This is a genomic window from Pseudoalteromonas sp. JSTW (assembly GCF_013423925.1).
In the GTDB taxonomy this organism is placed as follows: domain Bacteria; phylum Pseudomonadota; class Gammaproteobacteria; order Enterobacterales; family Alteromonadaceae; genus Pseudoalteromonas; species Pseudoalteromonas lipolytica.
Genome location: NZ_CP058972.1, coordinates 3,536,544 through 3,594,214 on the forward strand (window position 1 = coordinate 3,536,544; position 57,671 = coordinate 3,594,214).

Sequence of the window (57,671 nt, forward strand, 5' to 3'; positions counted from 1 at the left end):
TCTAGGCGCAAACCAACTGGCAGCTCTTTATTTTTCTTTTCTATAAAGGCTTTAACAGAGTCTGCAACGGGGATCATGTTCTGCTCTTTCGTTGCTTTTACCGATAAATAAACCGCATTCTCGCCATTAAATTTAAAGTAGCGTTCACCTTCGATAAATTGATCTTTAATTACGGCAATATCTTGCAACAGGACTTTCGCACCATTTTCACCAATTTTAACGGGAATTTGGCGGAATTCGTCACCGCTGTAATATTGATTTTCAACACGCACAGAAATAATACCTGCATCTGTGCGTAATTGACCCGCCGAAATGTTAGCCGAGTAACGACGCACCGCATTAGCAACATCGCTTAATGTCAGGTTGTATTGACGCAACGAATCAGGGTCTATTTCAATCGCAATCTCATCAAGTGGCACATCGTTTTGTACCAAGGACACATTCGATAATTGCAGTAGCTCATCTTCAATTTGATTAGCAACCGGTTTTAACTCAGTCAGCGGAATATCACCGACCAAGGTCATACCAATGACGTCTTGACGAAACTCGACCTGACTAATGGTAACGGGTTCCATACCTGCAGGAAATGTTGCAATACCGTCAACACGCAGCTTTACTTTATCAAGTACATCCGTGAGTTCTGCATCGGTATTAATCTCTAAACTTGCTCGTCCATTGTTGCGAAACGCACGATACACACCTCGTTTGATTTCGGTGATGTCTTTTAACGATTCTTCTATCTTGATCAGAATACTTTCTTCAATTTCTTGCGGTGATGCACCCGGATAATTGGCTTGTATCTCAATGTAGTTAATTTCGACATTCGGGAACATCTGACGCTGAATCGTAAAATAACTAATAATCCCCATAATAACGATAAAGACCATCATGAGGTTCGCAGCAACCGAGTTATTGGCAAAGTAGGCAATAATGCCAGACTGTTTTTCTGTGTTTTCGTCTGTCATAGCGCCACCTTAAAGCTTTTCAACCGCTGCAGTATTCTCTGCATCGCTCGTCATTTCTTTCATGCCTGCAATTTTCACTTCCATACCCGCTTGCGGGTATTCCGGTAATGTAAGCACCAATTGATCATTAACTTGTAAGCCGTCACTGATATAGAAAAACTCACCTTCTTCACGCACTACAGTGACTTTACGAGGCTCAAGTTTTTGCTCGTCATTTACAACCCAAACCGTTTGATTATTAACAAGTGATTGCGGTAAACGGTAAATATTTTGCAGTGTTTCACCCGCGAAACTAACTTGCACATAAGCACCAAACTTAATCGGCTGTACGTCATGCTTGAGACCATATGGATCGTTCACTCGTATCACCAAATTACTCATACGCGTCGCATTATCAACAACCCCTAGATCGCGGTCTATCACCGCTTCACGTGTAAAGCTGTTTAAACCTTTATTAATAATCGTCGCCTTAACACCTTTAAGGCGTTTCGGTAAAAACACACTATCAAAACCAGCAATAGGAAAAATGATTTCGGCACTTTCAATGTTATTAAGTTCAGCAACTTGGCTTCCCACGTTAATGTATTGACCTACACCAATCTCACGGTTAATGACCAATGCATCGTAAGGTGCTCTCACTTCACAGCGAGCAAGGTCACGCTCAGCGCGTTTCAATGCAGCTTGTGCTGATTTTACAGCCGCTTGGGCACTTAATACTTGCGGTTTACGAAGGAATAAGTCTGTGCGTTCACGCTCTGGGTAACGTTTTGCTTCATCCTGTGCAACCTTTGCTTGTGCTTGCTCTTCAATCAATGCCGCTTGCGCACTTGCAAGCGAAGCCTCTGCTTGTAATACAGCAGCTTCGTAGTTATCTTTTTCAATAGTAAATAACACTTCACCACGCGCGACGATTCCGCCCGCAACAAAATTTGGATGCCAACTGGTCACTTCACCTGCAACTTGCGATGCAATCAGGGTACTTTCAAGTGGTTTCACTTCACCGTAACTGTTAATAATCACTTGGTGATCATCACTAGAAACAGCTTCAACTTTCACGAGAGGACGCACATCAACTTCATCCTTATCTTGTGGCTCTTGGGCAATCGCATTGATCCCCATAAAACCTGCAATACCAATGAATAAAGCGATAAGAGGTAACGTCCATTTTAATAAATTCGTGCGCATAACTTACACCTTTAATATTTTAACTGGTCCTATCATACCAAAGCTGACAGAAACATTAATGTGACATTTGTAAGTAACTGTTACAAACAGACATAGAATGATGCCGTTCAGATTAAAGTGACGTATAAAACAATTTGTTACAAAGAAAATCATTTTAATTTCAGCTGGTTAAAAACACAATTTCACATTTGTTAACATATCACCTTTTATCAAGACATTATTTCATTAAACTGCTCTATGACATAGTTTAAGGACATTCTAACAGTGAAAATAACAAATATTGCGCTAGCGTTAAGCCTAGCATTGACAGTCAATGGTCATGCCATTGCAGCAAAAAAAGAAGAAAAAAAGCCAGAAACACTGGCTGAGATGATCAAAGATAAAACCGAATTTATCGGTATTTTTACACTTTACCAAGATGCCAAAACGGGTAAAAACTTAATGGTCATCAATGAGTCACAGCTTAATACCCCGTTTGTGTATTTTGCACATACCGTTGATGGCGTGACAGATGCAGGCCACTTTCGAGGCTCATACCGAGAGACCAAACTCATAGAGTTTAGAAAGCATTTTGATCGTCTTGATATTGTAAGCAAAACACCACGCTATAAGTTTGACGAGAATTCAGCGCTTGCCCGCTCTGCAGATGCCAATATCAGTGAAGCCGTTCTCGCAAGTATCAAAATAGACAAAGAAGAAGACGGCAAAATAGCCTTTGACGTTGATAAGCTATTTTTAAGCGAAGCACTGCATAAAGTGTCTCCATGGGTTAACCCTGACGATAAAAACGCTAAAAAACGCTTCAAGCTAGGTAAACTAGATGACAAAAAATCGCGTATTGTTAACCAGCGCCCTTACGCAAATAACCTAGATGTTATTGTTGATTATGTATTCAGCAACGCCAACCCAAGTGTGCGTGGCTCTGCCGCTATAAGCGACCCTCGTAACGTATCAATAAAAGTACAGCACTCATTTGTTGCTTTACCTGAAAATGACTACCAACCTCGTCAAGATGATGCGCGAATTGGTTATTTTACTAACCAGTTCGATAATATGACCTCTGCCGACTGGGCCCCTTATGAAGACGTGATCAAACGCTGGGATTTACAAAAGAAAGATCCATCCGCAGCCTTATCTGAACCTGTAAAACCAATTACGTGGTGGATTGAAAATACCACACCGGTTGAGTGGCGCGATACCATCCGCGATGCGGTACTGGCATGGAACACCTCGTTTGAAAAAGCAGGTTTCAAAAATGCGATTGAAGTAAAAATACAACCAGACGATGCAGACTGGGATGCAGGCGACATAAATTACAACGTATTACGTTGGACCGCATCTCCACGTCCACCATTTGGTGGCTATGGTCCTGCACTTGCTAATCCATTAACGGGTGAGATCTTAGGCTCAGACATCATGCTTGAGTATGTCTTCATGAAAAACCGTTGGATGTACGACACCCTATATACACAGGGTGCGGCGACACTCACTGAACATATGAGTGACTCAGAACTACACTGCTCTTTGGGCCACAGTATTCAAGAAAACATGTTACTTGCAAAAGGCCTAGGTACTGGTGCAAACATCGAAGACAAAGAAATTTTACGCCAAGGTTTAACACAACTTGTCTTGCATGAGGTCGGTCATACCTTAGGCTTAAACCACAATATGAAATCTTCTATTTTGTGGAACGAAAAAGACGTACACGACAAGCGTAAAACGCAAGGGATTGTTACAGGCTCTGTTATGGACTATGCGCCGGCAAATATCGCTCCAATTGGCATGCAACAAGGCGACATTTTCCAAACGAAGCCAGGTCCTTATGACGACTGGGCTATTGAATATGGTTACAGTCAAGCTTTGGCAGACGCCGATGCCGAGCAACAACGTTTAGAAAAAATTCTTGCTCGCTCATCTGAGCATGCGCTTGCATTTGGTAACGACGCTGATGATATGCGAGCGCCAGGACGTCACATTGATCCACGTATCATGATTGGTGATATGTCATCAAACCCAGCGGCCTACGCCGCAGACCGTATGGCCTTAATCAATAAACTATTTACTGAACTAAAAGACAAAGCCACGGTTGAAGGTGAGTCATATCAGCAACTAGTTACTTCTGCCAACATCCTATTTGGTAGTTACAGAACACAGGCTGGCGTAGTATCTCGTCAAATTGGTGGGGTGTATGTTGAGCGCAACGTCGTGGGTGATGATAAAAATGGCGCACCATTTACGCCAGTGCCATTAGAGCGCCAGCAACAGGCTATGCAAATTCTGGCCAAAAATGTGTTTGCACCTGATGTGTTAGTCAGCATGCAACCGCTATATAACTACTTACAACAGCAACGTCGTGGTTTTAATCATTACGGTAAGAACGAAGATCCAAAACCACATAACATGATTTTAGGCATGCAAAAGCTTGTGCTTGCGCAATTGTTGCACCCTGCAGTCATGCTGCGTATTTCAGACAGCGCAATGTACGGTAATGAGTATTCACTAAGCCAATTCATGGATGACCTAACAGCCAGCATTTTTGTCGATAGTAAAAAAGCGAACTCATTAAGTCATAACTTACAAATTGAGTATGTGAACCAGCTGATTGCGATTGCAGGCTTAGGTAAAGCGAGCAAGCACGACAACCTAGCCAAAGCTGCTGCGCTTTATCAGCTAAACAAAATTGCTGATATCAGTACGCCATGGGGTGCCGACACTGCTGCAAAAGCACATAAGCAATATATCGATCGCTTAATTAGCAAAGCGCTCGAAGCTTAATTAATAAGCACAAAAGGCTGCCAACGGGCAGCCTTTTATTATTTCAACGTTATAATCATGCCATCGCTGGACGTGACTTGTAATATTGAATACAACCAAGTTGGGCGGCATTAGTTAGCAATATCATCACAAAAGTTAGAACATGTGACACACTCGGTGAAGCCATCGCCAGTTCTGCGCCTAAACCACAGGCTCCCGCTACAAACTGTAAACTAAAATAACGTGCACTTAAGTTACTAATATCACCGCTTTTAATTGTTTTGTAGGTTTGCGGCATAACACGGATAGAACTCATCGCTAAGCCAACATATGTCAGCCAATTAAGGACAGTGGCAGTGTCCAGTGACGGGCTAAGCAATAACAAAAAAGGCGTCACCGACACAATTAATAGCCCAGCTAATTGCAACCGTTGCTGGCGCGCTGCATTGTAACGCACGAAGTAATAAAGAATTAAACCACTTAACACACCCGTCACGATAAACGGTAAGACCATGTAAATGCGCTGAAAGTACACATTGTAGGTAATGAAATAAAGACTTTGTGCCACCCCAAAGCTCATCATTAGCAACGACACGCCCGACACACTGCGATTTTTACGAATTTTATTTAATAGCGGATAAAAGCTAAACGCCAAAATAAAGCATGAAATAATCGGCAAATAGTGCGCCAAAACAGACCTCTCTCGTTACAATTTAGTTAATACGTTAGCAGTTTATAAACAGCCCATACACAACAAGTAAATCATTGTTTTTTAAGCCATTTAAAAGAGCGCGGCATTCTAATGAGATGCTCATAAAATGCAATGAAGATGAAAAAATAGCCAGTGAGGACTTGGCAAGATTTCCGTACAGTGTGTTTACAGCTTAGAGACAGCATTCATAACTTGAATACAACGAATAACATAGGTACATTGAATAAAAAACAAGCTTAGAGGTAGATGATGAAGCAACTCTTCTGCATCTTACTTATCAGTATGTTACTGCTCGGATGTGCCAGTAAAAGTAACCAACCTGTTATGCCACCTCGTGTTGCAGACCTCCTTAATAGCACACTTTTTCAGCCTGTTACTTTAAAAGACACTGAGCTATTTGCTCTGCCCATCGACGAGCAACAACAATTCCTTGATTACTTTACACAAAGACAAGGTGGCTATCTCAGAGATGATCAAATTCTCTATCACTATTTAGAAAATAAACTCACTAATTTTAACTATTACAGTGAAACACTCACTGCCTCTGAGACAATTCAAAAACAGAAAGGTAATTGTATTAGCCTTGCTATTTTAACTCAGGCGTATGCTCAGTTAGCTGGGCTAAAAACAGGGTTTCAATCAGTGTCGAGTGAACCGGTATACAGCAAAGAAAGTAATATTGTGTATGTATCGGGTCATTTTAGGACCAAAGTCTATGCCCCACTTGATGATGAGGTGACTTACTTAATCACACCGGGAAGTATTATTGATTATTTTCCGAGCCGCGGCAGTTTTTATACCGGCAAAGCCCATTTAAACGATTTAATAAGTCGCTACTACAGTAATTTAGCAGCCGAGGCTTTAGCCGCTAAACAATTTAATTTAAGTTACAGCTATATTCTTAAAGCTGGCGATTACACCCCTTACGATCCTGCACTGTATAATCTTGCAGCGGTATTACACCGTCAAGCTGGTGACTTAGTGGGAGCAAAACATATTTATCAAACCGCATTACAGCACAACATTGAAAACACCAATTTACTTCATAACTACGCTGTGCTGGCCGAACAGCTCGACGACCAAGTACTTCTAACTAAACTCAACTCACAGCTTGCTCTAGCAAAGCAAGATCCGTTCGAATTATTAGCAACGGCAATAAATGCACGCAACAATGGTCAGTATTTTAAAGCCCAAAAGCAGCTCGAAGACGCCATAGCCTTAGCACCTTATTTGTCTGAACCCTATCTAGAGTTGGCTATTATTAACTACCAACAAGGCAATGAGCAATCGAGCAAAGAGTGGCTCGAAAAAGCCATTGAGCTTGAAAGGGAAGACGAAAAGCGGGCGCTCTATCACGCCAAACTATTCGCCTTAAATACCAAGCAGTAACCGTTATAAAGAATAGTAAAAACTAAGCCAAGCACGTAAATCGTTTTCAAAGTCATCGCCTTCAACACGGGCGACGCCCAAGTCAATATTCACATCATTCAGCCCGGCAGGCCCTAGGCCAAAGCTAAACTCGCCTTGCCATTTTAATCCATAGCTTTGTGCATATACTCGGTTATCTACTTGATGCTGTTGATAGTAAAGCCATGGGAGCGAATCTTTATAACTAACCCCGCCGCCATAACCTTTATAGCGGTTACCAAGCTGGCTAATAAACGGTAATTCGGGTGCCACTACTAAACCACTTTGAGTCTCGTTGTTAATTAAGTTAGAAGCAAAACCACCTAACGCAAGCGTATTATTGTCACGATAATGCTGAGCAAAGTTAACATAAACAGGAATATTAAACGCATGCGCACCAAACTCAGTAGCAAAGTCGTAACCTTGCCAATTATGCGTTTTGCTATCACCTTTCAGTAAAGCTATCTTTGCTGACTGAGAAAACCCCACTGTTTGTCTATCATATTGCCACTTTTGTTTTAGCCCCAGCTTTAACCATTGATCATCGCCGTGAACAAAGTCGCTGTAGTTATAACTCACAGAAGGAATGATACTTAATTGTTGAAACTGCATTGGATAACTTGTTGCCAAGTGTATACCCGTGTTTTCAATTTTTTCAGCATGGTGTCCGTGGTACTGTTTATCTGTATCTAACTGATAATCGAATAACAAAGCTTTAAAGTGTAAATCAAAGGCTGAATATTTGGCAGCGGCAAACGCCCCCTCTAATGCGCTATCTTGTAAATCAATACTGTAGCCTGCTTGCAAATCAAGCTGTTTTAAAAAGTCACTGCTTTTAACACCCAAGGTTAATATTGACGATGATGCGGAGTAATACTGAGAACCCAACGATAAAGTCGGTTTTTGCTGTAATACATCATAGTCAGTTTGTCGATCTGTCGCTTGTTGATAAATAGCCGCTTTAGGGAGTACTTCGCTTGCGGTCACACCACGCGGTGGTGTGGGGTTTACAGCAAGTTCAGTCACTTTTTCGCGCTGAGTTAAGTCTGTAAAGTGCTTAATATTTGGGCCATCCGGTGTGACTGATAAATACAATAACTCACCATTATTCATCGCCATGGGATGAGCGATAACTTCTTGGCCTTGGCTTAGTTGATAAAGTTCATTTTTATCAAAGTCATAGTGGTACAAATCAACTGCTGCATTTTTACCCGCCACAAAATAAAGGCCTTTCCCATCAGCTTGCCAATTAGGTTGCGATACATATTGATACCCTGCAGGCATAGGCACACGATATGATTTTGTCGTGTTTAAATCTTGTATATACAACTGCCAATTCTGATTCAATGTGGTTTTCAAATAGGCCAGCCGCGACTTATCAGGGCTTAATACGGGGTAGTCATAAACAGTTTCAAGGCTTTTTGTAAACAAGGGAGTGACGTCACCATGAGTAAGGTCTACTTTCACTAACGCTGAGAAACCATGCTGATTTTGTTCTGCATAAACAGTTTCGCCATTTTCGCTAATGCTAAAACGACGCAAGCCCGCGTGATGCGTCAATGCTGTGACCTCACCCGTTGTAATATCGTAACGGTATAAATCAGAAATCCCAAGAACAGACCCTTTGCCCACGGTGGTTGTTGCTGTAAAAAACAGCGTATTTTCATCCAGCCATTGTGGATTTTTAATCCCTTGTCTATTTATTTGCTGCAATACATGCTTCTGCTCACGCTTAAATACTGCGGGAGCTTTATCGACAATATCCAGAGGATCATCGTTTAAAAGCGCATTTTGCTGTGTTGCAAATTCTTCTGCAGCCTGTGTATTTTGCTCTGTACTGTAAATAACTAAACGTGTATCACCCTCTTTATTACGCTCAACAATAGCCAGTTTAGAGTTGTCTGGACTAAGTGCTGGATTTGATGCGTAGAGATCAAGCTCCAACCAAAGCTTACTTGTAAGTGGTTGTTCACTTACCTCTTTAGCCATTGCTTTGTATGTATACTCAGCAACAAAGCGGCGATACAACTTGGCTGGAGAATCAGCAAATACACCTGTAAATGCCTCATCGAAATCACGGTCTTTTACTGCCTGCATTCGTGTCCAAACAGCATCAAGCGTTTGTTCTGAATAGTTTTCTTCAAGCCAAGCCAAAAAACGCGAACCGACCAAATACGCCATCGACCCCGCCAAAAAGCCGCCTTTTGTATTGCTTAGTTGCTTATAACCTGGCAATGCACCTTGCTGAGCAAACTCAATTAAAATCGCTTCAGACAAATTGTCAAACACTCGACCACGGCCTGTCATTTTTGATTCTAATAATGTTGCGTAACCCTCTGCGGCCCAGCGTGGCATGTCTTTTTCTGCTAAGTCATACAGATCCCAGCTATTTTTAATTGCTTGACGAAAATCACTGCGAGTCGGCTGAGCTAAATGCACCAAGTGAATATATTCGTGCAAGATCAATAGCTGTTGCCAACCATCGGTATTAGAAATCACCGTATCGGATTGCGGTGGCGTGGTAAAAAGTGCCATCAAGGGTTTATTAGAGACAGGTAGAGCAAAGCCATTTGCGGCATTCAGAGGGTCAAACACGACTACATCAACGACTTCATCCAAAGCACGATGCTGTTGCTTAAGCACTTTATCACGCACAATTTCAAGCTCTGTGGCAGCCGATTGCGCCCACTGTTGGTTTTCAACGCTAAAGTGTACATTAAAATGCTCAGTGTGAATTGTTTGCCATATTTCTTGGCCAGACGCCTCGCCTGCAACAAGCAGCGCAACGCTCAATAGTGCTTTTTTCATCATAATCCTTGATCCCCAGCTTGGGTATATTGATTTTAAATATTCACACTAGTATGCGTTGCTTTTTTGCGCGGGTGTAGTTAAAAAATGTAAGAAATTAATCGATTTTGATAGGTTTTACTAACCCCAAAAGTTGATAAATAATAAAAATAGTTACTGCAAACATCATACTGCTTCTGAGCGCACCAAGGCCTGCGAGCATCATTGCACTGGTTACCAATAACGCGATACAAGTAATTGCGCAACTAATACAAAAGCCTTTACACTCATTTTTAAAGCGCGCGTACCACAGTAAAGCAACTAAGCCTGAAATAGCGATAATTGGAAGTAAATAAATCATCTGAATACCTGCATCCCTCACTTTTGGACAGTATACCCAAAAACGAAACCGAATCAACGGTATTGATAATCATTTTCATTTAAAACCAATTGCGTGGCTCTGATTCTATTTCATAAAGCACAAAATCAATTAACTGTTCTGCATCAACTGATTTTAAATACGGCATTGATACAGAACCCGATGCAAGTTGTATATACAGGCTTTTTAAACCTGATTTTCGCATTAAATATGTACTAATAGTCGTGGCACTTTGTGCTTTATAAATTTCAAACAAACGATACTGAGTCCCTATCATTCCCGTTCTAAACACGGCAAATGAGCGGCCTTCATGTCGATATAGCGCCATGCCTGTTTTTTGATAACGTAAAAATACGGCAGCCATCAATATACTCGCAGGTAATAAACCCCAAAGCATTGATAACGTTTCAACTAGTTGATCAATAACGACAACGCTAATCACACTCGGCAAAAATACATACAGCACAGTGTTTTTATACAGCAGTGCCCGTTCGGGTTTAATAAAATTAAGCTCATTTAAATTAATAAACCACGGAAACAACCAACGGCACACTTGCTGAACATGCGCTGCGGTTAACACGGGCATCACCAGTGTTTGTTTGTTTTTATGCGCCGCAACACCTGGGGCTGTATTACCACTGCTCACTTGTGGACATATCAATGTATAACGCTTTAATAATCGTGCAATGATATTTTGCTTAATTTGTACACTTTGTATTTTCTCTGAGCTTATTGATAACTGCTGGCGCTCAAAGAGCCCCGCTACACGTTTAAACTGATTATCTTGAAAATATAAATGAAAATTAAAAAACCTAATTAAAGCCATAGTAACCGACAACAACACAGCGCACAGCACGATAACAACAATGACGGTCACCACAGCCAATGCTGCCGCACTGCCAACAAAGGCAGCCTGCTCGTTAAACATGGCTTCTAGACGCGCAATCAATGAGGTTTCAAGGTAATCAAAAATGGCATTCATAAAAGGGGCAAGCGCCGCTAACGCTAAAATAGCCATATTCGACATCAAACCAAACTTCGCTATTTCGGCGTTACTAAGCGTGAGTGTGTGTTGTGCTGATGGTTGTGCTGCATGTTCCGCTTTTTCAGGCGTGTCACTTTGCTGCAACTGCGCTTTAAATGCCATCACTTGTTCGCGTACATGCTCGGCATAACTGAGCTTTACACCTGGGATCACGGCTTCTTGAGCGCTACTGCCTGCAGCATCAAAAATACAGTTAACCAAATTTACGGGCTGGAAATAAAAGGGCTCAGCGATATTCACATTTTGCACTCTGGCAAACTTCAGTGTTAAACGCTCTTTCTTGAATACCCCTTTGTTTAACAGGATTTCATTTTCGCTACTGATGCGATAAGAGAAATTTCTATAATATGCAAATGCATAAACAACTAATATGACAATAGCGGTGCTTGCAGCGACTTGCCCCCAAAACCATTTTTGCTCAACCTGAGTCACAAAAATAACTAAAATAGGCAGTAAATTTAGTAAGCCATCTTTAACAAATCGAATAGCAAAATGCACAATAAAATATAAAAGTGCCCACGGCGACACGCGTTGCCAATCATTGTTATTCATCGACTAGCTCATCAACTGTTGCATGATTGTCATAACCATAGCTTTGTACAAACTGCCTAATGTCATTGCATTGTTTATCTGTTAAACCACTGATATGAAGATCCGCACTCATGCCACCAGCACTGTAGAGTCTGAGTGTTGCTAAGCCAAGTTTCCGCTCAATGGGTCCTCGATGTATCTCAGTATGTTGAACTCGAGAAATAGGTAACAGGGTCACTTGTTGCCAAATTAAACCACGCTTATAAGCAATATCATGCTCACGTAATGCAATCCCTTTTACACGAACACTGTAAAAGTTATACAGCATTGAAAGCACAACGAGCACGGGCAGCAGTAGCAACCAAGGTGCAGATACCGCATCAGCAAACGGTTGATTAAAATACCGAACAGCCACAATGACCGTCATGAGTGGAATATAAAAAAGCAGCCAATTAATTTGTACATGCCAAATAGCGTTATCTGCAAGTGGCTGAAATTTAATAGTATGGTGGCGAGGCAGAGTGTCGATTTGTTGATTACTAAACACGATTATTCCTTGTAAAGGCCAGTGTCACTGGCCTTACTTGCTAACGTTGAGCGTGGTAAATTAAACCCAGCGAAGTGTCGTTGCAAGCGTATGGCTGGCACCTGGCGCAAGCTCTACACTGTCATCAAGTACATTTGCTGCTTCTAAACAGAGCATCACATGATACTCATCGTCGGCAAAGTTCGACAAGCGTTTTGACTTCTCAATCCACGGATTCCACAGCACACATGATGTTGAGTTTTCACGACCTACTTCAATAATGCCGTCTGGGGTAATTATACGCTGTGTAGCCTCTGCTTCGGTGTACACCATGTCGGTTTCGCGCGCAAAAGCAACCAAGTCATGCTGCTCAAAAGGGCCTTCGCCAAACTCAATGTATTTTGCCCCTTGCAAACCATCAACTTTGGTTTCTTCAATCGCAGGTGTTGGGAAATACGTGTGTAGTGCTTGAGTAAAGTGAATGGTTTCATTATCCATGTTCGTGGTCGTTAAGCGTAACTCAAGACTCGACGTTAAAATAAATTCAGCAAGTAGCTTAGTTTTGTGGGGCCAATATTTATCATCAACCTGAGTCATCGGTAACGAAAGGCTGATATAGATTGAATCTTCTTGTTCTTTCACTTCTTCAGCGCGCCAAAGACCTGTACGAGCCACACCATGCGCAGGCCAACCTTCATGCTGACTTACACCAAACCATGGCCAACAAATAGGGATACCGCCACGTACACCTTTTCCTTCTTGATAGTCTTCTAACTCAGACACCCACAACAACGGCTTTTTGCCTGCAGGCGTGAACTCAGTAATTTGCGCACCTTGCAGAAAAATAGTTGCTTCACACAACTCACTCGCAACCTTAATAAACTCAAGTCCGGTGTCACTTTGTTCAATCGTAACTGATGGCGATAACTTCATAATTCGTCCCATTTAATGAAAGAAAAATCCACCTTACCCAAAGCGGTGGCAATTAGTAAATAATATTTAGTTATTTGATGAAAATGTTTTACAACCAAATGCTAAGTCACCCCATATTAGCATTTTCAGTGTTAACAACAATTACTCTATCTAAACGACAAAATAGAGCATTTAATTTCTGCTCTAACTAAATAAAAATCAAAACCATGCCATTATTAGCTTTAATCTATGGCTAATATAGGTGTAATTTATTTGAACTCAATTTATTAGATGTGTAATATTTCGCGATTGCGGTCGCCAGATACCGCCTTTTTAAAGAGACACAACTATGCAAAAGTATGACGAGCTATTGGTATCGTTACGTAAAGTTATCAGGGCTATCGACCTTCATTCAAAACAACTCAACAAAACATCGGGATTAACAGGCCCACAATTACTTATAATGAACGAAGTCGCGCACACCGATGGCATTACTGCCAGCCGCATCGCACAAAACGTTAATTTAAGTCCCGCAACTGTCACCAATATTTTAGACCGCATTGAAAACCGTGAGCTAGTTACGCGTGTTCGCAGTCAACTAGATAAGCGCCGTGTCAGTCTATACCTTACCGAGCGCGGCAAAGAAATTTTGAATAAAGCGCCACAGCCTTTACAAGAGCACTTTATTGAAAAGTTTTCAGCCCTTGAAGAGTGGGAACAAAGTCTATTGTTGTCATCTATGCAACGTATTGCAGCCATGATGGATGCAGACCAACTTGATGCCTCCCCCTTACTTGAAGTAGGTGCGCTTACGCGAACCATTGAGTCTCAATAATAAACCCGTTGATTAATATTAAATTTATGTGGCTACCCTTGGGTTCAGTGTGAATATCATCTATGCTAAATAGTACCCATTCTTACATTAGCGATAATTCATGCTTAAACTTTCAAAGTTAGCCCTAGCGATAGCGTTGGGCACTACTTCAAGTCTTAGTCAGGCATCAGAAATCGATGACCTTCAAAAGCAGCTGCAATTACTAAAGCAACAGATGCAGCAACTTCAAACTCAGCTCGATAAAGCAGAGCAACAAGCAAAACAACAAGCGGCGCAGCAAGAACAAATTGATGCCCAAGTTGCTAAACAGCAAAAGCAGCTTGAGCAGCAAACGGCTGCTGTTGATTCAGAGCTCGAAAAGAAAGAATCTGGGATTCGAGTTGGCGGTGCTGTACGTACCAATTTTAGTCACACATCTTATGATGACGGCAATAAGAACCGCGGTGGCGACTTCGATTTTGATATTTTCAGATTGAATTTTGCAGGCGATGTTGGTGACGTGCAATTAAATGCAGAAATTCGTTTTTTCGATTACATGACTGCAGTTAAATATGCCTATGCAGCCTATGACTTTGCCGAAGATTGGCAAGTGCAAGCAGGGATCACCAAAGTCCCCTTTGGTAACTGGCCTTATAACTCTCATAACTACTTTTTTGGCACCACTTATTACGTTGGCTTAGAAGATGACCACGATTTAGGTGTGTTATTTAAGCGTAAAATAGCCGATAACTGGCAAATTGACCTTGGCTTTTTTAAAAATGATGAATTAGGTGGTGTTGACGGTTACGTTGATAATCGCAGCGATCGTTATTCGTATGATGTCGTTGGTTTTCGTGATGCCGACGAAGGCGTTTACGCAGAACCCACCAATGCGATAGGTGAATACAATACATTCTCTGGACGTTATGGTTACCACTTCGAGCATGATGGTGGCACCACTGAGTTAGGTGTTTCTGCGTTATCAGGCGGCCTACACGACGGTGAAGACAAAGCAGGCGACTACATGGCTTGGGCTGTGCACCTTAACAGCACCATTGGCCCGTGGAACTTCCAACTGCAACATGGTGAATACGATTACGACATTGATAACGTAAATCGTATGGCTGTCGGTGCCTACTCTTTTTATGACAGTATCGCCGCCGAAGCCACCATGACTAATGCCAACATTGCTTACAGTTTACCTGTTGAGTGGGGGCCAGTAACCAACCTGCAATTTTATAATGACTACGGCATTATTTACGATAAGTCAGATAACAGTGCAGACACGTGGATGAATGTAACGGGTGTGTCGGTCGCCGCAGGTGGCTTATTTACCTACTTTGATCTTGTAAAAGCGAAAAACCAACCGTTTGTTGGTGGCTCAATAGCTGGCGACAGCGACGAGACCGAAACGCGCTTCAATATCAATATCGGTTACTACTTTTAAAACGATTAGCCCAGCTATTGCTGGGCTTTTTTAAACTTTCTATGCCCCCATCCCTCGTTTACCTCTAAATAACACAGCAATTTTTTAACCCCTTAAACGTTCTTCATGCAACATTAGGTAAAAAACGTTAGCTGAGCTACAGTTAAAAGTAACGCAGAATAAATGTATGATTTTGCAAAATATGCATCACCGCATTTTCAGTTTTATCAGGCTCAATTATATTGATGAATGTAAGAACGGTATTTACCGCCTATAAAAATGGCTGCTATCAATTACTTGGATTATTGATGGTTGGCTTAGGTATCATAGGTATTGCACTCCCTGTGATGCCCACAACTATTTTCTTTATTCTTGCTTTGGGCTGTTTTACACGCTCTTCTCCCGCTTTGTCTGCTTGGCTATTAAATCATCCTCGGTATGGTGAATCACTTCGATATTGGCAGCTCTATAAAGTGGTTCCGCTAAGAGCAAAGTTTTTAGCTGGCCTTGGCATGGCCGTGGGCTATTTCTTCTTACTGCAAAGCGCAGCACCGATTTGGGTTATGTATCTTGTAGCTGTTATCGAGGTGTGCGTGTTGGGCTATTTAATCAATCGTCCCTCAAAGCCTAATCATCCGACGCTGATCCAACTTAACATATCCACTCGGCTGCAATTAATGCTACTTGCTAGCCTGTTTACCTCACAACTCGCCATTATTGCGTACCTCGCTATTCAGTATTAACTGCTCGAATGTAAAGAACGTAAACGCACTTGTTATTAATAATACGAACTATTATCATGTGAGAATCAATAACAAGTACCTTACATTATGTTCTCTTTCAATAAACGCATGTTTTATAGCGTTAGCCGTGCCTTACATATTTATTTATCAACCGCGCTATTTTTTCTACTGATCTTATTTTGTATCAGCGGCATCATCCTCAATCACGTAAGTTGGCTTGAAAATGACAAACATAATGGTCAAACCCACGTGCTCATTTCTGCACAGCTCTTCGAAAAAGCACAGCAGAACCTTAATGCATTACCCACTCTTTACCCTGAAATTGAACGCTATATGGCAGATCAGTTTTCTCTGCAGAATGTAAAAAGCATTGAATGGGAAAAACAAGACGCACTAGTCATGCTCGACTACCCGTTGCCTGCAGGGTTTGCTTATGCCGAAATCGACTTTCAAACGGGAGAGCTCAATCTTGACTACCAAACAGGTGGGGTTATGAGCCTTATTGGTGATTTGCACAAAGGCCGTCATACAGGCGAGGCATGGAGCTGGGTAATTGATATCTCAGCAGTATTAATGATCATCTTCGCTATAACTGGCTTATTTATTTTATTTCAAAACCGTAAAAAGCGTACCTCAGGGCTTTGGCTAACACTGTTTGGTGTCGTCACACCTCTGGTTATTTATCTAGTTTGGGTGCCTCAACTTAAAGGAGTATCTTAATGAAACAAGCCCACTTACTACTTGCTCTACTGTTCAGCTGTTTATTCAGCCCACTTAGCTTTGCCAAAGACGCCAACCTCACCGTTGAGTTCACTTTGCCTGAGCTTGATGTATCCCCTTATCACCGTCCATATGTTGCGCTTTGGCTTGAAACCCCAGAACGTAAACATGTAACCACAGTGGCACTTTGGGTTGAAAAAGCAGAGTGGTTTAAAGACTTACGTCAGTGGTGGCGTAAAGCAGGTCGCAGTAACGATAACTTCGACGGCGTAACAGGTGCCACAAAACGTCCTGGTACTTACACCATTGAGTGGCACGGTAAGGATTTAAAAGGTAACCCCGTTAAACCCGGTAAATATTTACTCAATGTGGAAGTTGTACGTGAAGAAGGTGGCCGTGATTACAGCCGTGTTGAAATCGACTTAACAAAAGATGGCAAAGTCACTCTCGCTGGCGAAAAAGAATTCGCGACTAGCTTCGTTACTATTACTAGCAATTAAGGATAAACAATGAAATTAAAATTATTAAAAACGGCCCTAATCGGTGCCGTTACGTTCACCGCACTTGCATCAAGTTACGCACAGGCACACGCTCGTTGGTTAATGCCATCGCACACCTCTTTATCGGGTGAAAAAACACATTATGTGATGATTGATGCCAGTATTTCAAACGAGTTGTTTAGCCCAGACAAAGCCTACCGCCCAAATGAACAAGGCGCAGAATATGATGACAACTTATTAATCGCCCTTGCGCCAAACGGTAAGCCTGTAGAAGAGAAGATTCGCGCGTACTACCTAAAACGTAAAAACTCAGCGGCCGTTAGCTTATCGCAAGATGGGACGTACCATATTGCGATGCAGCAAAAGCCCCTGCTAATGACATTCTACAAAGATAAAGACGGCAACCGTGGTCGTGTATTTACAGGTAAAAAAGACGCTGATCTTCCTGCTGGTGCAACCGAAGTACGCACGATTAAGTCAATCGCAACCGTTGATACCTTTGTAAGCCGTAACGGCACTTCTAAACCCACATTACTTGGCCAAGGCTTAGAGATTTCGGGCCCAACGCATCCAAACGATTTATTTGCAGGTGAAGAGGCTAAATTCCAATTATTAATGGATGGAAAACCTGCCGCTAACGTTGAGCTAGCGATTGTACGCGGCAGTGCTCGTTACCGTAATGCGCGTGATGAAGTAAAACTTACTACCGATAGTGAAGGTTTCTTCACCGTGACATTCGAACACGCTGATATGTATCTGATTGAAGCATCTGTTGATCAAAAACCAACAGAAACAGATATCGATAACGTGCGTTACTCATTATTTACCACTCTTGAAGTCGCGCCTGAATAAGTCACTTAATGAGGCCTTAAAAGAGGCCTAATTCGACTTTCGAGGAAGACTGTAGTCAACGGTGTGATCACAGCTGCCGTCTTTCTCGTTATAACGCAATTTAGTCGCCAGCTAGGTCAATGAAAGCTAAGATTAAGCTAATACGTTTATTTATGGTTATGAGTCCTTTAAAGGTAACGTGCTGATTATTTGGATTTACATAGCGATAAGTAAACTTTTTTGCAATTTATAGGTACTATCCATTTACAGGCACTAATTAGTAAGTAACCACGTTAGCAAAGGAATACCATGCTAAGAATCACCCTAGAGCAATGGCGCATGTTTCGTGCTGTTGTTGAGTTTGGTGGCTTTAATCAAGCCGCACAAAGCATTCATAAAAGCCAGTCGAGTATTCATAATGCCGTGGGCAAAATTGAATCGGCACTCAATGTAAAATTATTTACTATTCAAGGGCGTAAAACGGTGCTCACAGAAGCCGGTGAAATGATGCTACGCCGTGCCAATTATTTACTCGATGAAGCTGCCAAAGTCGAAGCGATTGGCCAAACCCTCGGCGAAGGTATCGAAAGCAAGCTGCGCATTGCAGTTGATGCCATTTTTCCACAGCAATTACTTTATAAAGTGCTTAACGACACGTCTTCGCAATACCCACAACTGCGTATCGAATTGCATGAATCTGTGCTGATGGGTGGCAATGAATTACTTGTAAATGATCAGGTCGATATTGCCATTACAGGTTTTCCGATAGCGGCTGGCTTTCATGAAGAGTTATGCAATATTGAATTTATTGCCGTGGCGCATCCAGATCACCCTTTGCATGCGATTGACCGCGAAATAACATTAGAAGATTTAAAATCACACCGACAAATTGTAGTGCGTGACTCAGCGAATAAACACAAACAAGATGGCGGCTGGCTAGGTGCCGATCAACGTTGGACGGTAACGCATTTACGCACCTCTATTGATATGATCAGTAATGGTCTAGGCTTTGCGTGGTTACCAAAAATAGCGATTGAAAAACAACTCGCAGCAGGGCAAATGAAAGCGCTCAATTTAACGCATAACAGTAGCCGCAGTGCTAAGTTACATTTGCTCTTCAAAGACGGTGACAAACTGGGTCCCGCAGCACGGGCATTTCTTGGCGAATTACGCTACCAAGTAATGGAAAATCTATAGTTTAAGCGGTGTTTCAGCGATGCCTTTAACACCCGGCTTTAAAATAAACACGCCTCCACTGTGCGGGTAATCAGCAAGTACCGACTCATCCAACCCGACCGCTGCGGTAGTAATTGCCACATGCTCAAGTGCCTCTCCGACAAATGCAACACTGGTAACACGTGGTGCGGGAATACGTAAAAATTGCACTTGCTCGCCGCTTGGTGAAAAACGATAAACACCATAACCATTCCATGCTGCGACCCATAAGTGGTCGTCATTATCAACCGTCATGCCATCTGGGTAACCCATGCTATCGGTAAAACGGATAAACGCATGCTTATTACTAAGCTCGCCCTGTGCACTTAATGAGAAGCGATAGATAGTTTGTTTTTCAGAGTCTGTTGAGTATAAAAACTGCCCGCATTTACTTACGGCCGGTCCATTACTAATGGTGTAGTGTTGGTCAACGACTTCAGGAGCCTTTCCATGACCAACGCGGTATAACTTTCCACTCGGAGCTTGTTCTTGAGAGTCCATCGAGCCAAAAAAACCAAAACCTTGCCGTGATGTTTTACCATCGTTTAATCGGTTTTGCTGTGGCTCATTGTCGATTGAGTAAAGCAGTTCGCGGCTAAAGTCTTCGCTATTAAGTTTATAGATGCCTTTCGCAAACCCAGCAACAAGTTCACCTTGCTCCGTTTCCATTACCCAACAAATGGGTTCTGGCATGGCAAACTGACTTACCCGCATACTTTGGCAGTGCAAACGAAATAAACGCTGACCCAAAATATCAACCCAAAATACACAGTTGTGGGCCTTTGCAAAGTAAGCACCTTCGCCTAATTGGCATTGGCTAGAAATAATTATTTTTAAGGTGGCATCGAGCATAAATTTCATTAAATAAACAGCTGAACTTTTACCATTCTATCTGTGTATAAAAATAAGTGCTAGGCCAGATAAGCCTGCGACCAGCAGTATGATGCTGCGAATTGCTCTTTCATTTAAGTTGTTATTAATTACAAAAGACAGTCCCCAGCCAATTAAAATTGCTGGCAGACAAAAGAAAAACAGTTTTACATCCCCCATATCAGCAGAGCCAGTAAGCATCAGCACAATAATGCCAAATAGGTTAATGAAAACAAAGAATGCACTAAGGTTGGCCTTTATTTTATCTTTATCCTCAGCTTGATAGAGCAGCCCCATCGGCGCGCCCCCAGCGGAGGTGGTGGTTCCTAAAAACCCCGACGACATAGAGGCTAATAAACTCGTTATGGTCGATATTTTAGGTTTCATACCTATGATAGATAATGCGACGACGACTAATATACTCACTCCGAGCAATAACTGGTACTGCTTAGCATTCACATACCACATCACTGCCGCTGCGAATATTACGCCCATTGCACCACCGACTATTGAGATCCCCGTCTGTTTCATATCGATTGACCCTCGGTGCTTTATCATTAACACCGAAGTTAAAAAGAGTGCATTCAAAATCATAGGGCCAGGCACCAGTTCAGGCATTAACCAATATAGAACTGGCACACACAGCATGCCAAGGCCAAAGCCAATAACACTTTGCAAGCAAGCACCAATGATCAGAATTACATACACGAGTACAAAGTCGGTCAAACTTTCTTACCACCTTAGAAAAATAGGGGAGATGGTAACAATACCAACCCATATTTTATTATTATAGTATCATTTGTTTTATTGAAAAAATTTTATCGCAAGTCAGTCATTTTGCAATGTATAAATGCAATTAAGTCCAACCTGCGTCTACGATTAATGATTGTGCTGTCATCATCCGACTATCATCAGCAGCCAGAAATAATGCTGCATTAACAACATGGTCGGGTTGTATTGTTTCGTTTATACACTGGCTTAAGCGAACGTCTTCAACCATCTCTGGGGTTAACCAATGAGTAATTTGACGCTCTGTCATTACCCATCCAGGAACCAAGGTATTAACCCGAATATTGTCTTTGCCATACGAGGCTGCTAAAGAACGCGTCAGGCCTTCAATACCCGCTTTAGCAGTGGTGTAAGCAGGCATTCCTGTTTGCTTAATACGCCAACTTACCGACCCCATATTGATAATACTTCCCCCACCTAAACGCTGCATATGCGCCACAACAGCCTGTGAAGAAAAGAAACAAGGGCGTAAGTTAACAGCAAACTTGTCTTCCCAATATTTTACATCCATGTTTTCTGCTGCATGGCGAGTGTCATCGGCGGCATTATTAATTAATACCCCAATATCGCCCTGTTGCTGGCGGGTTTGCTCTATAGCGGCTTGCAATGCTTCAACATCACGAATATCACAATAGATAAACTGCGGATCAAACTCATATTTACCCGCAAGCTTTGCGCACAAAGCCTCGCTTTGCTGCTTTGCAATATCAACAAAGGTGACTTTTGCGCCTTGCTCACAGAAGCGCGTTACCATTACTTCACCAATTCCCGTCGCTCCGCCTGTAATAAATACACTTTTACCGGCAAGGCTGGCGTAAACTGTTTTAAGCTCATTTGAATTTGGCATGATAACCTTTTGTTTTTACAGTATTTACAACGTTGAGTAGCGAAACTTATTGAGCTGCAGCTTCTTTGTCTGCAATTTCTTTTTCGATAAACGCCATCGCTTCATCAATCATGTACGTCATCATATTTTTCGCACGCTCAGGGTCACCACTGGCAATCGCGTTATACACTTTAAAGTGCTCTTCAGCGATGGCTTGTTTATTACCTTTAGCGGGTGTTGTGTGCTGAATACTGACATGCAATGCAGTACGAATAAAGTCACGTAATTGATAGAAAAAACGGTTACCACTGGCGTGTAAAATTGCCGTGTGGAATGCAAGGTCTGGCTCGTGCATTACGCCTTCAGGTTCATCGGCAGCCGCTTGCATTTTATCGAGCGCCATTTTAATTTCAGCGATCGCAGCTTGGTCACCTTTTCGTGCTGCCAACGCCGCTGCTTGTGGCTCAATAGCTAAGCGTACTTGCAAGAACTCTTTCAGTACGTAAAGTGACGGACTGCTCTCAAGTAACCATTTTAATACGCTGGTGTCGTATAAGTTCCAGTTATCCGCCGGTTCAACACGGATCCCTTGTCGTGGACGAGAAGAAATTAATCCCTTTGCAGCCAACATTTTAACTGCTTCACGAACAGCTGTGCGGCTTATACCATACACTTCGCACAACTGTGCTTCGGTTGGTAACCCCGTCTCAGTATTATAATCACCAACAATAATTGCCTTACCAAGTTCATTGGTAACTTGTTGTGATAAGTTCAAATTCTCTAAACGCGCCATGTGTGTTCCTCTAAAGATCTAGGTAATATAATACATCTATAAAGCTATTCCGTCATCCTGCAAATAGTTGATTAAAATCAATAACAAAACATTAAAAAGACAGAACCTCTTATTATAACCGCGCGTAATCGTCACTTTTTTATATATCCAGTGTCACCTTATTTTAACAAATCACTTTCACTCACTCAATTTATAATATAATATTTTTAACCGACAATTAAAAACAACATTCTCTTTCATAATTAGGTGGAACACACAATGGTCGAACTAAGTACCTTAGACTGGGCAGTGCTGGCAGGATTTTTTGTCCTGTTATTAGGCGTTGTCGTCATGTCTATGCGACAAAAAGAAGAAGACACCGCTGACTACTTTTTGGCGGGTCGTAATGCAAGCTGGTTAGTAATTGGTGCCTCTATTTTCGCATCAAACATCGGCTCAGAACATTTAGTCGGATTATCTGGTTCTGGCGCTCAATCAGGTATGGCACTCGCCCATTGGGAAATGCAGTCGTGGATTATTCTATTACTCGGTTGGATTTTTGTGCCTTTCTATTGGAGTAGCAAGGTCTACACCATGCCTGAGTTTCTAGAACGTCGCTTTAATTCTAAGTCGCGAACTTTCTTATCTGTTATCTCATTAATCAGCTACGTATTAACAAAAGTCGCCGTGACCGTGTATGCCGGTGGTATCGCCTTTAAAACCATTTTAGGAATTGAGAGTATTTGGGGTATCGATTTCTTTTGGATTTCTGCCATTGGTTTAGTGGTGATCACCGGGATTTATACTGTTCTAGGGGGCATGAAAGCCATTATGTGGACCTCGGTGCTGCAAACACCAGTGTTGATCATTGGTTCACTGGTCATTTTAGTTGTTGGTCTTGATAAAGTCGGCGGCTGGGCAGAAGTTGAACGCTTAAATGACGTTAATATGCACCTTATTCGCAGCGCGTCAGACACTGAATTCCCTTGGCCTGGGATTATCTTTGGCTCGTTTATTATCGGTTTTTGGTATTGGTGTACCGATCAGTATATTGTGCAACGCGTACTCTCTGCGAAAGGGATTAAAGAAGCACGTCGCGGGACGATGTTTGCGGGTTATTTAAAACTCCTCCCTGTGTTTATTTTCTTAGTGCCGGGCATGATTGCTTACGCTCTGAATGCAAAAGGAATTATTAGTTACGAAAGCGCTGACCAAGCATTTCCTACGTTAGTCGCTGAGCTGTTACCTGCGGGTGTGAAAGGAATTGTGATTGGTGGCTTAGTCGCAGCATTGATGAGCTCGCTCGCTTCGCTATTCAATTCATCAGCCACTTTATTTACGATCGACTTTTATAAAAAGTTTAAGCCAGAATCAAGCGAAAAACACCTTCTAAAAGTAGGCAGAATGGCCACTATCGTTATCGTTGTTCTCGGGCTGTTGTGGATACCCGTCATGAGCTTAATTGCCGATGTACTTTATGAATATCTCCAGAGTGTTCAATCATTAATTGCACCAGGTATCGCGGCTGTATTCTTACTCGGTTTATGTAGTAAGCGCATAACGCCAACAGCGGGGTTTGTTGGTCTTGTGTCTGGTTTCGTACTGGGTATGATTCGCTTAGTATTATTACCCTTTAAAGATGATTTAACGGGTTCATCGTTTGCATGGATAACGACAATGAACTGGTTGTACTACTGTATCCTGCTGTTTGTTGTGGTTGTCGTTATTATGATTGTGGTGAGTATTTTCACTAAACAAGCAGATGAAGAGCAATTAAAAGGCCTTACTTTCTCAAGCCTAGACAAAGCAACTCTCAAAGAGGTCGCCGAGGGTTTAGATAAGTGGGATTACATCCATACAGCGGGCATTTTAGGCATAACTGCCTTTATATATTACCGCTTTTGGTAAACATTTCGTTCCCAAAGTTGTAGGGCGCCAATTGGCGCCCTTTTTTAAAAAATTTTTAATCAGCTAGCTGTGGTGAAAACACAGGAAACCCATCTTTATCCCATGTAATAATGCGTGCTCGCGCATGGCGATTTGGATCCGTCAATGGCGTGCCTTTTAGCTCTTTATAATCGCGGCTATGGTAAATTAGCAAATCGGTCACGCCATCTTCCGCTTTTACAAAGCTGTTATGACCCGGACCAAAGCGACCAACTTCAGCGTGGGTAGTAAAAACAGGCTCTGGCTTTTTATGCCAACTTTTAGGGTCAAGTAAATCATCATTTACATTTGCCCATAGCAAGCCCATCGCATACCGATGATCGGTGGCACTGGCCGAGTAGGTCACAAAAATTTTATCTCCACGTATTATTACAGCAGCCCCCTCATTCACTTTATAGCCTTGTACTTCCCACTCAAGGGTCGGTTCAGTAATCGCGATAACAGGCTCTTTAATTGACGTTGGTGAGTCCATTTCTGCTAACCACAAGGCCGAGTTGTATGTGGCTGGCTGGTTTTGCTGTGCCCAAATCATGTAGCGTTTACCTTTATGAGTAAAACTGGTCGCATCAAGAGAGAAGCTATCTAGGTGACTCGTAACCTGCCCCATTTCTTGCCAGTCGCCTTGCATAGGATCAACGTGGTCATTTTTAAGTGCATACATACGAATGCTAAAAGGCTTTTCAATATCACCGGCCGCAAAGTAAATGTACCAACTGCCATCAATGTGGTGCAGCTCAGGCGCCCAAATGTTAACGCTCATAGGGCCTTTATCATGCTTCTGCCAAATAACTTTTGGCTCGGCTAGTTTTAAGTCATTTAGGCGACATGCTTGGCGTAGTTCAATTTCATCAAACATCGGTGAACTACCAATAAAGGTATAACATCCGGTTTTTTCATCACGCACTAACCAAGGATCGGCACGCTTAAGTACAATAGGGTTATCAATTGGCGCGACGGTCTTGCTACTATTAGCATTAGCAAAGGCTGGCACTGACGAAGCACTTAACACGGTAAGTAACGTAAACCGCGATAATTTTTTGAGCATAATGTGTCCTGTATTTCGCTTTTATTTTATTGTTAATATTGTATTACATATTATATAGTAGACGAATGAACACAAAAGTTAAAACAACAAAAAGGTATTCGATCATGAGACCCGCACACCAAGTGACACGAGCAATGAAGTGGCTTTCAACTGGACTACTTATCTCAGCAGCTGCAGTGTCTGCAAAACAGGTAGAAGTACACGATCCGGTTATGGCCAAAGAAGGCGACACGTATTATGTATTTAGTACAGGCCCTGGCATTACCTATTATGAATCAAAAGATTTAACTAACTGGAAACTCACTGGCCGCGTCTTTAAAGACGAGCCTAGCTGGGCAAAACGCGTGTCACCTAATTTCGGTGGCCATCTGTGGGCACCGGATGTGTACGAGAAAAATGGCAAGTTTTATCTGTATTACTCTGTTTCTGCATTTGGTAAAAACACCTCAGCAATTGGTGTAACGGTAAACGACACTCTTGACCCATCATCACCTGACTACAAGTGGATTGATTACGGTATTGTGGTTGAGTCAGTGCCTGAGCGTGATGATTGGAACGCTATCGACCCAGCTATTATCGAAGATGACAATGGCACACCTTGGATGAGCTTTGGTTCGTTTTGGGGTGGTTTAAAATTAGTGCAACTAGATGATGACATGGTGCGCTTAGCACAGCCTGAAAAGTGGCATCACATTGCCAGCCGTCCAAACACGGAGCATGGCCCAATTGAAGCGCCTTATATCTTTAAAAAGAATGGCTATTACTATCTGTTTGTGTCATTTGATAAATGCTGTCAAGGTATTGAAAGTACTTATAATGTTCGGGTTGGTCGCAGTAAAAACGTTGAAGGTCCTTATTTAGATCAGCAAGGTCGCTCGCTGGTTGATGGCGGTGGTAGCTTAGTGATTGAAGGTAACAAAGAGTGGGCAGCCCTTGGTCACAATGCCGCTTACACGTTTGATGGTAAAGACTACCTCGTGTTGCACGCCTATGAAACAGCCGATAACGGCGTACAAAAGCTACGAATTTTACCGATGAGCTGGAAAAACGATTGGCCAGTTGTAAACCCAGCCGACCTAAACAAGCTTAAAACCACGCTTATAAAGTAATTATTCAAACACAAAAAACCTGCAATTTTTTTGCAGGTTTTTTATTTACTCAAGTGATCTATTTTGAGATTTGAAATTGGTATTATTAATTAAAATCAAGCAGGGTGATATCAACTCGCATCGGGCTTTGGCAATCCTGTTCATGCTTTGTAGCAATAAATGTACTGTACACATCTCGCGCAAGATGAGGGGGTATTAATACTTCAAAACGACTGCCTTTACTCATCAGTTGCAATGCTTCTTGCAAGCCCACAATCGCCTCGGCAATTTCATACTCAACAGGTACACCCTCTGCACGGGTGTCAAATAACACCCGACCGTTATTAAGTACTACACGTTGATGCACAGTGACTGTTGCATCCCAGCGGGGCTTATCACCTGCTCCCTGCTCAATAACACGATAACCAAGGCCCGTAGGGGTTTGGTAAACGCTTTGCTGCTCTTTTAAGCATGACGAAAACACCGGATTCACCGCTTTATCAAACACATTATTGCTTAACATAGCCCACTCTTTATTGCTCGTTGATCAATCGAATGCCATAGATACCACCCGCAACAGAATCTGGGTTGGCTGTGAAACGCAAGGTCAGCATTTCTGACTGCTTCATCGCCTCTGTTAATGGGTAATCAATGGTGTAAAACTCATCGCTTGGGTTGCCAACAGGCAAACTTACCGCGGCCAGTGTCTCCCCATTAAGGGTGATTGAGAAATGACGATTCACATCACCGATAAAATAACGAATACGTAATGCTGCAGCGTTTTTATTGGGGTTACGAAGCTGATATTCAAACCAACCTGTTGCATCGCGCCAATGGTGGCCATTATTGACACCAGCACGGGTTCCTTCACCTTTAAAGCTATGCTCTACTTCTGGTTGCTGTTCACCCGGCGTAATGTGATCAACGGTTAATAATCGAAGCTGCTCTTTTGCTTGCTCAGCCGCTTTGGCGTCAGCTACAAATTGTGTGAATTCAGCTTTGCTTTGCTGTGGCCAATACACTTGATAGCGGCTGTCGTGTAAGCGGAAAAATGGGATAAGTTCCGTGCGTTCAGTCTGTCCAATGCCTTGCTTTGCAATCGCCACATTTTTGTCTGCGATAAATGCCAACGCTTGGCCCGGTTTACGAGTTAAATCTGCAACAAATTGCGCAGGTTCACTGAGCATAATGGGTAATGCTTCTGGTGGGCACGTCGGTCCAGCAGCAATGTGACCCATACGGCTGTTATCAGCAACAAAGCTTAACTGCTCATTCGCAAAAGCCTGTACTTTGGTGGCCATAACCACGGGGCCATACATCACAGAATAATAATCTTGGCCATCCGGTAACTGCTCGGTATAAAGCTTAGGTGCTAATTCAAAGGCAAGCTTATCGCCACTTTGCCATGCATGGCTGATACTGTAGTAACCGTCTTTTTCGCTCGCGGTCACGGCTTTTCCATTTAACGTAAAGCGCAGTTCACCTTGTTGCCAAGACGGTTTACGAATATGGATGACAGACTCTGAGCTTTGTCCCTCAGACAACCGGTTCACCGTGAGTGAAACCTTGGTATCATCAGGGAATTGGCTGTCTTGGGTGATCTGTAAACCTTGTTGTTGCCAATTTAACGTACTGGGAATAAATAAGTTCACCCATAGCTCTTTACCCGTATTGCTATAAATTAACTCACCATACTTGCTGTGATTCTCAATACCCGAGCCCACACAACACCACATAGAGTCTTGCACTGATGAGTACATACGGTAATGTCCTGGGCGCATTGAGGTAAAGTAAACAAGGCCACCATGTTCTGGGTGTTGTGACGATAAAATATGGTTATATGTGGCGCGCTCATAATAGTCTAAATAACGCGTATCAGCGGTTTTCAAAAACAGTAACTTGCTGAGTTTCATCATATTGTAGGTATTGCAGGTTTCTGGGCCTTCAACATCTTCAACCATTGGCGTAAAGTCACTTTTATCATGAAAATGTTCACGTACTGAATTACCACCAATGGACACCGAGCGCTCTTGGCTCACTGTTTTCCAGAAAAAGTCAGCGCCTTGCTGCCATGCTTTATCATCGCTGGCATTCGCCACTTTCAACATACCAATAATTTTGGGAATTTGCGTATTGGCATGCAGGCCTGTTAACTTATCTTCTTTGTGTAATAGTGGTTCAATAATGATGTTATGAGAGAACTGGCGCGCTAGTTTTAAGTAACGCTCATCGTCACTAATAACATACATATCCGCAAACACATCATTTAAGCCACCATGCTCTGAGTACAGCATCTGCTGAACTTGTTCATCAGTTAGCTTCGCTGTGGTTGCTAAGAACCATTCGCCTAACTTAAATAACATGTGCTTTGCTTGGCTACTTCCTGCAACTTCGTAGGCATCACGAAGGCCATGGAAGATTTTATCTATATTGTAAAGTGGTACCCAACGGTCATTTAAACTGAATAAATCAGCTTTGATTTCACCGTTTTCAATCTGCTGCCACATTTCATCGCCATTAGGAATACCGCCTAAGTAACCACCTGTGGCTTGTTGAGCTCGATTAAGCTCGCTTAGCATGTAATCTAAACGCTGCTTTAATTCTTCATCCCCTGTTGCTGCCCAAGCAAGGCTCAATGCTGATAAATAATGACCCCCAATATGGCCATCAAGGCCTGTGCTTTCCCAGTTACCATAATTAGGCGCTTTTGGTGTCAGGCCGGCTTCACGCAGGTAAGGAGCAAGCAGCTGATCAGGATGAAGTGCTAATAAATAACGCACATTAGTTTGCTGTGCATGTAAAAACGGGCTGGCGCTTAAACTTACTTGGTTGAGGGCAAATAAATGTTGTTCGCTGGTATGTTCAGCATGCTCCACAGAAGCGGCTTGTTTACTGTCTGTTGGCAGCTCACTGCAACCGGTCACAGTTAATATTGCAGCGCAAACGCTTGCCAAATAGCTAACTTTGAATGTGTTCATACTGTTGTCTCCCAGCGAATTGTTATTTTAAAGAGCAAAGCGCACACACTTATTTAGTGTGTGCGTTTAAAGAGTGGTTATTTTGGTAGGCGTTTATGAATAACCATATCCGTATAGTACTCATCGGTAATTTTGTATTTTTTCAAGATCAGACCTAGCAAGGCGTGGAATACACCAGGAATGATAGTTAGCATCAGTGCTAAGCCCATTAGGGTAAATTCGGTTTGCTCAACGTTAGGCTTGTACTCAAAAAATGCCAGTAATAAACCACCTGCTAAGCCAGCTAAGCCACCCCCTGCTTTTTGGCAGAATGAAATGCCACCAAACGATAGACCCGAGGCACGAACGCCGTCTTTAATTTCACCGTAATCTACGGCTTCAGCAATAGCAGACCAGAATACTGGTGCATGTAAATCAACCACAAATGACAAGATGATATAAAGCACAAACGCCATCATTACATCACCCGGTTGCACCACAAAGTACATTAGCAATGAGATGAATAGCACGGCGATTTGTGATTGACGGAATAGCTTCATTTTACAGTAACGCTGGGTGATCCACGTACTTGCCACCATAGAGACAATAGATGCTGCAATACCCGCACTGGTAAAGGCCCCCGCTAAATCTGGCACACCTAAATAATAGGTTGCGTAATACATAGCAACACTGCCACGAATCGCATAGCCAAGCGTACCAAGTACACATGCTGCACAAAGTAGTAACCATTGGTCGTTTTTAATAAGCACTTTTAATTGCGTAATAACACTTTCTTTTTGCGGCTCGTGAGTAATACGCTCGCGTGTAGTAAAAAAACAAAATAAGAACAACGCAACGGCACAGGCTGATACCAGCGCCATCGCCAGTTTATAACCGTAAGATAAACTATCGCCACCCCAGTAAGATGCTAATAACGGCACCGAGAATACAATCACCACATTGGCAATTTTAGCGAAGAACATACGGTAGCCATTAGCTGACAAACGCTCTTTAGGATCGGCAGTTAATACGCCGATATAAGAAATATAAGGAATAGCAACACCAGTAAACATCAAGGTCGCGAATAGGTAAGTCGCATAAGCCCAAGCTAACTTCATGTTGTAGTCGAAATCTGGCGTGGTAAAGAGCAAAACGACCGACAAACCATACGGTACAGACAAGAATAAGAACCAGTGGCGGAACTGACCCCAACGGGTTTTCACTTTATCGGTGATCACCCCCATTAAAGGGTCGGTAAAGGCATCAACAAAACGCGCCACTAAGAACAACACACCCATATCAACCGGATCAAGTCCGTAGATATCGGTGTAAAAGAAAGACATAAAATAGAATAACGCTGCAACCATGACATTCACTGCCATGTCACCGGCACCAAAGCCGACCTTTTCTACAACGGATAACTTTTGAGATTCCATACCACACCCTAATTGGAAAATATTAAGCCAATACTCAATATTTTAAGCAATGAACACCTTTCAATACTGTGTATCAACTATGTGATACTACACAGCTTGGCCACTGCATTCGTTATTTTTGTAAATTTAATGCTAACCCAAATGATAGTATTATCATACTAATTAATTCGCAACTCTTTTCGTTTAATAACAAACACGCCCACTTTCTAGCAAATCTGAAAAATAAAAAACCCCAGCAAAGCCGGGGTTTTTGGGTCTATTCAAGAATTTTAGAAAGAATAACGGATACCTAGCGCGAATGTACGTGAATAGATACCGTTACCGAAATTAAATAAGTTATCGTTACCTTTACCGTAGTAGTTCTGATACACATCATCTAGGATATTAGTTGCATCAAATGTCACAACAAAGTCATCATTTACATTGTAACTAAACTGGAAGTCTAAACTTTGCTCTGGGCGGCTCCAGAACTGAATCGGATTAGCAAAGCTAGCTGCTTCGTTACCGGTGTAAAACTCTGAACGCCACACGTAAGATAAACGCATGTCAAATGAATCACGCTCGTAAATACCGACGATGCTGTAAGACTCATCAGATACGCCAGCCATTTGCGACTTAACATATTCTGTAATCTCTCCAGCACGATTAAAGTCAGGAGTTTCTTGTGATGAATCAAGTAGTGTGAAACTTGCTTGTACACCAAAACCATTTAACATTTCTGGCAAGTTTTCAGGAAAATAGACAGCCCCCAGTTCAAAGCCCGAAAGCTCCCCGTTTGACGCATTCACTGATGTACTAATCACATAAGGTCTAGTTACACCATCATTACCTTCAAGAATCTCAGTCTTACGTCCAGGTAACACTAAGCCTTCAATTTCGCGGTTAAAGTAAGCAGCGTAAATTGAGCTTGTATCAGCAAAGTACCACTCAAGTGATAAGTCATAGTTTTTTGACTCTGTCGGTTGTAAATTAGAATTACCACCCGTTCCCGTACCATAAGGTATATCAGTTAGTGGGTCTTGTAATCTTACAACCGTGTTCAGGTCAGCAAAATTAGGCATACGCAGTGTTTCTGTATATGCTACACGTCCTACCACGTCATCAGTGATGTTCCAGTTAAGTACTAGACTTGGTAAAATTTTATCTGTTTTATTTTTACCTGTTGTTAGCTCACCATTGTTATCTGTATCATAAAACTTCATGTCTTGTTCATAGTTCACATAACGTAAACCAAATTCACCACTAATATCTTCCGTTAAAAAGAAATTAGTGGTTGCATAAAATGCATAAGAAGTTTCATCAATATCAAAAGATTTAGCTATACCTTCAACTTGAGTATCATATACTTGGCGAACCGCATCGGCATTTTTCAGTAAATAACTACCATCTGCAGTAATGAAACTATCAAATACATCTGCACGACCATCAAAATAATCATCTACTTTAAAAATTAAGCCACTTCCATCTCCTGATGCGCCTGCAGCGACTAGCTGTTCCATTAGGCTTGCAACTGAAGTATTGCCAATAACTTTATTATCATCTCTAGTAAATTCTTGTGCTGAACGGTTTTCGAAACGCCCACCAAATCGAACTTTATCTATGTAAGTACCGCCAAAAAGATACTCACCGTCAATTGTGAAAGTGATGGCATCACCGCTATTACCAGCAGCACTGTCATAAATAGTACTAGCATTCCAATTTTCTATCGCAGCCATATCAGCTTCGTTTACTGTGGTGTTTGGATCATCCCAAAATGAGATACTTGGCACACCATCATTGTCATTAAAGTCAACATCTAAACCATACGAAGTGCGATCAAAACGCATTGCAAAAAAGTCCGACTTATATTCACTGTCTTGATAAACCACTTCAGATTTAATAGTTAGATAATCGCTTGCTTGCCACTCGGCACCTAATGCATATAAGTAGCTATCTGTTGTTTCAGAGTTATAGTCACCACTTTGGAAGCCACCAGCACCGATTGCTTGTTTTTCTTTAACGACGTTAGTGCCATCAAATACTGTGGGGGTTTCAATAAAGCCGTTACCAGTTTCAAAGGTATTTGAAAACCATAACGCATTTTGAGATTGATTCTCGTAACCCGTGTAGAAACCTTCCGCCGTAATTTCAAGTGTTTCATTTGGTGCCCACTGCAAAGATATTGATGCTGCAGGGCGCTTACGCAAACCTGTAAATGAAGTACCGAAAATAGCATCTCGCGCTAATAAATACTCAGTTGGTTCACCTTCTACGTTCAACGTAGAACCCTCTGATGATGGTAGACCATTTTCTAAACCACCTTGCCAAATTAGATTATCTTGAGAGTCACGGTCAGGGATTCGAGAATACGGTGAATAATTATGATGCGGCTTGTCAGTAAAAAATGGAAATGCTGCACCTGCTGTAATTGTATCATCGCGATAATGTGTTTCAGCGTATGAAATATTAACTAAAGCACCAAACTCACCTGCACCATCGATGTCCCAACGGTTAGAGAGTAACGCACTGATATTTGGATCAACTTTATCTGGCTGATCAGCATAAATAGCACGTGCCGCTAAAACGACTTTTTCACCGTCAAAGTTGAATGGGCGATGCGTTTTAATGTCGATCGCCCCTGCGATACCACGCTCAATTTGATCTGCCGAACGAGTTTTATAAACTGTAACACCTGATAGTAAGCTTGCTGGAATGTCTTGCAGTGCCACATCACGGCCCGCACCAGTAAATATAGCACGACCATTAATAGTCGTATTGACGTCAGTAAGGCCACGGATTGAAACCGCACTTACTTCACCTGCACCACGGCCCGTTGTTTGTACACCCGTCACACGTTGAAGCGCTTCAACTACGTTGTTATCAGGGAATTTACCAATATCTTCTGCAACAATAGCATCCACGATTTGAACGCTTGCACGTTTTTCATCAAGTGCTTTGTTTAAACTGCCGCGAATACCTGATACCTGAATAACTTCCATTTCATCGACGTTCTTTTCAGGAGTATTTGGTGCTTGCTCTTGAGCGAAAGCAAATTGACAGGTAAATGCCATAACTACAGCACTGGCTATGTGTGTTCTTTTAAACATAAGCGGTGTTCTCCAAATTATAGTTATATCGGCCCGCTGAACTTTCCCCATTCAGTTACCGAAGAGTGACCACTTTATTGTGCATCGTGTGTTGTCAAAACGGTGCGCAAGTGAGTCTATATTTTATTATGTTAATACATTGCTGCCTGAACTTTAATCATATTGTATGATTATTTGACAGTCAACTCAAAAAGCCAAATTAAAATAACTGCCATTATGTTTACAAAAAATGCCGCAATTATAACATGTTACAAACTTAAAGCGTGCTGCGTTTATGCTTTGGTTATTCATTAATACCGATTATTATCATAAACTTAGCATGTAATCATTTGCTTGTTTAATTTGTCTTTAGTTCACCTAGAGCGACAAAAAAGGGCTAACAAGTTATTTACCCAGCGAATTTTGATGCTACTATGATTAAAATACAATAATACAATATAGAATTAATTTTTGCTGCACTTTTGCTGATTTGTTTCGATGTAAACAATCAGTTACTCAGTATAATCAGGCGTACACTGTGTATTATCTGGTCATTTAGAATGAGTTTTAAGCACAAAAGCAGCAGTTCGTACAACAATCATTAGTCACAGAGGACACTCATGAAGAAATTGAAAGCGTTAGCACTGCCATTGCTTTTTTCGAGTAGCTTAGCCGTTGCACAAAACCCATTATTTACCGATGTTTTTACAGCAGATCCCGCAGCACTTGTTCACAACGACACCGTATACCTTTATACAGGCCATGATGAAGCACCTAATAACGATGTATTTTTCGAAATGCATGACTGGCTCGCCTTTTCGTCTACCGACATGGTGAATTGGAAAAAGCATGGCCCAATTATGAAAGCCACTGACTTTAAGTGGGCAAAAGGCGAAGCGTGGGCTTCACACATGATTGAGCGTGATGGCACCTTTTACTTCTTTACCACGGTTCGTCACAACGATACAAAACCGGGCTTTGCTATTGGTGTTGCAACGTCTAAGTCACCGACAGGCCCATTTAAAGACGCCATAGGCCATGCGCTTGTTACAGACGATATGACCAAGCACACACCGAATGATTGGGATGATATTGATCCTGCTATTTATACCGAAGAAAACGGCGATACATACATGTTCTTTGGTAACTTAGTGCCAAAATATGTAAAGCTGAGCGATGACTTACTTTCGCTTGATGGGGAAATAAAAACAATCGATTTGCCAAACTTTACAGAAGCATTATGGGTGCATAAAAAAAATGATAACTACTATGTATCGTACGCCTGTGAGTTCCCTGAAAAAATCTGTTATGCAATGAGTAAAAGTATTCATGGACCGTGGGAATATAAAGGTATCTTGAATGAAATCGCGGGCAACAGTGAAACAAACCACCAATCAATTATCGAATACAAAGGTAAAGATTATTTTATTTACCATACAGGTGCAGTACCACCAATTGATGGCAAACCAAGTGGTGGGCGTTTTCGTCGTTCCGTGGCTATCGAACCACTTTACTACAATGAAGACGGCACGCTTAAACGTATTATCATGACCACTGAAGGTCTCAGTAAACAAGACAAGTAATCTCAAAAAGGGCTCTTAAAGAGCCCTTTTTAGTGCTCAAATGTAATACAAATAAACATATTTACTGGAAAATCCTCACTTTCCGATAAGTAAAAACTTCCCTAAAAGAGTAAAAACAGCGAAAAAAACGCCAAAATTGGCAACTTGAAAAAATTAAAATCACGCTGTACATATTGTAAACACTGACACTTCATGTTTACATATCAATTACCTTTGCAAAAGTATTTGCACATTTTAAATCGTACTATAAAATTACAATACTACGTTCTTATTAGTTTGATATAGGCACGCGGCAATTTTATTGACAACAATCGAATAAAAAATGAATCCCAGTTTCAAGAGGACACATAAAATGAAATTAAATAAATTAGCCATGGTCATAGCCTGCTCTTTGGCTGTGACAGGTTGTGGCAAAGAAGAGGGTACTAAGCTTAACTCGTCTCTTGCAGTTACCGAACCCCAAAGCGCAAAACCGACTGTAAGCAGCAGTGTTGAATACACTGAATCAGGAAGCGTAATGGTTACTAATGTCAGTGTACATGACCCTTCTGTCGTTAAAGTTGACGACACTTATTATATTTTTGGTTCACACCTTGCTGCCGCTAAATCAACTGATCTCTTGAACTGGGAAATGATTTCTAGCCTTTCAGCTAACGCAGCCGTTAATGAAAGCCCCCTATTTGATTACAACTACACAGGTGAAATTGCCGAGGGTATTGAATGGACAGATGGCTTTACTGGCAACTGGGCTGCTGATGTTATTAAAGCCCCAAATGGCAAGTTTTGGTTTTACTATAACCACTGTGCACAAGATAACCCAGATACACCGGATGTTGTTGATGAAGTGTGTTGGAACCGCTCTTACCTTGGTTTAGCTGAAGCTGATAACATTGAAGGCCCCTATAAAAATAAAGGCATTTTCTTACGCAGTGGCTACCGCAATGAGGCGGAATTTACAGCCTACCCACTCGATAACGGCCAAACAACATGGAATGGCGCCGTTGATCCAAACGCCATTGACCCTGCAGCATTCTATGATGCAAACGGCAAGCTTTGGATGGTTTACGGCTCTTACTCCGGCGGTATTTTCGTTTTAGCAATGGACGAAGAGACCGGAATGCCAGAAGCCGGTCAAGGATACGGTAAAAAACTAGTCGGTGGTGACTTCCGTGCGATAGAAGGCGCCTTTGCAATGTATAGCCCAGAGAGCGAGTACTATTACCTGTTCTTCTCAGTTGCTGGATTTGACTTAAACGGAGGCTATAACATTCGTGTTGCTCGCTCAAAAACACCTGATGGTCCATACCTAGATAACGCGGGTAATGACATTGCAGCAATAGGGGGCCTAGAAATTGGTGAAAAACTAATGGGCGGCTTTGAGTACACCCAAGAACTTGGCGAAACAGCACCTGCTTGGGGCTATCAATCACCGGGGCATAACTCGGCTTACTACGATGAAGCAACAGGTCGTCATTTATTAGTAACACACACCCGTTTTCCACAAACATCAACTGAGTTCCCTAACAATACTGAAGCACACCAAGTTCGTGTGCATGAAATGTTTATTAACTCATTAGGTTGGCCGATGGCTTCACCACAACGCTATGTACCGCTTGAGGGCGACAACAAGGTAATTGCTGATGAGCTTTACGGTTACTACAAATTTATCAATCACGGCACTGATGTAAACACTGATGCTATTCGTTCAATGCATATTGCATTAAACCAAGATCACTCAGTAACAGGTGATGATCCCGGTATCTGGTACATGATTGATGACTCTAATATCAAACTAGAGCTTGATTCTGGTACTTACTTCGGCGTGGCTAAATGGCAATGGGATGACGCCGCCAAAGCGATGGCCGTCACTGTATCGGCAACATCAAGCGAAGGCGCTACCATTTGGGCAAGTAAACGTGATGAAATTACGGATACTGCAAACGTGCTGGGCACTGTTCAAGAAGCACTTGATATAAAAACTGAATTATCAATTGCAGACGAAGGCTATTCATTACCAACTAAAGGTAAAGATGGTGCAGCGATTAACTGGCAAAGTAGTGATGAATACTACATCACCAGCGACGGGTCTGTGTTTATCCCTACGCCAGACCGTGGTGATAAATCCGTTACTTTAACGGCTAATATCTCTTTAAATGGCGAGAGCACAACCAAGACATTTAATGTAAACCTTGAAGCGCGTCCAGAATTTAAAAATGCGATTGCACACTACAAATTCGAAGAATCACTAAGCGATGGTTTAGGCAATCTAGGTGATGCAGGGGTGACAGACAACAACCTATTAAATGTGGGTGCAGGCACAGCCGCTTTCGCTGAAGGTCAAACAGGCAAAGCGTTTAACTTTGACGGTTCAACGGGTGTTCGTTTACCTGATGACTTAGTGACAAGCGATGAGTACACAATCTCATATTGGTTTAAACCGACTGTGTTGACCGACTTCACGCCAACATTTTTTGCTGCATCATCAGATGCGCGTTGGATGAGCTTGATTCCGGGTAGCACGCACTTTACAACAACACCAATGCTGTGGAGCCGTTACCTTGCTGAAGATGGCACAGAAATGTGGAACCAAATCATTTCTGGTTCTCCTGCGGTAATGGACTGGAATCACATTGCAATTACGTATGCTAACGGGACTGCTACGCTTTATCGAGATGGTATCCGAGCAGGGTCAATGCCACGTCCGGATTTCTTCAGCACGCAAACAGGCAATTTTGCTCTCGGTGTTAACTACGGGTGGGATTTACCTTTCCAAGGTCAAATTGACGAATTTATCGTGTATGACTACGCCTTAAACAGCTTAGACATCAATGGTGCAGCAATCAACAACCTAACAGATCCGACTAAGTTCGAAAGTTTCATCACTGATGCGCTTGATTTAGGTGATGTATCTGCAGTACGTGAAAGCTTCGAGTTACCACGTGTCGGTCCATTTGTGTCAGGTATTAGCTGGACGTCAAACAACGAAGAGTATTTAAAACCAGTTAACGGCACGGCTGTTGTGACTCAACCAAGTGCCTCTGCTGGCGACCAAGTTGTAACATTAACTGCAACCATTAAGTACAAAGACTTTACTGATACTAAGTCATTCGATGTAACCTTAAAATCACTTGCACCAGCTGAATACAGCTTCGAAGGTGACCTAAGTGCATTAAACGGTGCGTATGCAGCGGGTAAACCAACGGGTGGTTTCATTAACAACACTGGTGGTAACGTAACTTTTGTTGACGGTATCATTGGTCAAGCCGTATTCCTTGACGGTTCAGGTGTTCGCTTACCAGATAACCTTATTACAACCAATGATTACTCTGTATCTATGTGGTTAAAACCAGAAAGCTTCACCGATTACACAACCGCATTCTTTGCAGGTGCAAATGCAGACGCTTGGTTGAGTTATGTGCCTTCGATGGCTGGCTCTAGTCTAACTCGTTTGTGGGCAAATAATGGCGCATTCTTTGATAATGCAGAGCTAGATAGCCGCATCCCTCTCAAAGAGTGGACACATGTTGCCTTCACGGTTGATGGCACCAACGGCGATACGATAAAAATGTACGTCAATGGTGAACTTCAGCTAGAAGCGGGCGGTTTCCCTCGCGTGTTCACTGTACCTGGTGAAACCAATGAATTTGCCTTGGGTGTTAACTACTGGGATACCCCTTATAACGGGGCTATTGATGAACTGAAAATTTTCAACGGTGCGATTAGTGCTGAAGAAATAAAAGCACTCTTTGACGCAGCTTCTGCACAAGAAGAGTAATAAGTAAGGTGAGCTGTCTCACCTTCCTTATTCGTTGTCGTAAAAAGCCAGACTCTGTCTGGCTTTTTTATGCACACATGGAGCTGGGCAAAGTTACAAACACAATATGGTAATGCGCCTGTATACCTGTACTACTTCGATCATCACCCTGCCCGAAAGAGTGGTGCAAAAGATGAAGATCACGGCTCTGCTCACGGTCATGAAATTGCGTACGTGTTTAAAAACTTGAATAAGTCAGATCCCAATGTCACACCAAACGACTTAAAAATGTCAGAGGTTATGGCAACGTATTGGACTAACTTCGCTAAAAACGGGAATCCCAATCATGACGCACTACCAAACTGGCCAGCTTTTGATGATGAAAAGCCGAGTACCATGTACTTCCAACAACAGCCAAAGTAACTCGTGAGCAGTTTTACTCACTTTTCCAAAACTGCCACCACTTTTTGTTACTCGCGGTATCTGTTTTACTCAACGCTGAGCTTGCTGTTTCATGGGGATACCTTATACGATAAGACGGATCACTAAAGGCAGGGTTCAGTGCCGTTGAGTTATTCATTCGATCATAGTCATCTAAGTGGGGATTAGAATAAAACTCTTCGACTGGATACGGTAAATAAGCCTCGTCATACCCTGAATATTCAAAAATAAAACGTTTCGCTTTTTCATTTCTAAGAAATGCATTCCGAAACAAATGCCATTCAGCATCATCAATATTCATATAAAAATATTCACTCGCATCCAGAATGAGATACTCGTACTCTAGCTCATCAAAAAGCGCGATTGTCTTATCTAAATACCCTATCGCTATTTCAGGCTCTTGAAATAATTCAGTAAAAAACCGATGTGAGTTTTCTATATTTTCTTTCGCTTTTTTGACCGTCGTACACGGTAAAGAGATCGTATCGTAGTGTAAATTACCCTCTCCATCCATGTATTCAATTTTAGACTCGATGAAATCATCTTCATTGAAAAACATTAACCAGACTATTGGTATTTGATAACCTGCTTCAGCTAACTCAATGTACTGACCACCTTCACTTTGCAGCTGATGCACACTTGAAATTGGTTTACTTGAATTAATTAAATAAGACATTTACAACTCCTACTCCCTGAGAAAGCAACCAGCGCATTCCCTTAAACTGTATAATTATACCTTCACGTTATATTAACAGGAACAAAAAAAGCCACTCATAAATGAAGTGGCTTTGGTTTGAGTCGATTCTTTACTTATGACTTAATGTGGTTCACGCAGGTGGAACACTTGGCACTTGTTACCTAAATCGGGTTGTTGTGCAAAGTTAGTGTTTTCAGCCAAGCCACAGTTACTTAAGCCTAATGCTTGTTTTGTGTAACGGTTGATAAGCATGATGCCACCGCCTTCAACTGGGGCAATGCGCCACTGTGCTGTTTTCGCGGCACACGAAGCCATTTCTACATTGGCACCCGGCACGAGTGCATTATCGGCTACTGCAGCACAGAACTCGCTGTCAGCGCTTTGTTTAAGGCTTACATAACCCGTATCTGTTGGTGTGAAGAACCATTGCTGTGCGTCTTTGTGCGTATAAGCGTGTTGCTCAACATTAGTACCAGCTTTAACTGTACCAGCTACGCTCAACGCTTTACCACTTTGTTGGCTTAATACCACAACACTGCCCATAGGGCGTAATTGCCAGTCGCCACACGCTGTTGTGTCGCTTTGCTGTAAAACCGCTTGATTTTGCGCAGCCGAACACCCTGCAACCGCTAAAGGTTTGCCTGTGTAACGGTTAGTAATAGACACATTACCGTCTGTGCTTGGTGCTACTTTCCATTGCTGGCAGAAGTTATTGCGCCATGCCGCAGATTGTACTTTAGCGTTGTCAGCCTCGTTACAGCTTTCAAGTTCTAAGAACTTGCTGTCTTCGCGGTTGGCTAAACGTACAAAACCGTCTGTTGTTGCATCAATAACCCACTGACCATTGGTGCTTGCACACTGGCGCTGCACTGCGCGCGCATCTTGTGGGTCTGCAGCGATGTCTAAACATAGGCCACTTGTGGCATTCACTAATTGGTAGCGTTGACCTTGTACACGTGTTACCAGCGGGCCATATTCACCTGATGGTGGGGCGACTTCAACACCCGGCGTTAATGGTTTACCAAAGTTTGGTGTTCCATCGTTGTTCCAAGTGAATTTTTGCGCACGTAAAGAACGCGTTGCGCTACAACCGTGCTCTACTGAATCATTACCATGGTAAACCAGCCAATCTTCAGTGCCATCTGGCGACGTGAAGAAACCATTATGACCTGGGCCAAATACGTCTTCTGTGCGCTCAAATACCGGCTTGTCGTATTTTTTCCAGCTGCTGGCTTTAAGTGGATCATCACCTACAAGCTCAAGCATACCCAGCTTGTAGTCAGGGGTATTACAGAAGCTTGCTGAGTACGTCATAAACGTACGCCCATTGTGCTGTATAATTTCAGCGCCTTCCGTTACTTTACGACCACTAATTTCCCAGTCTAGCTCAGGACGCGTGATCACCGTATGTGGAGAGTTCTTTTTCAGTGTCCATGGGTTTTCCATTTCAGCAATAATGTTTAACTGTTGATCGCCCTGCCACTGTGAGTAAATCACATACAGTTTATCGTTGTATGTTAGGTAGTTACCGTCGATATTCCATACGTTTGGCATTAATGCCCCTTTGTATTCGTATGGACCCATAGGGTCATCACCGGCACTTTCTAAAACATTTAAGTGTTGGTTATCTAGCGTGCCATCGGTACCGGCTGTGTACATCATGTACCAACGATAGCCATTTGGCCCTTTTAGGCGATGGAATTCAAACGCCCAGAAGTTACAACAACGTTCAGGGTTTGAATCAGACCACACATTGACAGGTGTTGCATCTGCAAGACCAGCAAGTGTGGGCGATTTTCGCATCACTAATTCAGAAGTCCATGTTGTTGTGGTTAAGTAATAGTTACCATCCCAATACTCAAGCCATGGATCGGCGCCATTAGGAAACAGCGGATTGGTAAATATGCCATTATCTTGAATGGGCGCTTTTTCTGTGGCTGCTACATCAGTTTTTTTAGCTGTGTTGTCTTCAGCCGTTGTCTGACAGCCAGTCAGCGCGCCAAACGACAAGGCAAATAGGCTGGCTAAACCGGCCTTTTGCATTGCGCTTTTAAGCTTTGTTGTTTTCACGTTTGTGTTCCTTTATTTTGTACCAAATTCGTACACGATGCGTGTTGAGTACACGTCACCCGGTAATAATGTTGTGCTTGGGAACGTTGGCTGATTGGGTGCATCTGGGAAGTGTTGTGGCTCTAAACAAAAACCACTTCTGAAGTTATGCACTAAGCCAGACGCTTGCTTGCTACTACCGTCTAAGAAGTTACCTGAATAAAACTGTACGGCAGGCTCTTCGGTGTAAACGGTTAATGTACGACCTGAGTTTGCTTCGTAAACCGTTGCCGCTTCAATAAGCTCTTTGCTTGGTGTGTCTTTTAGTACAAAGTTATGGTCGTAGCCTTTACCAAGCTGAAGCTGTTCATTGCTTACTTTTATATCTTGACCAATTGCTTTAGCAGTACGGAAGTCAAACGGTGTGCCTGCTACATCCATTAACTCTCCCGTTGGGATTAAGCCACCATCTACAGGCGTAATCGCTTTGGCGTTAATTTGCATTTGGTGATCAAGAATGTCGCCTTTACCCGCTAAGTTAAAGTAGCTGTGCTGCGTCATATTGATAATGGTAGGCTTGTTCGTTGTAGCAATAAACTGCATGTCTAGCGTGTTGTTATTGGTTAACGTGTAAGTCACTTCAGTGGTTACTTCACCTGGGTATCCTTGGTCACCATCGGGGCTAACAAGGCTTAGGGTCACGCCTGCACTGTTTTGCGTAGTGAACGGTGTCATGTTCCATACTTTTTTGTCGAAACCTTGCACACCCCCGTGTAAATGATTGTCGCCGTCGTTAGTGGCAAGCTGATATTCGGTGCCATTTAACGTGAATTTACCGTTCGCAATACGGTTACCAAAACGACCAATAATAGCGCCAAAGTAAGTCGTTGCTTTTGTGTAAGCGTCTAGGTTATCTAAACCCAGTACAATATTACCCATTTCGCCTTTTGCATCTGGCGTTTCAATGCGCGTGATAATACCGCCGTAGTTGATTACATCAACACTAATGCCATTGCTGTTAGTGAGTGTTACTTGATTTACAGGGGTTTGATCTGCAAGCACGCCGTAAGCCGTCATAGATGCTGAAGGGGAAGTTGTCATATTGTCTCCTTGATGAGCACACGCTGGTGTAAGGGCAATCCCACATGTCACCAACAATGCATAAAGCCCGCGCGACTTTTTCGTGTTCGAACCGGCTGTTTGATGAGTTGTTTTTAAACCTTGGAAAACACATTGCAATGACATATGAATAACCTTTTTTTAATTGTATTTATAGTTTTATAATACAAATAAGGGGATCATTGCAAATTTAATCGCTAAAATTGGATTTTGCCGTCTTTTACCATAATGCAGTCCATGCCCGCACTTTTTGCTGCTTGATAGCCAATTTGCGTATCTTCAAACACCACGCATTTACTGGGTTCAACACCTAATTGCTCAGCCACTTTTAAAAACGTTTCTGGGTCTGGCTTACCTTTACTCACATCACTTGCGGTAACTAAGGCGCCTATTTTATTAATTAAATTAGTATCTGTTAGGTGATCAATTGCATGCTCGCGGTCAGCCCCTGTACCCACTCCCATTGGCAGTACGCCATGGTATTTCTCAAGTACAGCGACGGTTTCGTCAATTACCAACGGATGGTGCTGTAAATCAACCCAAAATTGGTGCTTGTCTTTAGCAACAACGAGAGGGTCGTGATCTAAACCAAATTTTTCATTGAGCATTTCAATGGTTTTAACGGTCGGTATGCCACCCAAGCTATACATGTAGTCGTAATCGAACGGATAACCATACGCTTCACAGGCTTTCTGCCATGCTTGCAAATGACTGCCCATTGAGTCAATTAAGGTGCCGTCCATATCAAAAATAATGCCTTGGTAGGCGCTTAAGTCGATCATATCTACTCCTAAAAAGTGTTACTTCACAATAGCATAAGCCAGCGAGGAGCGAGGCTCATCACTGGCTTAATCGACAACAAAATTTGACTGAACATACTAAAAGCATGCCCTAGTACTTTATGTACTCGTTTTTACAGGCCACGTTTTAGCATGTAATAAGCTGCGTTATGACGAAGCTCTGTTTTGAAACCACGAATTGTCGTATCGTTATCGATGATCATCGTTTCAACGCCTGCCATTTCAGCAAAATCAACGATCATATCAGTTGTGACTGCTTGGCTGTATGCAGTGTGGTGTGCGCCACCTGCGTGGATCCATGCAGCAGATGCAACAGATAGATTTGGTTTTGGTTCCCACAGTGCTGAAGCCACTGGTAAGTGAGGTAAATCAGCTGGCGGAGCCACTGTATCTACTTCGTTGATTAGAATGCGGAAACGGTTACCCATATCAATTGGTGATACGTTAATTGCAGCGCCTGGCTTTGCAGTAAACAATAAACGGCCTACATCACACTTCACACCGATCGTGTGTTGGTGAACTTCTAAGCGTGGTTTTTGTGCTGCAATTGAAGGACATACTTCTAACATGTGCGCGCCAAGTACTTGGTCAGTCTCACCCATGTTGTAAGTGTAATCTTCCATGAATGAACAACCGCCTTCACGGCCTTCACCCATTACTTTCATGATGCGAACCATCGCAGCTGTTTTCCAGTCACCCTCACCACCGTAGCCATAGCCTTTCGACATTAGGCGCTGTGTAGCAAGACCCGGAAGACCCGAAAGACCTGATAAGTCTTCAAAACAGTTTGTGAATGCTTTAAAGCCGCCTTTCTCTAAGAAACGCTCCATACCAAGCTCTAAACGTGCTTCGTTGCGCAGCATTTTCACGGCGTAATCGTCTTGTAGAGTTTCGTCAGCAATCACATAGTCTTGCTTATAAAGTGCTAACTGTGCATCGATTTCGTCTTCAGTGATTGTATCAACCACTTTTACAAGCTCAGCGACACCAAACGCGTGTACTTCATAACCAAAGGTGATTTGTGCTGAAACTTTGTTACCTTCCGTTACCGCTACTTGACGCATGTTGTCGCCAAAACGCGCTACTTTAAGTGTTTGGCTTTCTGCCCAGCCTTTCGCCGCACGACACCAGTCATCTAACTGCTTTTGTACGTCAGCACGTTGCCAGTGACCCGCAACCACTTTGCGCTCTTTACGCATTACTGTACCGATGAAACCGAACTCACGGTCACCGTGTGCACTTTGGTGCGTATTCATGTAGTTCATGTTGATGTCAGACCAAGGAAGGGCTGCATTGAACTGAGTATGAAGGTGTAACCAAGGCTTACGTAATTCGCTTAGGCCAGCAATCCACATTTTCGCAGGTGAGAAAGTGTGCATCCATAATACTAAACCAACACAGTTAGGATCGGTATTTGCCGCTTGGCAAACAGCGTGAATTTCTTCAGGTGACTTAACGGTAGGCTTACATACCAAGTTTACTGGTAGGTTCGCTTCGCTGTTTAAGCCCGCTACAATTGCTTCGCTGTCTTTGGCGACCGTTTCTAACACCTTAGGACCATAAAGATGTTGTGAGCCGGTAACAAACCAGACTTCTTTCGTCATCGTCGTCATGTTAATAATCCTCTAAATTCTTGCTATTTGCTCTGACCGTAATACGCGTTTTTACCGTGCTTACGTAGATAATGTTTATCCATCACTGCTTTTTTAAGTTCAGCTGCGTGTGGATCTAAAGTGCGTGTTAAATACGCCATGCGAGCAATCTCTTCGAGTAGCGCGGCATGGTATACAGACTGAGCGGCATCTTTACCCCACGTGAAAGGCGCATGACCCGCAACAATCACCATAGGTGCAGCTTTCGGATCGCGGTCTTTATACGCATCAGTAATTTGAATACCGGTTTCTAATTCATAATCGCCATTCACTTGCTCATCAGTTAGTTCACGCGTACAGGTGATGTCACCGTGTACATAGTCAGCGTGAGTTGTGCCAAGGCAAGGAATGCTTTGTTTTGCTTGTGCCCATGCAGTTGCATAGGTCGAATGCGTGTGTGTTACACCGCCAATCTCATCGAAGTGGCGATATAAATGAACATGTGTTTTGGTGTCAGAAGACGGACGCATAGCACCTTCAACAATGGTGTTTTCAAGGTCGACGATCACCATGTCGTCGGCTTTCATTTGGTCGTACGATACACCACTTGGTTTAATCGCAATCACGCCTTTGTCGCGGTCGATTTGCGATACGTTACCAAAGGTATAAATTACTAAGCCACGACGTTGAAGCTCCATATTCGCTTCATAAACTTCACGTTTTAGTTCAGTAAAACTCATGCTTTGTCTCCGTTTACATAGCTTGCAAGTGCTTGGTAGTTGGCATAAAGCGCGTCATACACCGCTACACGCTCAGGGTTTGGTAAGTACTGATGACAGACTGATGACGCCATCACTTTTTGCGCATCAGCCACTGTTGCGTGCTCACCCGCAGCAACCGCAGCCATAATTGCCGCACCCAATGCACAACTTTGCTCACTCTCTAAAACGTCGATTGGACAGTTCCAAACATCAGCACAGGTTTGCATTACGTAGTCTGATTTTTTAGAAATACCGCCGATAACAACCACTGACTCAATTGGCACGCCTTCACTTTGAAAACGCTCAGTGATAGCACGTGCGCCAAACGCCGTTGCTTCAACAAGTGCTTTAAAGAATTTAGGTGCATCGGTGCCCATTTTTAAGCCCGTTAATGCCATTGCAACGCTTTGATCAGCATCTGGCGTACGACGACCATTTACCCAATCAAGCGCAGTTACGTCGCTGCTTGTTACAGGGAGTGCTGCTGCCGCGTTTGATAAATCAACTAAGATTGAGTCTTCTAGCTTGTTAACTAACGCCTGCTCAGCGTCAGATAGATTTGTAAGTTGGCGAGTTGGCCAAAGTACTAGATTTTTAAACCATGCGTATAAGTCACCAAAAGCAGACTGACCAGCTTCTAAGCCAATTAATCCAGGGATCACTGAGCCATCAACTTGACCACAAATACCTTTAACGCAGGTATCACCTAGTTGCTCTTTAGACGTTACCGTGATGTCACAGGTTGAGGTACCCATTACCTTAGTTAGAACGCCTGGGCGAACATTGGCAGCTACTGCCCCCATGTGACAGTCAAATGCACCGTAACCAATCACAATGCCTTGTGGTAAACCTAGCTTCTCGGCCCACTCAGCGGTTAAGTTGCCAGCAACTTGGTCGCTTGGCTCTGTGGTTGCATTTAAAGTATCAACAACACCATCTAATAGTGGATCGATACTTGTAAAGAAACTGTTTGGTGGGAAACCGCCCCACTGCTCGTTCCACATTTGTTTGTGGCCCGTTGCACAACGCCCTAGCTTTAATGCTTCAGGGTGAGTTGTGCCGCACATGAGCGCGGTCATCCAATCGCAGTGTTCAACCCATGAATAAGTGGCTGCTTTAACACTGCTATCAACGCGGAAAATATGTAATGCTTTAGCCCAGTACCACTCAGAAGAGTAAATACCGCCCATGTGTGAAAGGTAGTTCACATCGTTGTTAGTTGCAGCTTGAGTGATTTCATTTGCTTCTTTAATAGACGTATGGTCTTTCCACAAAATGAACATTGCATTTGGGTTTTCTGCAAACTCTTCAGTTAATGCCAGTGGTGTACCTTGGCTATTAATAGCCACAGGCGTTGAGCCTGTCGTATCAAAGCTCATACCCACTACTTTGTCTGCGGTACCTGCTGGAACATGCGACCAAAGACCATTCACTACTTCAACAAGGCTATCAATGTAGTCTTGTGGATGCTGACGAAACTGATCTTTACTTGGGTCACAATATAAACCTTGTGCCCAGCGCGGGTAGTTCACTAAATGGCTGGCTAGTTCTTCACCAGTTGCAACATCAACGAGTAATGCTCTTACCGAGTCTGACCCGTAGTCTAATCCCAACGTATAACGAGACATAATTACCTTTCACTAATTGCTTACTAACATTGTTAGTCATTATCTTTATTTGTATGATAATATCAACAATACCAGATTGTAAAGGTATTATAAAAATATTATTAACAGGATTATTTGCTGCTGGCGGGCGATTTATTGCGCAGTTTTTCTGGAAGATTAGATTGTTTTTTCAGCACAAATAACAGGTTAAAGCCACTAAATTAACTTTTGTATGATAAGAATGGGATAATTATGTCTAACCAACTAGAACAACTTAAAGCAATGACAACCGTTGTTGCTGACACGGGTGATTTTGAAGCAATCAACGAATACAAACCGCAAGATGCAACAACGAACCCATCACTCATCTTAAATGCGATTCAAATTGAGAAATACCGTCCACTTGCTGCAGAAGCCGTTTCATGGGCTAAAGCACAAAGTAACGATACAAATGAAGTAATAAGCAAAGCAGCTGATAAACTAGCAGTATTAATTGGCTCTAAATTAATGGAGCAAGTACCGGGTTTAGTGTCAACTGAAGTTGATGCGCGTTTATCATTTGATACCCAAGCAACCGTTGATAAAGCTCTTGAGCTTGTTGCTCTTTATAAAGAGCAAGGTATCGACACATCGCGCGTGTTAATCAAAATTGCTTCTACATGGGAAGGTATTCAAGCCGCTAAAGTACTTGAAGCACAAGGCATCCGTTGTAACCTAACACTGGTGTTTGCATTTGCTCAAGCGCGTGCTTGTGCCGAAGTAGGCGCATACCTAATCTCTCCATTCGTAGGGCGTATTCTTGATTGGTATAAAGCACAAGATGCAAGCGCAGATTTCGACGGTGCAAACGATCCGGGCGTTAAGTCAGTGACTCACATCTATAACTATTTCAAAAAACATGGTTTTGAAACAATCGTTATGGGTGCAAGCTTCCGTAACATTGGTGAAATTCAAGAACTAGCAGGCTGTGACCGCTTAACTATCAGCCCTAAACTTCTTGCAGAACTTGCAGCAACGCAAGCGCCGTTGACACAAAAGCTACAACCTGCGACTGAAAAAGCAGACGCGCCAGCAGCGATGACAGAGCAGGCATTCCGCTGGGAAATGAATGAAGATGCAATGGCCACTGAAAAGCTAAGCCAAGGTATTCGCCAGTTCGCCATTGACCAAGAGAAACTAGAGTCAATCTTAAGCGAATTAGTTTAAACCTGATTGTTTACGCAGAAAAAAGCCCGCAAACTAAGGTTTGCGGGCTTTTTTGTGCCTGCCTTATAATCGTGAAGGCAGGCTTATCGTGTTGCGATTACGATAAATTTTTAGCTAACAACATTATTCAGCAAGTAATGCGTTTGCTTTAGCGACGAGGTTAGCAACCGTGAAACCAAAGTGCTCTAGCAATACAGCACCTGGCGCTGATTCACCAAATGTATCCATACCGAGTACGTCACCATCTTGGCCAACATACTTGAACCAGAAGTCACGGTGCGCAGCTTCAACTGCAATTTTTGGAGTACCTGCTGGTAGTACGCTTTGACGGTATGCTTTGTCTTGGCTATCAAACTGATTAGTCGACGGCATAGATACCACGCGAACTTGCTTGCCTTGTGCTGTCAGTTCAGCGGCAGCATTAACCGCCAGTTCAACCTCTGAACCTGTTGCAATTAGGATAAGTTCAGCTGTTTGTTCGCTATCAACAAGTACGTAACCACCTTTAGCGATATCGGCTACTTGCTGCTCATCGCGCGCCATCGCTTTCGTGCCTTGGCGGCTGAAAATGAGTGAGCTTGGGCCTGTTTCTTTTAATAACGCTTGACGCCAAGCAACCGCTGTTTCTGTTTCATCACACGGACGCCACGCAGTCATATTCGGGGTCATACGTAGGTTTGCAATTTGCTCGATTGGTTGGTGAGTTGGACCATCTTCACCTTGACCAATTGAATCATGAGTATACACAAAGATGCTTTGTGCTTTCATTAATGCAGCCATACGCACAGCATTTCGCGCGTATTCCATAAACATTAAGAAAGTCGCACCGAATGGGATAAAGCCACCGTGTAGTGCAATACCATTCATGATAGCGCTCATACCAAATTCACGTACACCGTAAAAAACATAGTTACCATCAGCGGCATCTTGTAAGCCTTTAGCGTCTGGCCACAATGTTAAGTTTGAACCGGCAAGGTCAGCAGAGCCACCCATTAGTTCAGGAAGCTGCTTTGCGAAGAAAGTAATTGCGTTTTGTGAAGCTTTACGCGTTGCAATGTTTTGCATGTCAGCTTGGCATTTAGCAATGTACTCATCAGCTAATTCTGCGAAGTTAGCAGGGAGTGTTTTTTCAAGTACGCGACGAGTATATTCTTTAGCTATTTCAGGGTGTGCTTTGCTATAGGCAGCAAACGTTTGTTGCCATGCACTTTCGAACTCTTGACCTTTCGCTTGAGTATTCCACTCGTTGTACACGTCTTGCGGTACTTCGAATGCAGGGTGTGGCCAGTTTAATTGCTCACGTACCGCAGCGATTTCATCGTGACCAAGTGGCGCACCATGACAGTCGTGGCTACCCGATTTGTTTGGCGAACCAAAACCAATCACGGTTTTACAGCAAATCAGTGTAGGTTGCGTGGTATTGCTTTGCGCCGCCTCGATTGCGCCCGCAATTGCATTCATATCGTGACCATCAACATCACGAATAACCTGCCAGCCATACGACTCAAAACGCGCAGGTGTATCATCAGTGAACCAACCTTCTACTTCACCATCGATCGAGATACCGTTGTCATCCCAAAATGCAATGAGTTTTCCAAGGCCTAACGTACCTGCCAACGAACATGCTTCGTGCGAGATACCTTCCATTAGACAGCCGTCACCCATAAAGCAGTATGTAAAGTGATCAACAATATCAAAGTTCGGTTTATTGAATTGTGCCGCTAAAGTTTTTTCAGCGATAGCCATACCGACTGCGTTAGCAATCCCCGAACCTAATGGGCCTGTTGTTGTTTCAACACCCGGTGTGTAACCGTATTCAGGGTGACCCGGTGTTTTAGAATGAAGCTGACGGAATTGCTTAATATCTTCGATGCTAACGTCGTAGCCGCTTAGATGTAACAATGCATATTGCAACATTGAGCCATGCCCATTTGATAACACAAAACGGTCACGGTTAGACCAGTCTGGGTTTAATGGGTTATGACGATGAAAGTTTTGCCACAATACTGCGGCAATATCAGCCATCCCCATGGGCGCACCTGGGTGACCTGAGTTAGCTTGTTGAACAGCATCGACAGCAAGTATGCGAATAGCATTTGCAGATTGAGAACTAGGCAGAGTCATCTTATTAGCTTCCTGTTAATATTATAATATAATTAATATCGCAAAAACTCAGTCAAATAGCAACTTAATAAAGTGTCATGTCAGTAATGACGTGCCCCTAACGCGGTTTTAAAGTGTTAAATGAGCGTGAATATGCACCGTTTAATACTTTGTAATACTCTGTTTATGTTGCTCACGCTTTTTTTAGCGACCTCAGCATCACAAACACATTAATTATTAATTCATGCGCTTACATTATTTAGTTTACAAAAACCAACCAATGCTACAATTTGGTACATTATTTCATTGTTCAAGTTAACAAGAACACCTTAGTGTTAACACGTTTTTTCGCTGAGGTTTTTTATTTGTGATAGTTAACAGTGGTTGCTCTATTGGGCTTCGCATTATTTTACTCTTAAGCACGCTTTACTTGTCTCCTCAGGCTCACAGTACCGCGCCTGCCTATTTAGCAGATGAAGGATTGAGCCTTGGCATTAGCTTAGGGTATGGGCAGCTCGATAATCCGGTTTATAATAAAGGGGATATTCCACTTTATGTGCTGCCGCGCGTAGAACTGTTTGTCGGTGATTTCTCGTTCGCAAATACGCAACTAACCTGGACACCGATAACACGTGAAAACTATCAACTCTCGGTGTTCACTCAACTAAACGAAGACGGGCTTTACTTTGCTAAGCATTCCGCTGCACTCGCAGCAATAAGGACTATAAGTGGCCGCCCTCCAATGGGGTCAATTCCACCGGCAATGGGTGACATGCCGCCCACGACCCAAAAAAGACGCGGCGATATAGGCAGTATTAGTAACCGTAAACTCTCTTTTATGACTGGCGCAGAAGCGCTATACGATTGGCAAAACTGGCGCTTTAGCGTGAGTTGGGCAATGGAGCTAACCAACTATCATAAGGGTTTACAAGGCGCACTTTCTGCACAGCGCTTATATAAAATTGATCAGCATCTACTTTTATTGGGTATCGAAGTACAGCATTTAAACAGAGGGTTAGTTGATTACTATTATGGCACTAGCCAACAAGACGTGCAGGTGGGGTTTAGCCGCTTTGAAGGTCGCTCAAGTCAAAAGTATGGCCTTAAGGCCAGCTACCAATACCACTTTAGTCAGCAATGGCAATTTATTAGTGATGTAAAGTACCAGCGCTTATCTTCGGGCATCGCCGACAGTCCACTCATAAACGATAGCAACTTGCTTTCTTTTTATGCTGGCATTGCATGGAATTACTAAACAATGCTGCGAACTAACTCATTTTTACTCATGATGCTTATCCTCAGCTTCACCCTTAGTAAACTTGCCTTTGCTGAGTCGAGTCATATTGAAGTAACACCCAGTAACTGTGTAACTATTGAACAAGATTGTGTGATGAATATTAAGGTAGATTGGTTCACAGAGGCCACCAGCACGGTGTGCATTCGTGTTACTGATCAGCAAGTCAGGCTATTTTGTCAAAAGCCAAAACAAGGGCACAACTTCCTTATCGCTGTACGAAACAATCGAAATATTGTTCTAGAGCTATTAACCGAGCAACTTATCCCGTTAGAAAGCACTGAAATAAACGTTTTTTATCAAAATATTAAAAAACGTCGCCGTGATATCGCATGGAGTATTTTTTAATGACCAAGCATAATAAAATTTTATATATTGAAGATGACCTAAAACTGGCTCAATTAGTCGTAAATTACCTGATGAGTAATGGGTATGAGGTTGATCATTTTGATAATGGCTGCCATGCGTGCTACCAAGCAAGTATGAAGAAGTTCGACTTGATTTTACTCGATATCGGCCTTGGTAACGAAGATGGTTTTGACGTATTCAAAGAGCTAAAGCGCTATCAAGACAGTCCGATTATTTTTATGACTGCCAGACAAAGTCAGGTTGATCATATAACAGGGCTAGAATTAGGAGCCGATGACTACCTTACCAAGCCTGTATCACCGTCTATTTTATTAGCAAAAATTAACAACACGATTCGCCGCACTCAACAGGTTAAGCCTCAAAGTACTGTACACAACGCCCATAACATACGGTTTGGCTCACTGAGTATAAATACCATTCAGCGCGAAGCTTATTTGCATAGCCAACCTCTTGAATTAACCAGTGCAGAGTTTGAATTACTAATACAGTTAGCCAAGGCTCCAGGGCAACTTATCAGTCGCGATCAGCTTTTTGATAGTGCAATTGGTCGTAAATATGATGGTCAAAGCCGCACAATTGATGGCCGTATAAGTCGGCTCCGAAAAAAGCTCGGAGACGAATCTGTGCCACCCCAAAAAATAGTCACCGTGTGGGGCAAAGGGTATATTTTTTCACCTCAAGCTTGGAGCTAACTTGCCTTGTTTAGGCTGTATTTTTACCTCTATTTAACCCTCGCTGTTTGCCTAAGTAGCGCAGCGTGGGTACTAGAGACTTATTTTCCTTCTCCTCCCGCTCACTCGTTAGAACAGCAACTCGCACACCACCTGCTAAGTGTAGAAAGCCAAGTCGATAATGCGTTAATAAAAAAATCGCCCCTTGCCAGTTTCTACTTAGGCGATGCTTTAAAACAACCCCTGTTACGAGGCGAAGTGATCAGTGTTAATGACCCTGAAGGGAATGTGTATTTTCATCGACTTGCTGTCGATGGTGACACCATTTTAAGCGCTGGCCCTTACGTACAAACAGAAGAAACAGCATCACAATCCCTCGTGAGTCTGGTTTTTTATAGTAGTGTTGCATTAGCGGTGGTTATTTTTACCGGCCCATTACTGATTGATTTAAGTAAACTACGTAGAGCAAGTAGCAAAATTTCAAATGCTGATTTTAGCCCGCAAGTTCAATTTAGCCGCTTTAGTTTATTAAAAAGCATAGGCGATACCTTTGATAATATGGCACAGGCACTTTATAACCGAAACCAAAGTCAGCGCGAACTTATCAACGCCGTTTCACATGACTTTTTAACCCCGATTTCACGCGCTAAGTTTGCCCTCGAAGCCGTTGACGATAACAACCATTATCGCCACAGTATTTTGCAAGACATTATTGAGTTAGAGCTATTAGTTGAAGAGTTTTTAACTTATGCAGAGCTTGAACAGTGTGAGCCACGCATATTAATTAAAGACTACAGCCCTGATGAATTACTCCAGCCCTGTATTGCTAAGTTTATGAGTTATTGTCAGCTTGATATTCGTATTGATTGCCAACTAGAAAAAATAAGTGTTGATAAGCAAAGCTTTCAGCGCTTACTGCAAAACTTACTTGGTAACGCTGTGCGGTTTGCTAAACAACATATTGAGATCACCTTAAAACACACTAAAAAAGGCACGTTACTCATCATCGAAGATGACGGGCCAGGTATACCAGAAGCGATGCGCGCAACCTTAATGCAGCCTTTTTCTAAAACGGCCTCTGTGCATCAACGTGGCTATAAGGGAGTCGGCTTAGGCTTGTCAATCGTGAAGCAACTCTGTATTTGGAATAACGCACAGTTTAGTTTAGACAATAGCAGCCAGCTCACTGGCGCCAAGGCAAGTATTCATTTTTTGCGTTGATACCCCCTCCCCGAAAATGTACCAAGATGTATCAGTGTGTGCCATTTATTTACATTATATTGATGTTAGATACACAACTGAACACTATCCCTAGTGATTAAAATCGTTCGCAACAAATAGCGAGCTCATAATTAAAAAATCCTTCTAGGGAACTAAAGCACATGTTCAATATGAAAAAAGTATCAGTGATGGTCGCTTCTGCACTGTATATCAGTGCTGGCACTTCACATGCTGCACTGAATCAAGCACAAGAATGGGCTGAACAACCCGCTGATTATGCGCCAAAACCAATGGTTTCTGCTGAAACTAATTGGGATGGTAAAATCAACCAAACGGTGAAGAAACAAAGCCGCATTTTCACGCCAGAAAAAGACATCACTGGTGTTCAAACTTATATTGTTCAATTAATTGATGCACCTATTTCAGCTTATGATGGCAGCCTAAAAGGCCTAGCAAGTACACGTGAAACAGTGGCGACAGCTAGACAAACAACCGCAAAGCCACTTGATTTAAATAAACCTGAAATTGCAAGCTACTCAAATCACCTCGCTAGCAAGCGTCAAAATGTTGTGAACTCTGCACTGACACTTCAAGGTCTGCAATTAAAAGTAGATCGTGAATTTAGCGTCACTTTAAACGGCTTCACAACCCGAATGACCCAAGAAGAAGCTGCGCGTTTAGCAAAAGTGCCTGGCATTAAGCACATCGCACGCTCTAAGATATACCCACTAACTACGTTTAACACGATTGAGCAAACAGGTGCAAAAGCACTGTGGAGCAACAGTCAAAGTGGCCTAACAAGTAACAAAGGTGAAGGCGTTGTTGTCGGTATTATCGACACGGGTATTAATACTGATCACCCATCATTTGCTGCCGTAGGCGATGATGGCTATACACACACCAATCCACTGGGTGATACTTACTTAGGTGATTGTGCTAAAGCTGAATTCGCAGATCGCTGTAACGATAAGCTCATTGGTGTGTATTCATACCCAGAAATCACAGTAGCGTATTCTGATCCTGTATTTGAAGAATCGCGTCCAGCGTATGGTGAAGATTATAACTCTCATGGTTCTCACGTTGCAGGCACCGCAGCGGGTAACGTACTTTATGATATTACTTATAAAGAACCTGGTTACGGTAGCCAAAACTCAGGCACTGAAACGAACCTTATCTTCCCGCAAGTGTCAGGTATGGCACCGCATGCAAATATCATTTCTTACCAAGTTTGTTGGCCTGGCGCTGCTGGCGACCCATATGCGGGCTGTCCAGGTAGTGCAATTATTGCCGCTATCGAGCAATCAGCTATTGATAACGTTGATGTACTCAATGCCTCACTCGGTGGTTTTGAGGAAGATCCTTGGGTTGAACCTATTGAGCAAGCATTTTTCAATGCGGCAAACTCAGGTGTATTCGTTGCTGTTGCAGCCGGTAACAGTGGCCCTTACTTACAATCAGCTGATCACTCATCTCCTTGGGTAACAACGGTTGCTGCGCATACTCCATCTTCGCAAGTTGTGTTTAGCGATAAAACTCTTGAGAACTTATCAGGTGGCGACACTGACGCACCAACAGATATGATTGCTGCAGGCATTACCTTTGACGAGCTAACGGGTTTAATTGTTTCTGCGTCTGATTACCCTAACCCAAATGAGCCAGTGTCACGCTACCAAACAGACTGTGATCAGCCTTATCCAGCGGGCACCTTTGACTTTACCGATGACCCTAACACGCCGGATATCGACGAAAGCCAAGAAGACGTTATTGTTGTGTGTAAGCGAAGCAATAAACCGCTTTACGCAAAAGCAAATAACGTATTAGCCGGTGGCGCTGAGGGTGTCATTATTTACAACCTATCGTCATACCAAGACCGTAGCCCAGCACCTCAACTGCCTTACCCTGCGCCTACAGCACATGTAACCAATGCAGAAGGTGTTAAACTACTTAATTGGTTAAGCACAGGCTCAGGTCATAAAGGAACCATTACAGCAAACTCAGCTAGCACCGAAGAAGTAGATGAAGAGCGCATTGCGTACTTCTCAAGTCGCGGTCCATCATACTTTGGTTTTGATACCTTGTTAGTTGATGTTGCTGCACCGGGTGTTGATGTGTTCGCAGCGAGTTCAGACGACCAACCGTTTTCTAAAAACCCATCAT

44 protein-coding genes and 1 pseudogene (2 of these 45 cut by a window edge) are annotated in these 57,671 nt (G+C 42.7%); 20 read left to right on the forward strand and 25 right to left on the reverse strand.

Going from position 1 to position 57,671, the window contains the following annotated elements:
• A protein-coding gene (locus tag GZH31_RS15930) for an efflux RND transporter permease subunit (protein ID WP_036973587.1) crosses the window boundary here: on the reverse strand, positions 1-965 show its beginning. Its footprint begins 2,173 nt before the window's first position; 965 of the gene's 3,138 nt are visible here — the first part of the coding sequence; it begins with the start codon at positions 963-965; the stop codon falls past the left edge of the window.
• A gap of 9 nt (positions 966-974) precedes the next feature.
• Positions 975-2,150, reverse strand: a complete 1,176-nt coding sequence (locus tag GZH31_RS15935; RefSeq protein WP_180311238.1) for an efflux RND transporter periplasmic adaptor subunit — start codon at positions 2,148-2,150, stop codon at positions 975-977.
• A 264-nt stretch (positions 2,151-2,414) separates the two neighbouring features.
• Between GZH31_RS15935 and GZH31_RS15940 the strand changes: the two genes are divergently transcribed.
• Complete coding sequence (locus GZH31_RS15940; protein WP_180311239.1) at positions 2,415-4,925, forward strand: zinc-dependent metalloprotease; 2,511 nt, start codon at positions 2,415-2,417, stop codon at positions 4,923-4,925.
• Positions 4,926-4,980: 55 nt separating this feature from the next.
• Here the strand turns inward: GZH31_RS15940 and GZH31_RS15945 are convergent, their stop codons facing one another.
• Entirely contained in the window at positions 4,981-5,595 is a 615-nt protein-coding gene (locus GZH31_RS15945) for a membrane protein (protein ID WP_036973591.1), read from the reverse strand.
• Between the two features lie 267 nt (positions 5,596-5,862).
• Here GZH31_RS15945 and GZH31_RS15950 point away from each other — a divergent pair, with 267 nt between their 5' ends.
• Complete coding sequence (locus GZH31_RS15950; RefSeq protein ID WP_230236573.1) at positions 5,863-7,005, forward strand: lipopolysaccharide assembly protein LapB; 1,143 nt, start codon at positions 5,863-5,865, stop codon at positions 7,003-7,005.
• Positions 7,006-7,008: 3 nt separating this feature from the next.
• Here the strand turns inward: GZH31_RS15950 and GZH31_RS15955 are convergent, their stop codons facing one another.
• From GZH31_RS15955 to GZH31_RS15975, 5 genes are all read right to left on the reverse strand, one after another.
• Positions 7,009-9,831 (reverse strand): hypothetical protein, encoded by a 2,823-nt coding sequence (locus GZH31_RS15955; protein WP_180311661.1) that lies wholly within the window; start codon positions 9,829-9,831, stop codon positions 7,009-7,011.
• A 97-nt stretch (positions 9,832-9,928) separates the two neighbouring features.
• On the reverse strand, positions 9,929-10,171 hold the full coding sequence (locus GZH31_RS15960) for a hypothetical protein (protein WP_036973594.1): 243 nt from the start codon (positions 10,169-10,171) through the stop codon (positions 9,929-9,931).
• Positions 10,172-10,250: 79 nt separating this feature from the next.
• The gene (locus GZH31_RS15965) at positions 10,251-11,786 is read right to left on the reverse strand and encodes a PH domain-containing protein (protein WP_118844754.1); all 1,536 of its coding nucleotides are present in this window, start codon (positions 11,784-11,786) and stop codon (positions 10,251-10,253) included.
• Positions 11,779-12,312, reverse strand: coding sequence for a PH domain-containing protein (locus GZH31_RS15970; protein ID WP_065979478.1), 534 nt, complete (start codon positions 12,310-12,312; stop codon positions 11,779-11,781). The genes GZH31_RS15965 and GZH31_RS15970 overlap by 8 nt, the downstream gene beginning before the upstream one ends.
• A gap of 60 nt (positions 12,313-12,372) precedes the next feature.
• The gene (locus GZH31_RS15975) at positions 12,373-13,224 is read right to left on the reverse strand and encodes a D-hexose-6-phosphate mutarotase (protein WP_118844755.1); all 852 of its coding nucleotides are present in this window, start codon (positions 13,222-13,224) and stop codon (positions 12,373-12,375) included.
• A gap of 328 nt (positions 13,225-13,552) precedes the next feature.
• On the opposite strand from GZH31_RS15975, the gene GZH31_RS15980 reads away from it, so the two are divergent.
• The 7 genes and pseudogenes from GZH31_RS15980 (at position 13,553) to GZH31_RS16010 (ending at position 19,434) form a co-directional block, all read left to right on the forward strand.
• Positions 13,553-14,038, forward strand: a complete 486-nt coding sequence (locus tag GZH31_RS15980) for a MarR family winged helix-turn-helix transcriptional regulator (protein WP_036973598.1) — start codon at positions 13,553-13,555, stop codon at positions 14,036-14,038.
• Between the two features lie 100 nt (positions 14,039-14,138).
• Positions 14,139-15,464: a porin gene (locus GZH31_RS15985; RefSeq protein WP_065979480.1), complete on the forward strand. Its 1,326-nt coding sequence runs from the start codon at positions 14,139-14,141 to the stop codon at positions 15,462-15,464.
• A 224-nt stretch (positions 15,465-15,688) separates the two neighbouring features.
• A pseudogene (locus GZH31_RS15990) lies at positions 15,689-16,072 on the forward strand (YbaN family protein); the annotation flags it as partial.
• A 201-nt stretch (positions 16,073-16,273) separates the two neighbouring features.
• On the forward strand, positions 16,274-16,906 hold the full coding sequence (locus tag GZH31_RS15995) for a PepSY-associated TM helix domain-containing protein (RefSeq protein ID WP_065979485.1): 633 nt from the start codon (positions 16,274-16,276) through the stop codon (positions 16,904-16,906).
• Entirely contained in the window at positions 16,906-17,406 is a 501-nt protein-coding gene (locus tag GZH31_RS16000; RefSeq protein WP_036973601.1) for a DUF2271 domain-containing protein, read from the forward strand. The genes GZH31_RS15995 and GZH31_RS16000 overlap by 1 nt, the downstream gene beginning before the upstream one ends.
• Positions 17,407-17,415: 9 nt before the next feature.
• Entirely contained in the window at positions 17,416-18,258 is an 843-nt protein-coding gene (locus GZH31_RS16005; protein ID WP_118844757.1) for a DUF4198 domain-containing protein, read from the forward strand.
• 288 nt (positions 18,259-18,546) lie between these two features.
• Positions 18,547-19,434 (forward strand): LysR family transcriptional regulator, encoded by an 888-nt coding sequence (locus GZH31_RS16010; RefSeq protein WP_036973605.1) that lies wholly within the window; start codon positions 18,547-18,549, stop codon positions 19,432-19,434.
• Here the strand turns inward: GZH31_RS16010 and GZH31_RS16015 are convergent.
• The 4 genes from GZH31_RS16015 to GZH31_RS16030 all read right to left on the reverse strand — a co-directional run bounded on the left by GZH31_RS16015 (position 19,429) and on the right by GZH31_RS16030 (position 22,730).
• Positions 19,429-20,313, reverse strand: coding sequence for an SMP-30/gluconolactonase/LRE family protein (locus GZH31_RS16015; RefSeq protein WP_257473666.1), 885 nt, complete (start codon positions 20,311-20,313; stop codon positions 19,429-19,431). The two genes, GZH31_RS16010 and GZH31_RS16015, sit on opposite strands and share 6 nt — an antisense overlap.
• A gap of 27 nt (positions 20,314-20,340) precedes the next feature.
• Positions 20,341-21,048, reverse strand: coding sequence for a sulfite exporter TauE/SafE family protein (locus GZH31_RS16020; RefSeq protein WP_074989520.1), 708 nt, complete (start codon positions 21,046-21,048; stop codon positions 20,341-20,343).
• A gap of 130 nt (positions 21,049-21,178) precedes the next feature.
• Positions 21,179-21,958, reverse strand: a complete 780-nt coding sequence (locus tag GZH31_RS16025) for an SDR family NAD(P)-dependent oxidoreductase (protein ID WP_065979488.1) — start codon at positions 21,956-21,958, stop codon at positions 21,179-21,181.
• A gap of 46 nt (positions 21,959-22,004) precedes the next feature.
• A complete protein-coding gene (locus tag GZH31_RS16030; RefSeq protein ID WP_036973611.1) occupies positions 22,005-22,730 on the reverse strand; it encodes a FadR/GntR family transcriptional regulator in 726 nt (241 codons plus the stop codon).
• Between the two features lie 258 nt (positions 22,731-22,988).
• On the opposite strand from GZH31_RS16030, the gene GZH31_RS16035 reads away from it, so the two are divergent.
• Entirely contained in the window at positions 22,989-24,617 is a 1,629-nt protein-coding gene (locus GZH31_RS16035; RefSeq protein WP_036973612.1) for a sodium:solute symporter, read from the forward strand.
• Positions 24,618-24,672: 55 nt separating this feature from the next.
• Here GZH31_RS16035 and GZH31_RS16040 read toward each other — a convergent pair whose 3' ends face one another.
• Positions 24,673-25,701 carry a family 43 glycosylhydrolase gene (locus GZH31_RS16040; protein ID WP_180311240.1) on the reverse strand — a complete coding sequence of 343 codons (1,029 nt, stop codon included), beginning with the start codon at positions 25,699-25,701 and terminating at the stop codon, positions 24,673-24,675.
• A gap of 104 nt (positions 25,702-25,805) precedes the next feature.
• Between GZH31_RS16040 and GZH31_RS16045 the strand changes: the two genes are divergently transcribed.
• Positions 25,806-26,810, forward strand: coding sequence for an arabinan endo-1,5-alpha-L-arabinosidase (locus GZH31_RS16045; protein WP_036973614.1), 1,005 nt, complete (start codon positions 25,806-25,808; stop codon positions 26,808-26,810).
• An 85-nt stretch (positions 26,811-26,895) separates the two neighbouring features.
• Here the strand turns inward: GZH31_RS16045 and GZH31_RS16050 are convergent, their stop codons facing one another.
• The 4 genes from GZH31_RS16050 to GZH31_RS16065 all read right to left on the reverse strand — a co-directional run bounded on the left by GZH31_RS16050 (position 26,896) and on the right by GZH31_RS16065 (position 34,268).
• The gene (locus tag GZH31_RS16050; RefSeq protein WP_180311241.1) at positions 26,896-27,312 is read right to left on the reverse strand and encodes an FKBP-type peptidyl-prolyl cis-trans isomerase; all 417 of its coding nucleotides are present in this window, start codon (positions 27,310-27,312) and stop codon (positions 26,896-26,898) included.
• Between the two features lie 10 nt (positions 27,313-27,322).
• Positions 27,323-29,767, reverse strand: a complete 2,445-nt coding sequence (locus tag GZH31_RS16055) for a glycoside hydrolase family 127 protein (RefSeq protein ID WP_180311242.1) — start codon at positions 29,765-29,767, stop codon at positions 27,323-27,325.
• Positions 29,768-29,844: 77 nt separating this feature from the next.
• Positions 29,845-31,182 carry an MFS transporter gene (locus tag GZH31_RS16060; RefSeq protein ID WP_180311243.1) on the reverse strand — a complete coding sequence of 446 codons (1,338 nt, stop codon included), beginning with the start codon at positions 31,180-31,182 and terminating at the stop codon, positions 29,845-29,847.
• 269 nt (positions 31,183-31,451) lie between these two features.
• Positions 31,452-34,268, reverse strand: a complete 2,817-nt coding sequence (locus GZH31_RS16065; RefSeq protein ID WP_180311244.1) for a TonB-dependent receptor — start codon at positions 34,266-34,268, stop codon at positions 31,452-31,454.
• 599 nt (positions 34,269-34,867) lie between these two features.
• Here GZH31_RS16065 and GZH31_RS16070 point away from each other — a divergent pair.
• The 3 genes from GZH31_RS16070 to GZH31_RS16080 all read left to right on the forward strand — a co-directional run bounded on the left by GZH31_RS16070 (position 34,868) and on the right by GZH31_RS16080 (position 40,007).
• Positions 34,868-35,830, forward strand: coding sequence for a glycoside hydrolase family 43 protein (locus GZH31_RS16070; RefSeq protein WP_036973618.1), 963 nt, complete (start codon positions 34,868-34,870; stop codon positions 35,828-35,830).
• 352 nt (positions 35,831-36,182) lie between these two features.
• Positions 36,183-39,605, forward strand: a complete 3,423-nt coding sequence (locus tag GZH31_RS16075; protein WP_180311245.1) for a LamG-like jellyroll fold domain-containing protein — start codon at positions 36,183-36,185, stop codon at positions 39,603-39,605.
• 69 nt (positions 39,606-39,674) lie between these two features.
• The gene (locus GZH31_RS16080) at positions 39,675-40,007 is read left to right on the forward strand and encodes a carboxylesterase family protein (protein ID WP_230236567.1); all 333 of its coding nucleotides are present in this window, start codon (positions 39,675-39,677) and stop codon (positions 40,005-40,007) included.
• 13 nt (positions 40,008-40,020) lie between these two features.
• Here GZH31_RS16080 and GZH31_RS16085 read toward each other — a convergent pair whose 3' ends face one another.
• From GZH31_RS16085 to GZH31_RS16115, 7 genes are all read right to left on the reverse strand, one after another.
• A complete protein-coding gene (locus tag GZH31_RS16085) occupies positions 40,021-40,701 on the reverse strand; it encodes a hypothetical protein (protein ID WP_036973621.1) in 681 nt (226 codons plus the stop codon).
• A gap of 141 nt (positions 40,702-40,842) precedes the next feature.
• Positions 40,843-42,792, reverse strand: coding sequence for an RICIN domain-containing protein (locus GZH31_RS16090; RefSeq protein WP_230236565.1), 1,950 nt, complete (start codon positions 42,790-42,792; stop codon positions 40,843-40,845).
• A 12-nt stretch (positions 42,793-42,804) separates the two neighbouring features.
• Positions 42,805-43,872 (reverse strand): aldose epimerase family protein, encoded by a 1,068-nt coding sequence (locus tag GZH31_RS16095; RefSeq protein ID WP_230236563.1) that lies wholly within the window; start codon positions 43,870-43,872, stop codon positions 42,805-42,807.
• 215 nt (positions 43,873-44,087) lie between these two features.
• Positions 44,088-44,672: an HAD family phosphatase gene (locus GZH31_RS16100; protein WP_036973623.1), complete on the reverse strand. Its 585-nt coding sequence runs from the start codon at positions 44,670-44,672 to the stop codon at positions 44,088-44,090.
• A gap of 131 nt (positions 44,673-44,803) precedes the next feature.
• Entirely contained in the window at positions 44,804-46,303 is a 1,500-nt protein-coding gene (araA, locus tag GZH31_RS16105; RefSeq protein WP_074989529.1) for an L-arabinose isomerase, read from the reverse strand.
• Positions 46,304-46,326: 23 nt separating this feature from the next.
• Positions 46,327-47,022: an L-ribulose-5-phosphate 4-epimerase gene (locus GZH31_RS16110; RefSeq protein WP_036973625.1), complete on the reverse strand. Its 696-nt coding sequence runs from the start codon at positions 47,020-47,022 to the stop codon at positions 46,327-46,329.
• The gene (locus GZH31_RS16115; RefSeq protein ID WP_036973626.1) at positions 47,019-48,671 is read right to left on the reverse strand and encodes a ribulokinase; all 1,653 of its coding nucleotides are present in this window, start codon (positions 48,669-48,671) and stop codon (positions 47,019-47,021) included. Before GZH31_RS16115 ends, GZH31_RS16110 begins: the two co-directional genes overlap by 4 nt.
• 231 nt (positions 48,672-48,902) lie before the next feature.
• Here GZH31_RS16115 and tal point away from each other — a divergent pair, with 231 nt between their 5' ends.
• The gene (tal, locus tag GZH31_RS16120; RefSeq protein WP_180311247.1) at positions 48,903-49,856 is read left to right on the forward strand and encodes a transaldolase; all 954 of its coding nucleotides are present in this window, start codon (positions 48,903-48,905) and stop codon (positions 49,854-49,856) included.
• Positions 49,857-49,979: 123 nt separating this feature from the next.
• On the opposite strand, the gene tkt is transcribed toward tal, so the two are convergent.
• Positions 49,980-51,980 carry a transketolase gene (gene tkt, locus GZH31_RS16125; RefSeq protein ID WP_180311248.1) on the reverse strand — a complete coding sequence of 667 codons (2,001 nt, stop codon included), beginning with the start codon at positions 51,978-51,980 and terminating at the stop codon, positions 49,980-49,982.
• Between the two features lie 346 nt (positions 51,981-52,326).
• Between tkt and GZH31_RS16130 the strand changes: the two genes are divergently transcribed.
• From GZH31_RS16130 to GZH31_RS16150, 5 genes are all read left to right on the forward strand, one after another.
• The gene (locus GZH31_RS16130; protein ID WP_036973629.1) at positions 52,327-53,214 is read left to right on the forward strand and encodes a MipA/OmpV family protein; all 888 of its coding nucleotides are present in this window, start codon (positions 52,327-52,329) and stop codon (positions 53,212-53,214) included.
• A 3-nt stretch (positions 53,215-53,217) separates the two neighbouring features.
• Positions 53,218-53,601: a DUF3019 domain-containing protein gene (locus GZH31_RS16135; protein ID WP_118844767.1), complete on the forward strand. Its 384-nt coding sequence runs from the start codon at positions 53,218-53,220 to the stop codon at positions 53,599-53,601.
• Complete coding sequence (locus GZH31_RS16140; protein WP_036973631.1) at positions 53,601-54,314, forward strand: response regulator transcription factor; 714 nt, start codon at positions 53,601-53,603, stop codon at positions 54,312-54,314. Before GZH31_RS16135 ends, GZH31_RS16140 begins: the two co-directional genes overlap by 1 nt.
• A gap of 6 nt (positions 54,315-54,320) precedes the next feature.
• Positions 54,321-55,514: an ATP-binding protein gene (locus GZH31_RS16145; protein ID WP_036973632.1), complete on the forward strand. Its 1,194-nt coding sequence runs from the start codon at positions 54,321-54,323 to the stop codon at positions 55,512-55,514.
• 161 nt (positions 55,515-55,675) lie between these two features.
• Positions 55,676-57,671, forward strand: partial view of a S8 family serine peptidase gene (locus GZH31_RS16150; RefSeq protein WP_180311249.1) — the beginning only. 2,948 nt of this gene lie beyond the right edge of the window; the window shows 1,996 of its 4,944 coding nt (coding positions 1-1,996); it begins with the start codon at positions 55,676-55,678; its stop codon lies off the right edge, out of view.

Excerpts from the sequence above, each read along its gene's own strand:
- GZH31_RS15935 (WP_180311238.1), bottom strand. The coding sequence starts at position 2,150 with ATGCGCACGAATTTATTAAAATGGACGTTACCTCTTATCGCTTTATTC.
- GZH31_RS15950 (WP_230236573.1), top strand. The coding sequence starts at position 5,863 with ATGATGAAGCAACTCTTCTGCATCTTACTTATCAGTATGTTACTGCTC.
- GZH31_RS15955 (WP_180311661.1), bottom strand. The coding sequence starts at position 9,831 with ATGAAAAAAGCACTATTGAGCGTTGCGCTGCTTGTTGCAGGCGAGGCG.
- GZH31_RS15960 (WP_036973594.1), bottom strand. The coding sequence starts at position 10,171 with ATGATTTATTTACTTCCAATTATCGCTATTTCAGGCTTAGTTGCTTTA.
- GZH31_RS15965 (WP_118844754.1), bottom strand. The coding sequence starts at position 11,786 with ATGAATAACAATGATTGGCAACGCGTGTCGCCGTGGGCACTTTTATAT.
- GZH31_RS15975 (WP_118844755.1), bottom strand. The coding sequence starts at position 13,224 with ATGAAGTTATCGCCATCAGTTACGATTGAACAAAGTGACACCGGACTT.
- GZH31_RS15980 (WP_036973598.1), top strand. The coding sequence starts at position 13,553 with ATGCAAAAGTATGACGAGCTATTGGTATCGTTACGTAAAGTTATCAGG.
- GZH31_RS15985 (WP_065979480.1), top strand. The coding sequence starts at position 14,139 with ATGCTTAAACTTTCAAAGTTAGCCCTAGCGATAGCGTTGGGCACTACT.
- GZH31_RS15995 (WP_065979485.1), top strand. The coding sequence starts at position 16,274 with ATGTTCTCTTTCAATAAACGCATGTTTTATAGCGTTAGCCGTGCCTTA.
- GZH31_RS16000 (WP_036973601.1), top strand. The coding sequence starts at position 16,906 with ATGAAACAAGCCCACTTACTACTTGCTCTACTGTTCAGCTGTTTATTC.
- GZH31_RS16005 (WP_118844757.1), top strand. The coding sequence starts at position 17,416 with ATGAAATTAAAATTATTAAAAACGGCCCTAATCGGTGCCGTTACGTTC.
- GZH31_RS16010 (WP_036973605.1), top strand. The coding sequence starts at position 18,547 with ATGCTAAGAATCACCCTAGAGCAATGGCGCATGTTTCGTGCTGTTGTT.
- GZH31_RS16015 (WP_257473666.1), bottom strand. The coding sequence starts at position 20,313 with ATGAAATTTATGCTCGATGCCACCTTAAAAATAATTATTTCTAGCCAA.
- GZH31_RS16025 (WP_065979488.1), bottom strand. The coding sequence starts at position 21,958 with ATGCCAAATTCAAATGAGCTTAAAACAGTTTACGCCAGCCTTGCCGGT.
- GZH31_RS16030 (WP_036973611.1), bottom strand. The coding sequence starts at position 22,730 with ATGGCGCGTTTAGAGAATTTGAACTTATCACAACAAGTTACCAATGAA.
- GZH31_RS16035 (WP_036973612.1), top strand. The coding sequence starts at position 22,989 with ATGGTCGAACTAAGTACCTTAGACTGGGCAGTGCTGGCAGGATTTTTT.
- GZH31_RS16040 (WP_180311240.1), bottom strand. The coding sequence starts at position 25,701 with ATGCTCAAAAAATTATCGCGGTTTACGTTACTTACCGTGTTAAGTGCT.
- GZH31_RS16045 (WP_036973614.1), top strand. The coding sequence starts at position 25,806 with ATGAGACCCGCACACCAAGTGACACGAGCAATGAAGTGGCTTTCAACT.
- GZH31_RS16050 (WP_180311241.1), bottom strand. The coding sequence starts at position 27,312 with ATGTTAAGCAATAATGTGTTTGATAAAGCGGTGAATCCGGTGTTTTCG.
- GZH31_RS16055 (WP_180311242.1), bottom strand. The coding sequence starts at position 29,767 with ATGAACACATTCAAAGTTAGCTATTTGGCAAGCGTTTGCGCTGCAATA.
- GZH31_RS16060 (WP_180311243.1), bottom strand. The coding sequence starts at position 31,182 with ATGGAATCTCAAAAGTTATCCGTTGTAGAAAAGGTCGGCTTTGGTGCC.
- GZH31_RS16065 (WP_180311244.1), bottom strand. The coding sequence starts at position 34,268 with ATGTTTAAAAGAACACACATAGCCAGTGCTGTAGTTATGGCATTTACC.
- GZH31_RS16070 (WP_036973618.1), top strand. The coding sequence starts at position 34,868 with ATGAAGAAATTGAAAGCGTTAGCACTGCCATTGCTTTTTTCGAGTAGC.
- GZH31_RS16075 (WP_180311245.1), top strand. The coding sequence starts at position 36,183 with ATGAAATTAAATAAATTAGCCATGGTCATAGCCTGCTCTTTGGCTGTG.
- GZH31_RS16080 (WP_230236567.1), top strand. The coding sequence starts at position 39,675 with ATGCACACATGGAGCTGGGCAAAGTTACAAACACAATATGGTAATGCG.
- GZH31_RS16085 (WP_036973621.1), bottom strand. The coding sequence starts at position 40,701 with ATGTCTTATTTAATTAATTCAAGTAAACCAATTTCAAGTGTGCATCAG.
- GZH31_RS16095 (WP_230236563.1), bottom strand. The coding sequence starts at position 43,872 with ATGACAACTTCCCCTTCAGCATCTATGACGGCTTACGGCGTGCTTGCA.
- GZH31_RS16100 (WP_036973623.1), bottom strand. The coding sequence starts at position 44,672 with ATGATCGACTTAAGCGCCTACCAAGGCATTATTTTTGATATGGACGGC.
- araA (WP_074989529.1), bottom strand. The coding sequence starts at position 46,303 with ATGACGACGATGACGAAAGAAGTCTGGTTTGTTACCGGCTCACAACAT.
- GZH31_RS16110 (WP_036973625.1), bottom strand. The coding sequence starts at position 47,022 with ATGAGTTTTACTGAACTAAAACGTGAAGTTTATGAAGCGAATATGGAG.
- GZH31_RS16115 (WP_036973626.1), bottom strand. The coding sequence starts at position 48,671 with ATGTCTCGTTATACGTTGGGATTAGACTACGGGTCAGACTCGGTAAGA.
- tal (WP_180311247.1), top strand. The coding sequence starts at position 48,903 with ATGTCTAACCAACTAGAACAACTTAAAGCAATGACAACCGTTGTTGCT.
- tkt (WP_180311248.1), bottom strand. The coding sequence starts at position 51,980 with ATGACTCTGCCTAGTTCTCAATCTGCAAATGCTATTCGCATACTTGCT.
- GZH31_RS16135 (WP_118844767.1), top strand. The coding sequence starts at position 53,218 with ATGCTGCGAACTAACTCATTTTTACTCATGATGCTTATCCTCAGCTTC.
- GZH31_RS16140 (WP_036973631.1), top strand. The coding sequence starts at position 53,601 with ATGACCAAGCATAATAAAATTTTATATATTGAAGATGACCTAAAACTG.